The organism is Pedomonas sp. V897 (genome assembly GCF_051304405.1).
Classification (GTDB): Bacteria; Pseudomonadota; Alphaproteobacteria; order Sphingomonadales; family Sphingomonadaceae; genus Pedomonas.
Window position 1 is genome coordinate 569801 of the sequence record NZ_JBPPGG010000002.1, and the last position, 57671, is coordinate 627471.

General features: G+C 67.1%; 46 protein-coding genes (1 of these 46 cut by a window edge). 27 read left to right on the plus strand and 19 right to left on the minus strand.

Features of this window, described 5'->3' with window-relative positions:
* From lptG to ACSJJU_RS08650, 4 genes are all read left to right on the plus strand, one after another.
* A protein-coding gene (gene lptG / locus ACSJJU_RS08635) for an LPS export ABC transporter permease LptG (protein ID WP_435914954.1) crosses the window boundary here: on the plus strand, positions 1-795 show its 3' portion. The gene continues 300 nt to the left of window position 1, outside the view; only the last 795 of its 1095 coding nucleotides appear in the window; its start codon lies off the left edge, out of view; it ends in the stop codon at positions 793-795.
* Positions 796-806: 11 nt separating this feature from the next.
* Positions 807-2348 (plus strand): lipopolysaccharide biosynthesis protein, encoded by a 1542-nt coding sequence (locus ACSJJU_RS08640; RefSeq protein ID WP_435914955.1) that lies wholly within the window; start codon positions 807-809, stop codon positions 2346-2348.
* A 121-nt stretch (positions 2349-2469) separates the two neighbouring features.
* Complete coding sequence (locus ACSJJU_RS08645; protein ID WP_435914957.1) at positions 2470-3624, plus strand: N-acetyltransferase; 1155 nt, start codon at positions 2470-2472, stop codon at positions 3622-3624.
* A gap of 14 nt (positions 3625-3638) precedes the next feature.
* A complete protein-coding gene (locus tag ACSJJU_RS08650; protein ID WP_435914958.1) occupies positions 3639-4355 on the plus strand; it encodes a DUF502 domain-containing protein in 717 nt (238 codons plus the stop codon).
* Here ACSJJU_RS08650 and ACSJJU_RS08655 read toward each other — a convergent pair.
* On the minus strand, positions 4348-4626 hold the full coding sequence (locus ACSJJU_RS08655; RefSeq protein WP_435914959.1) for a helix-turn-helix domain-containing protein: 279 nt from the start codon (positions 4624-4626) through the stop codon (positions 4348-4350). The two genes, ACSJJU_RS08650 and ACSJJU_RS08655, sit on opposite strands and share 8 nt — an antisense overlap.
* 346 nt (positions 4627-4972) lie before the next feature.
* On the minus strand, positions 4973-7048 hold the full coding sequence (recG, locus tag ACSJJU_RS08660) for an ATP-dependent DNA helicase RecG (RefSeq protein WP_435914960.1): 2076 nt from the start codon (positions 7046-7048) through the stop codon (positions 4973-4975).
* Positions 7049-7122: 74 nt separating this feature from the next.
* Here recG and ACSJJU_RS08665 point away from each other — a divergent pair, with 74 nt between their 5' ends.
* Both ACSJJU_RS08665 and mfd read left to right on the plus strand, forming a co-directional pair.
* Entirely contained in the window at positions 7123-7395 is a 273-nt protein-coding gene (locus ACSJJU_RS08665; RefSeq protein ID WP_435914961.1) for a succinate dehydrogenase assembly factor 2, read from the plus strand.
* A complete protein-coding gene (mfd, locus tag ACSJJU_RS08670) occupies positions 7392-10889 on the plus strand; it encodes a transcription-repair coupling factor (protein WP_435914962.1) in 3498 nt (1165 codons plus the stop codon). The genes ACSJJU_RS08665 and mfd overlap by 4 nt, the downstream gene beginning before the upstream one ends.
* A 187-nt stretch (positions 10890-11076) precedes the next feature.
* Here the strand turns inward: mfd and ACSJJU_RS08675 are convergent, their stop codons facing one another.
* The gene (locus tag ACSJJU_RS08675) at positions 11077-11748 is read right to left on the minus strand and encodes a DsbA family oxidoreductase (protein WP_435914963.1); all 672 of its coding nucleotides are present in this window, start codon (positions 11746-11748) and stop codon (positions 11077-11079) included.
* Positions 11749-11850: 102 nt separating this feature from the next.
* Complete coding sequence (locus ACSJJU_RS08680; RefSeq protein ID WP_435914964.1) at positions 11851-13896, minus strand: putative bifunctional diguanylate cyclase/phosphodiesterase; 2046 nt, start codon at positions 13894-13896, stop codon at positions 11851-11853.
* 334 nt (positions 13897-14230) lie between these two features.
* On the opposite strand from ACSJJU_RS08680, the gene ACSJJU_RS08685 reads away from it, so the two are divergent.
* The 4 genes from ACSJJU_RS08685 to ACSJJU_RS08700 all read left to right on the plus strand — a co-directional run bounded on the left by ACSJJU_RS08685 (position 14231) and on the right by ACSJJU_RS08700 (position 18356).
* Positions 14231-14581 carry a hypothetical protein gene (locus tag ACSJJU_RS08685; RefSeq protein ID WP_435914965.1) on the plus strand — a complete coding sequence of 117 codons (351 nt, stop codon included), beginning with the start codon at positions 14231-14233 and terminating at the stop codon, positions 14579-14581.
* Between the two features lie 203 nt (positions 14582-14784).
* Positions 14785-15816, plus strand: a complete 1032-nt coding sequence (moaA, locus tag ACSJJU_RS08690) for a GTP 3',8-cyclase MoaA (RefSeq protein WP_435914966.1) — start codon at positions 14785-14787, stop codon at positions 15814-15816.
* Between the two features lie 117 nt (positions 15817-15933).
* Complete coding sequence (locus tag ACSJJU_RS08695; protein WP_435914967.1) at positions 15934-16710, plus strand: NAD kinase; 777 nt, start codon at positions 15934-15936, stop codon at positions 16708-16710.
* Positions 16711-16862: 152 nt separating this feature from the next.
* Positions 16863-18356, plus strand: a complete 1494-nt coding sequence (locus tag ACSJJU_RS08700) for a DEAD/DEAH box helicase (protein ID WP_435914968.1) — start codon at positions 16863-16865, stop codon at positions 18354-18356.
* Between the two features lie 249 nt (positions 18357-18605).
* On the opposite strand, the gene ACSJJU_RS08705 is transcribed toward ACSJJU_RS08700, so the two are convergent.
* The 3 genes from ACSJJU_RS08705 to ACSJJU_RS08715 are packed head-to-tail and all read right to left on the minus strand — an operon-like array spanning position 18606 to position 21255.
* Positions 18606-18947: a 2Fe-2S iron-sulfur cluster-binding protein gene (locus tag ACSJJU_RS08705; RefSeq protein ID WP_435914969.1), complete on the minus strand. Its 342-nt coding sequence runs from the start codon at positions 18945-18947 to the stop codon at positions 18606-18608.
* A gap of 1 nt (position 18948) precedes the next feature.
* Complete coding sequence (locus ACSJJU_RS08710; RefSeq protein ID WP_435914970.1) at positions 18949-20133, minus strand: cysteine desulfurase family protein; 1185 nt, start codon at positions 20131-20133, stop codon at positions 18949-18951.
* 6 nt (positions 20134-20139) lie between these two features.
* Complete coding sequence (locus ACSJJU_RS08715; RefSeq protein ID WP_435914971.1) at positions 20140-21255, minus strand: cysteine desulfurase family protein; 1116 nt, start codon at positions 21253-21255, stop codon at positions 20140-20142.
* Positions 21256-21380: 125 nt separating this feature from the next.
* Here ACSJJU_RS08715 and ACSJJU_RS08720 point away from each other — a divergent pair, with 125 nt between their 5' ends.
* On the plus strand, positions 21381-22028 hold the full coding sequence (locus tag ACSJJU_RS08720; protein ID WP_435914972.1) for an alpha/beta hydrolase: 648 nt from the start codon (positions 21381-21383) through the stop codon (positions 22026-22028).
* Positions 22029-22265: 237 nt separating this feature from the next.
* Positions 22266-22658: a hypothetical protein gene (locus ACSJJU_RS08725; protein WP_435914973.1), complete on the plus strand. Its 393-nt coding sequence runs from the start codon at positions 22266-22268 to the stop codon at positions 22656-22658.
* A 22-nt stretch (positions 22659-22680) separates the two neighbouring features.
* Here ACSJJU_RS08725 and ACSJJU_RS08730 read toward each other — a convergent pair whose 3' ends face one another.
* Positions 22681-23832, minus strand: coding sequence for an anhydro-N-acetylmuramic acid kinase (locus tag ACSJJU_RS08730; RefSeq protein ID WP_435914974.1), 1152 nt, complete (start codon positions 23830-23832; stop codon positions 22681-22683).
* A gap of 70 nt (positions 23833-23902) precedes the next feature.
* On the opposite strand from ACSJJU_RS08730, the gene tyrS reads away from it, so the two are divergent.
* Positions 23903-25129 (plus strand): tyrosine--tRNA ligase, encoded by a 1227-nt coding sequence (tyrS, locus tag ACSJJU_RS08735; RefSeq protein WP_435914975.1) that lies wholly within the window; start codon positions 23903-23905, stop codon positions 25127-25129.
* Between the two features lie 70 nt (positions 25130-25199).
* Here tyrS and ACSJJU_RS08740 read toward each other — a convergent pair whose 3' ends face one another.
* On the minus strand, positions 25200-28226 hold the full coding sequence (locus ACSJJU_RS08740; RefSeq protein ID WP_435914976.1) for a hypothetical protein: 3027 nt from the start codon (positions 28224-28226) through the stop codon (positions 25200-25202).
* 121 nt (positions 28227-28347) lie between these two features.
* On the opposite strand from ACSJJU_RS08740, the gene ACSJJU_RS08745 reads away from it, so the two are divergent.
* From ACSJJU_RS08745 to ACSJJU_RS08780, 8 genes are all read left to right on the plus strand, one after another.
* Positions 28348-31239 carry a bifunctional [glutamine synthetase] adenylyltransferase/[glutamine synthetase]-adenylyl-L-tyrosine phosphorylase gene (locus tag ACSJJU_RS08745; protein WP_435914977.1) on the plus strand — a complete coding sequence of 964 codons (2892 nt, stop codon included), beginning with the start codon at positions 28348-28350 and terminating at the stop codon, positions 31237-31239.
* Positions 31236-31742: a peroxiredoxin gene (locus tag ACSJJU_RS08750; protein WP_435914978.1), complete on the plus strand. Its 507-nt coding sequence runs from the start codon at positions 31236-31238 to the stop codon at positions 31740-31742. The genes ACSJJU_RS08745 and ACSJJU_RS08750 overlap by 4 nt, the downstream gene beginning before the upstream one ends.
* Before the next feature lie 109 nt (positions 31743-31851).
* On the plus strand, positions 31852-32721 hold the full coding sequence (locus ACSJJU_RS08755; protein WP_435914979.1) for a ferritin-like domain-containing protein: 870 nt from the start codon (positions 31852-31854) through the stop codon (positions 32719-32721).
* Positions 32722-32841: 120 nt separating this feature from the next.
* A complete protein-coding gene (locus tag ACSJJU_RS08760) occupies positions 32842-34026 on the plus strand; it encodes a peptidoglycan DD-metalloendopeptidase family protein (protein WP_435914981.1) in 1185 nt (394 codons plus the stop codon).
* 161 nt (positions 34027-34187) lie between these two features.
* Complete coding sequence (erpA, locus tag ACSJJU_RS08765; RefSeq protein WP_435914982.1) at positions 34188-34523, plus strand: iron-sulfur cluster insertion protein ErpA; 336 nt, start codon at positions 34188-34190, stop codon at positions 34521-34523.
* A gap of 34 nt (positions 34524-34557) precedes the next feature.
* On the plus strand, positions 34558-35355 hold the full coding sequence (locus tag ACSJJU_RS08770) for an exodeoxyribonuclease III (RefSeq protein WP_435914983.1): 798 nt from the start codon (positions 34558-34560) through the stop codon (positions 35353-35355).
* 385 nt (positions 35356-35740) lie between these two features.
* Positions 35741-36520, plus strand: coding sequence for a THxN family PEP-CTERM protein (locus ACSJJU_RS08775; RefSeq protein WP_435914985.1), 780 nt, complete (start codon positions 35741-35743; stop codon positions 36518-36520).
* A gap of 571 nt (positions 36521-37091) precedes the next feature.
* Complete coding sequence (locus tag ACSJJU_RS08780; protein ID WP_435914986.1) at positions 37092-37862, plus strand: THxN family PEP-CTERM protein; 771 nt, start codon at positions 37092-37094, stop codon at positions 37860-37862.
* Between the two features lie 671 nt (positions 37863-38533).
* Here the strand turns inward: ACSJJU_RS08780 and ilvD are convergent.
* Positions 38534-40249, minus strand: a complete 1716-nt coding sequence (gene ilvD / locus ACSJJU_RS08785; protein ID WP_435914987.1) for a dihydroxy-acid dehydratase — start codon at positions 40247-40249, stop codon at positions 38534-38536.
* A 459-nt stretch (positions 40250-40708) separates the two neighbouring features.
* Between ilvD and ACSJJU_RS08790 the strand changes: the two genes are divergently transcribed.
* A complete protein-coding gene (locus ACSJJU_RS08790; RefSeq protein ID WP_435914988.1) occupies positions 40709-40936 on the plus strand; it encodes a hypothetical protein in 228 nt (75 codons plus the stop codon).
* A 151-nt stretch (positions 40937-41087) separates the two neighbouring features.
* Here ACSJJU_RS08790 and ACSJJU_RS08795 read toward each other — a convergent pair whose 3' ends face one another.
* The gene (locus tag ACSJJU_RS08795) at positions 41088-41819 is read right to left on the minus strand and encodes an N-formylglutamate amidohydrolase (RefSeq protein WP_435914989.1); all 732 of its coding nucleotides are present in this window, start codon (positions 41817-41819) and stop codon (positions 41088-41090) included.
* Between the two features lie 347 nt (positions 41820-42166).
* Between ACSJJU_RS08795 and ACSJJU_RS08800 the strand changes: the two genes are divergently transcribed.
* A complete protein-coding gene (locus ACSJJU_RS08800; protein WP_435914990.1) occupies positions 42167-42796 on the plus strand; it encodes a hypothetical protein in 630 nt (209 codons plus the stop codon).
* A gap of 109 nt (positions 42797-42905) precedes the next feature.
* Here ACSJJU_RS08800 and ACSJJU_RS08805 read toward each other — a convergent pair whose 3' ends face one another.
* A complete protein-coding gene (locus tag ACSJJU_RS08805; protein ID WP_435914991.1) occupies positions 42906-45563 on the minus strand; it encodes a valine--tRNA ligase in 2658 nt (885 codons plus the stop codon).
* Between the two features lie 346 nt (positions 45564-45909).
* On the opposite strand from ACSJJU_RS08805, the gene ACSJJU_RS08810 reads away from it, so the two are divergent.
* Positions 45910-47688 carry a M28 family metallopeptidase gene (locus ACSJJU_RS08810; protein WP_435914992.1) on the plus strand — a complete coding sequence of 593 codons (1779 nt, stop codon included), beginning with the start codon at positions 45910-45912 and terminating at the stop codon, positions 47686-47688.
* Between the two features lie 201 nt (positions 47689-47889).
* Here the strand turns inward: ACSJJU_RS08810 and ACSJJU_RS08815 are convergent, their stop codons facing one another.
* Complete coding sequence (locus tag ACSJJU_RS08815; protein WP_435914993.1) at positions 47890-48756, minus strand: transglutaminase-like domain-containing protein; 867 nt, start codon at positions 48754-48756, stop codon at positions 47890-47892.
* 387 nt (positions 48757-49143) lie between these two features.
* Between ACSJJU_RS08815 and ACSJJU_RS08820 the strand changes: the two genes are divergently transcribed.
* The 3 genes from ACSJJU_RS08820 (at position 49144) to ACSJJU_RS08830 (ending at position 51136) form a co-directional block, all read left to right on the plus strand.
* Positions 49144-49584, plus strand: coding sequence for a hypothetical protein (locus ACSJJU_RS08820; RefSeq protein ID WP_435914994.1), 441 nt, complete (start codon positions 49144-49146; stop codon positions 49582-49584).
* A 163-nt stretch (positions 49585-49747) separates the two neighbouring features.
* On the plus strand, positions 49748-50521 hold the full coding sequence (locus ACSJJU_RS08825; RefSeq protein ID WP_435914995.1) for a class II aldolase/adducin family protein: 774 nt from the start codon (positions 49748-49750) through the stop codon (positions 50519-50521).
* Between the two features lie 87 nt (positions 50522-50608).
* Positions 50609-51136 carry a cytochrome b gene (locus ACSJJU_RS08830; protein WP_435914996.1) on the plus strand — a complete coding sequence of 176 codons (528 nt, stop codon included), beginning with the start codon at positions 50609-50611 and terminating at the stop codon, positions 51134-51136.
* Positions 51137-51182: 46 nt separating this feature from the next.
* Here the strand turns inward: ACSJJU_RS08830 and ACSJJU_RS08835 are convergent, their stop codons facing one another.
* The 6 genes from ACSJJU_RS08835 to ACSJJU_RS08860 form a co-directional block, all read right to left on the minus strand.
* Positions 51183-51524: a DMT family protein gene (locus ACSJJU_RS08835; RefSeq protein WP_435914997.1), complete on the minus strand. Its 342-nt coding sequence runs from the start codon at positions 51522-51524 to the stop codon at positions 51183-51185.
* Positions 51525-51671: 147 nt separating this feature from the next.
* The gene (locus ACSJJU_RS08840; protein WP_435914998.1) at positions 51672-52334 is read right to left on the minus strand and encodes an enoyl-CoA hydratase/isomerase family protein; all 663 of its coding nucleotides are present in this window, start codon (positions 52332-52334) and stop codon (positions 51672-51674) included.
* 239 nt (positions 52335-52573) lie between these two features.
* Complete coding sequence (locus ACSJJU_RS08845) at positions 52574-54727, minus strand: prolyl oligopeptidase family serine peptidase (RefSeq protein ID WP_435914999.1); 2154 nt, start codon at positions 54725-54727, stop codon at positions 52574-52576.
* A 227-nt stretch (positions 54728-54954) separates the two neighbouring features.
* Positions 54955-55461: a DUF2497 domain-containing protein gene (locus tag ACSJJU_RS08850; RefSeq protein ID WP_435915000.1), complete on the minus strand. Its 507-nt coding sequence runs from the start codon at positions 55459-55461 to the stop codon at positions 54955-54957.
* A gap of 98 nt (positions 55462-55559) precedes the next feature.
* Positions 55560-56930 (minus strand): TolC family outer membrane protein, encoded by a 1371-nt coding sequence (locus tag ACSJJU_RS08855; RefSeq protein ID WP_435915001.1) that lies wholly within the window; start codon positions 56928-56930, stop codon positions 55560-55562.
* Between the two features lie 63 nt (positions 56931-56993).
* Positions 56994-57647 carry a protein-L-isoaspartate O-methyltransferase family protein gene (locus ACSJJU_RS08860; RefSeq protein ID WP_435915002.1) on the minus strand — a complete coding sequence of 218 codons (654 nt, stop codon included), beginning with the start codon at positions 57645-57647 and terminating at the stop codon, positions 56994-56996.
* Positions 57648-57671: the final 24 nt, after the last annotated feature.

Below are 57671 nucleotides of genomic sequence, written 5' to 3' on the forward strand. Positions count from 1 at the left end.
TCCGCCCATCAGGTGCTGATGCCGCTGGTGGCCGCCGCAGGGCTGATCAGCGCCGGCCACTTCCTGTTCAACGAGACGGTTGTGGTGCAGTCCACCGCCCGGCTTCAGGCATGGGAGCGGGTGGACTATGCCCCGCGCAGCGTGATCCAGCCCCCGGAGGGCCAGGAGATCTGGGTGGCGGATGGCGACACCATCATCCACGCCCGCGAGGCCATTCAGCGGCAGGGCCAGCTGATCCTCCCCGGCTTCGAGCTGTTCGAGCGGCAGGAGGGCAGCCACCTGCGCCGCATCACCACCGCCGAGAAGGCCGTTTACGCCAACGGCGCATGGACGCTCCACAGCGTCCGGGTCTACAGCCCGACCGGCGAGCCGGCCACCGCACAGGATACCCTGCCCTGGCGCACCAACGTGCAGACCGACCGCTTCCTTGCCGTGGCGGTTGACCCGGCCACCGTCTCCTACACGCGGCTGCGGCAGGCCATCCGGGAACTGTCGGAAGGCGGCCGCCCGACCGAGAGCCTGGTCGCCTCGCTCTACCACAAGATCTCAGGGCCCTTCTCCTCCATGCTGATGCCGCTGCTGGCCGCTGTCAGCGCCTTCGGCGTCGTGCGCTCGGGCAAGCTGTTCGTGCGGATCGTCATCGGCATGGCGCTGGGCTTTGGCTATTTCGTCGCGGACAACTTCATGCTGGCCATGGGACAGTTCGGCTCCGTACCGCCGTTTCTGGCGGCCTGGGCGGCGCCGCTGCTTTTCCTGTGCATCGGTGAGAGCGTTCTGTTTCGAACGGAAGAATGACACCGTCTCCCATGCAGGACGAACCCGTCGAAATCGAGCGCAAGCCCGTCACCGAGGGCGAGGTGGCGCGTGGCGCGGCCACGGCCCTGCTCGCCCGCTTCAGCGCCGTGATCGAGCTGATCAGCCAGCCCGCCTACACCTGGCTGTTCTCGGTGGCCACCTACGGCGTCTACACGGTGCTGTGGGCCGCCGTGAACATCATCTCCAACATCTTCGACCTGGCGATGACCAGCGTGCTGCAGCGCGTGGTGCCCCAGGCCCGCAACGAGGAAGAAGCCCACGCGGCGGTCAAGGTCGCCATTCTGGTCATCCTCGCCACCACCGTGCCGCTGGCCACGCTCGGGTCCCTCACCGCGCCCTGGCTGGCCAAGGTGGTGAACGCCTCGCCGAGGGACCAGGAAACGCTGGCGCTCGCCATTGGCCTGTTCGCCTGGGCACTGCCGCTGTGGACCTTCATGGAGGTGGCCGGCTCCGCCATGCGGGCGCGGCGCGCCTTCGGGCCGGAGATCCGCCTCAAGGTGTTCTACGAGCAGGCAAGCCGCCTCGCCTTCGCCTTCCTGTGCTTCGGCATCGGCATGCGTAGCCTCGGGCTGGTGGTGGCGCATCTGGCCTCGCTGCTGTTCATCTCGGCCCTGTCGCTGCGCCTGCTCGGCCGCTACTACGACCTGAAGCTGGTGCTGCGCGCCCGCGTGCCGCAGGGCATGGTGCACGAAATGCTCACCTACGGGCTGGCGGTGCTGCCGGGGAACATCCTGAAGCGCTGCTATTCGGACCTGCCGCCCATCCTCCTGAACCTGATGCTGCCGGGCGTTCAGGGCGCAACGGCGGCGGCGCTGTTCGGCATTGCCCGCAAGGTTGCCAGCGTCATGCAGATGGTGAAGCTCAGCTTCGGCTATGTGATGGCCCCGCTGGCCTCGGCCCAGAAGGCCGCCATCGATTCCAAGGCGGTCGAGCCGCTCTACGGCTTTGCCACCCGGCTCGCCATTGCCGGCATCCTGCCGCTGCTCGCCGCCGTCATCGGCCTTTCGCAGGAGATCCTGCTGCTGTTCGCCCCCGAGGCGCGGGCGGCCCTCTCCCTCGTCATCGTGCTGTCGGTCGGACGCACCGTCGAGGCCCTGCTCGGGCCGAGCAGCGCCATTCTGGAAGTGATCGGCCAGCGGCGGCTCATGCTGTGGAACAGCGCCGCCGGGCTCGTCAGCTGGCTGGTGCTGGCGTTCCTGCTGACCCCGCGGTTTGGCGCCATGGGCATGGCCATTTCCGTCTCGATATCGCTCAACCTCGTCGCGTTGCTGGCGTTGCTGCAACTCTACTGGTCGAACCGGCTGCACCCGTTCCAGCCGCCGTTCTGGCGCACCCTGTCGGTGAGCCTCTTGGCCGCCCTTCTGGTGCTGGCCAGCGAGGCGGCGGTGAGCCACTGGTCCGAACCGCTGGGCGCGGTGGTGGCGGTGGCGATGTTCGCGGCGAGTTTCTGGCTGTCGCTGCGGTTCGGCCTCTGCCAGCCGGACCGGGCCGCGCTGGGCCGCTTCGCCAGATGGATGCGGATCAAGGTGTAAGTCTCTGGCAAACCGGCTCTCCCGGTCGCCAATCCCGCCGCCAGGCGGTCATTTCCGGCCCCAAATATGCCATAGTATTGGACCATCGGACATCCGAACGCCCTTTCAGGAGTGACCCCGCGTGCTGACCACCGCCTCGACTCTCCACATCCGCCCGGTTGACTCGCGCGCCGATCTCGACACCTTCGTGCGCCTGCCCTGGTCGCTCTACCGCGACGATCCCAACTGGGTGCCGCCCCTCCTCAGCGAGGTGAAGGGGCTGCTCTCCGAGAAGTCCAACCCCTATTTCGGCCACGCCAAGGCCCGCTACTGGCTGGCGCTGCGCGACGGCAAGCCGGTGGGCCGCATTTCCGCCCAGATCGACACGCTGGTGCAGCAGCACATGGGGCAAGGCATCGGCCAGTGGGGGATGTTCGAGTGCGAGAACAACCCGGAAACCGCCGCCCGCCTGTTCGAGGCCGCCGAAGGCTGGCTGAGGGCCGGCGGCATGACCCGCGCCATGGGCCCGTTCAGCCTCTCCATCTGGGATGAGCCCGGCCTCCTCATCGACGGCTTCCAGCATCCGCCGCTGCTGATGACGCCGCATCACCTGCCCTACTATGCCGGGCTGGTGGAAGCCCAGGGCTACACCAAGGTGAAGGACCTCTACGCCTACGACCTTGATATCACCGTGGGCTTTCCCGAGCGCATCCAGCGCATCGTGGCGGCGGGCGACAAGAACCCGCGCATCCGCATCCGCAAGGCCGACCCCTCCCGCTTCGAGGAGGAGGTGCGGCTGGTGCTGGAGATCCTGAACGATGCGTGGTCGGACAACTGGGGCTTCATCCCCCTGACCGAGGCCGAAATCGCCTACGCCGCCAAGAAGATGAAGCCACTGGTGAAGCCGGATCTGGTGCGCGTCTGCGAGTTCGATGGCAAGCCCGCCGCCTTCATGCTCACCCTGCCGGACCTGAACGAGCTGCAACGCGACCTGAACGGCCGCCTGTTCCCCTTCGGCTGGGCCAAGCTGCTGTGGCGTCTGCGCGGCACCCCGTTCACCCAGCGCGTCCGCGTGCCGCTGATGGGCGTCCGCAAGGAGCATCAGGCCAGCCGCAACGGCGCGCTGATGGCCATGATGCTGATCGAGCACATCCGGCGCGATGCGGTGGGCGTCTACTCCAACCGGGGTGAGCTGTCCTGGATTCTGGAGGACAACCTGCCGATGCGGAATATCCTCGAGAACATCGGCTGCTTCATCTACAAAACCTACCGAATTTATGACAAGTCATTGATCTGACAGTAAGGATGGACGTGTCCCCTCCCCCGTCGGCCCCCGAGAAGCAGCGCCCTGGTCTGCGCCAGCGGCTGCGGACCTATTTCCTCACCGGCATTGTCGTGGCAGCGCCGGTGCTCATTACGGTCTATCTGATCGTCAGCGTCATCGGCGCGATCGACGAGCTGGTGACGCCGCTGCTGCCGCCCGAAGTGCGCCGCGTCGGCGTGCCGGGCATCGGCCTGCTGGTGGTGGTCTCCGGCCTTACCCTGCTGGGCGCCGTCGCCGCCAACGTCATCGGCAAGTGGCTGCTGCGGATGTGGGAGTACATGCTCAACCACACGCCGGTGATCCGGGCGATCTACCGGCCGGTCAAGCAGGTGTTCGAGACGGTCATCGGCCCGGGCGGCATGTCCTTCCGCGAGGTGGTGCTGGTGGAATACCCGGCCGAGGGCCGCTGGGTGACCGGTTTTGTCGCCGCCGTCGCCCCCCACGACATCGCCGAGCACGTGCGCCGCGACACGGGCTGCGCCGAAACCGAGGAGGTGGTCAGCGTCTACGTGCCGACCGCACCCAACCTCTACGCCGGGTTCGTGGTGTTCCAGCCGCGCTCGCGCCTGCGCACCCTCGACATGACGGTGGAGGAAGGCATCAAGCTGGTGGTCTCCTTCGGCATCGCCGGCCAGAGCGACAAGGCCAAGGGCGAGAAGGGAAAGGCCAGACGGGTCAAGGCCGCGCGGCCGGACGTCAACTAGGCCGTACAGTCTCAGCGGCGGGCCCCGCCCGCGCCGCCCGGGCATCTTCCCACAGCCGGTCCAGCACCTCCTGCGGGGCCTCGGCGATAAAACGGAAGGCGAGAGCTGTGCGCGCATCGATCGGCACATCTCCCGCCTCCCATCGCTGGACACTCCTGGTATCCACACCAAACAGAAGAGCAAGCCGTTCCTGCGTCAGCTTGAGCGTGCCCTGAAGCCTGCGCCCCTTGCGTATGGCGCGCGCTTCTGCCCCGCTTAGTCTGTTCAGCATGCGTTTTCCCCCTTGGTCATCCCCGGGAAGAGCGGTATCTTCCCGGGGCCTGACCTTATCTCCTGAGCCGGATCTTGATCGAAATCTCGATCCGGGTCAGGATGAAGGCCAGAAGGATCAGAGTGTCCAATTCTTGTCTCCTTCTGGACTCGACGGGAGAAATCCCGCCAATCGCCGGGTTGGTTCCGCCAGCCCGGCGATTTCGTATATAGGCCAAAAGGATTATGACGCCCACCGGAACACGACATTAATGTCGTGTTATTAGGATCTGCTCTGTCCGAACTGCCGGATCCGGCCCGGCAGGTGCTCCCGCCTCAACCAGAGTGCACCTCAACCAGAGCGTACCTCAACCAGAGCGCAGCAGCCCTGCCGCCACGTCCCGCTCCATCAGGTACAGCAGCGTGCGGGCTGCCTCGCCCCGGGGCGAGGTGAGCGCCGGGTCTTTCATGGCGAGCACGCGGGCATCGTCACGGGCGACTTCGAGGAGGTCGCCGTGGAGCATGGGATCCGCCAGCTTGAAATCGGGGAAGCCGGACTGGCGCGCCCCCAGGATCTCGCCCGCGCCGCGCAGGCGCAGATCCTCCTCGGCAATACGGAAACCGTCGTCGGTCTCACGCATCATGGCGAGGCGGGCTCGCGCTGTCTCGCCGATGTTGGAGCCGCGCAGGAGAAGGCAGGTGGACTTGCCCTGCCCGCGCCCGACTCGGCCGCGCAGCTGGTGCAGCTGGGCCAGGCCGAAGCGCTCGGCCTGCTCGATGATGATGAGGGTGGCGTTGGGCACGTCGACGCCTACCTCGATGACGGTGGTCGCCACCAGCACCTTGATCTCGCCGGACTGGAACGCCGCCATGACGGCATCCTTCTCCGCGCCCTTCATCTTGCCGTGGACAAGGCCGATGGCCGAGCCGAAGCGCTGTTGCAGGTCGGCGGCGCGGGCCTCGGCGGCGGCAAGGTCCACCTTCTCCGACTCCTCGACCAGCGGGCAGACCCAGTAGGCCTGCGCGCCGGAGGCGATGGCGCGGGCGAGCCCGGCGTAGACGTCCTCCAGCCGGTCGAGCGAGACGACGCGGGTGTCGATGGGCTGGCGGCCGGGCGGGCGTTCGTCCAGCTTGGAGACATCCATCTCGCCATAGAGCGTCAGCGTCAGGGTGCGCGGTATGGGCGTCGCCGTCATGGTGAGCAGGTGGGCGGGCGCGGCGGCCTTCTCCATCAGCATCAGGCGCTGGTGCACGCCGAAGCGGTGCTGTTCGTCGATCACCACGAGGCGGAGGTTGTGGTAGGTCACGTCCTCCTGAAAGACGGCGTGGGTGCCGACCAGAATGTCGATCTCTCCGGCCGCCAGTGCCTCCAGCAGCGCCGCGCGGCCCTTGCCCTTCTCCCGGCCCGTGAGCAAAGCGATGCGCACCGGCGCGTCCCCCACCAGCCTGGTCAGCGTGGCGTAATGCTGGCGGGCGAGGATTTCGGTGGGTGCCAGCAGCGCCGCCTGCGCCTTGCACTCGACGCCGGTCAGCATGGCGATCAGCGCCACCAGCGTCTTGCCCGAGCCCACGTCGCCCTGAAGCAGGCGCAGCATCGGCTCGGGGCGGGCCAGATCCGCCCTCACCTCCTCGAAGGCGCGGGCCTGCGCACCGGTCGGCCGGAACGGCAACTGGTTCAGCACCTGTGCGACCAGCCGGCCGTCGCCGATCAGCGGCTCGGTCTTGCGCTTGCGGGTGCGGCCGCGCAGCAGCGCGAGCGCCAGCTGGTTGGCGAACAGCTCGTCATAGGCCAGCCGCTCCCGCGCCTCGAACGAGCCCTCGCCGGAGTGGATCTCCGCCAGCGCGTCGCGCCAGGCGGGCCAATTCCGCCGCTGCGCCAGTTCGGGGTCGATCCATTCCGGCAGCGCCGGGGTTCTCTCCAGCGCCGCCTGCACGCACAGGCGCATGCGCTTGTTGGAGACGCCTTCGGTCAGGCCATAGACCGGCTCCCGCGCCGGAATCTGCTCTGTCTGCCCGGGCTGGCGGGGATCGACGATATAATCCGGGTGGACCATCTGGAGCATGGCCCCGAACCGCTCCAGCTTGCCGGAGACCAGCCGCTCCGCCCCCACCGGCAGCCGCTTTCCCACCGTGTTGCCCGGATTGGAGAAGAACACGAGCGTAAGCGTTTCTCCTTCCGCATCGTGACACAACACCCGCAACGGGCTGCGCGGGCCGCCCTGGACATGCTCGGCCACGGTGACGGCAATGGTGCCGGTCTTGCCCTCCGCCGCCCGGCGCAGGGCGGGCCACAGCGGACGCTCCACCACATCGACCGGAAGGTGGAAGATCAGGTCCACCACCCGGTCGAGGTTGATGCGGTGCAGCTGTTTCGCCAGGGCCGCCCCCACGCCGCGCAAGGACGTGGCAGGGGCAAAAAGAGGAAAAAGGCTATCCGGGCGCATCGTCTCAAGGCTTCAAACTCGGCACACCTTAGCCTAAGGTGCGCGCCCGCTCTATACCACAGGATGACAGAGACATGAGTTCGGATCTTGAGAGCCGCAAGCGCAGGCTGCTCTTTCGCGCCAGCCACCGGGGCACGAAGGAGGCCGATATCATGATTGGCAGCTTCGTCGAGCGCAACATCGCCACCATGAGCGAGGCGGATGTGGCATGGTTCGAGCGTTTTCTCGAGGAAAACGACGTGGACATCATGGCCTGGATGATCGGTCGCCAGGAGCCGCCCGCGCACTATCACGGCCCCATCATGGACGCCATGCGTCGCCTTGACTATCTGCCGGTAAACCGTTGATCGCACCCAAACAGATCCTGGAAAGCCCGACCGGCCTCACGCTGGCCGGATGCGTCGAAGGCTTCGTGCCCTGGCTGCTGGCGGACCTTGCCCGCGCCGCCGGGCAGAGCGGCCGGGCGGTCTACATCGCCCGCGACGACGCAGCCGCCAGCCAGGTGGCGGATGCCGCACCCTATTTCGCGCCGGAACTGGAGGTCGTCTACCTCCCCGCGTGGGACTGCCTGCCCTACGACCGCGCCTCGCCCGCAACGCGCGTGGTGGCGGAGCGGCTGGCAGCGCTGGCGCGCCTTGCGGGCAAGCGAAGCGACAAGCCGCAATTGCTGGTCACCACGGTCAATGCCGCGATCCAGCGGACGCTCCAGCCCCACCGCATCCGCAAGCTGGTCCGCCGCATCGCGGTGGGCGACGCGCTGGACCGGGAGAGCCTGACCGCCCTGCTCATGGCCGCGGGCTACGTGCGCGCCGACACGGTGGTGGAGCCCGGCGAGTTCGCCGTGCGCGGAGGCCTTGTCGATGTGTTCCCGGCCGGGCAGGAGCTGCCGGTCCGCCTCGACTTCTTCGGCGACGAGATCGACTCCATCCGCCGCTTCGAGCCGGCCGACCAGCGCACGGTCGAGCGGATCGAGCGCTTTACCCTGATGCCGGTCAACGAGGTGCTGCTGGACGAGGACTCCGTCCGCCGCTTCCGCCAGCGGTATGTGGAGGCCTTCGGGGCCGTGCTGGGCCATGACCCGCTCTATGCGGCGGTCTCCGAGCAGCGCCGCCTCGCCGGCATGGAGCACTGGCTGCCCCTGTTCGAGGAAGAACTGGCCACCCTGTTCGATTACCTCGGCGAGCGGGACGCGATCCTGCTGGACGCACACGCGGAGGCCGCCGCCAGAACCCGCTTCGAGGCGATCAACGACTATTACGACGCCCGCCGCTCCGCCCTGCTGGCGGACAAGGGCAGCTACCACCCGCTCCCGCCCGACCAGCTCTATCTCACGCCGGACGGCTGGCGCGCGGCGCTGGAAGCCGCCCGCGCCCACGCGACGACTCCCTTCGAGCAGCCCCCGTCCGAGACCATCCTCAGCCTTGCCACCGCCCCCGCCCACGACTTCGCGCCCGAGCGGGCGAACCAGCCGGGCAACGTGTTCAATGCGGTCGGCGCGCATCTGGCGGAGCTGCGCCGCAGCGGCCGGAAGGTCATCCTCGCCAGCTACACCGAAGGCTCGCGCGAGCGGCTGGAAGGGCTGCTGGCGGACCATGGCGTGAAGCCCCTGATCTTTGCCGACAGCTGGCAGGAAGCGCTGGGCGTCGGCGCCAAGGGCGTGGCGCTCATCGTGCTGGGGCTGGACCACGGCTTCACCACGGCGGACGTTGCGGTGCTGACCGAGCAGGACATCCTCGGCGACCGGCTGGTGCGCAAGCGCCGCCGCATCCGCAAGGCGGACAACTTCCTGACCGAGGTAACCGCGCTCAACACCGGCGACCTGGTGGTGCACTCGGAGCACGGCATCGGCCGTTACGAGGGGCTGGCCACCATCGAGGTGGGCGACGCCCCGCACGACTGCGTGCAGCTGACCTACGCCGATGGCGACAAGCTCTACGTGCCGGTGGAGAACATCGACGTCCTCACCCGCTACGGCTCGGACAGCGAGGGCGTGGCGCTGGACAAGCTGGGCGGCGCTGCCTGGCAGGCCCGCAAGGCCCGCTTCAAGGAGCGCATCCGCGAGATCGCGGGCGAGCTGCTCAAGGTGGCGGCCGAGCGTGCGCTCCGGCAAGCGGACGTGATCGAGACGGACTCGGGCGCCTACGCCGAATTCTGCGCCCGCTTCCCCTATGCGGAAACGGAAGACCAGCTGAAGGCCGTCAACGACGTGCTGGAGGATCTCGCCTCCGGCAAGCCGATGGACCGGCTGGTGTGCGGCGACGTGGGCTTCGGCAAGACCGAAGTGGCGCTGCGCGCGGCCTTTGCCGCCGCCATGGCCGGACACCAGGTGGCGGTCATCGCGCCGACCACCCTGCTCGCCCGCCAGCACGCCGCCACCTTCGAGGCGCGCTTCGCCGGTTTCCCCTTGCGGATCGGCAAGCTGTTCCGGCTGGTCTCCCAGCGCGAGCAGACCGCGACCAAACAGGGCCTGGCGGATGGCACGGTCGATATCGTCATCGGCACCCATGCGCTGCTGGGCAAGGGCATCAGCTTCAAGCGGCTGGGCCTTGTCATCGTGGACGAGGAACAGCACTTCGGCGTCACCCACAAGGAACGGCTGAAGCAGCTGCGCGCCGACGTGCACGTGCTGACCCTGACCGCGACGCCCATCCCGCGCACCCTGCAGATGGCGATGACAGGCCTGCGCGAGCTTTCGCTGATCGCCACGCCGCCGGTCGATCGTCTGGCGGTGCGCACCTACGTGGCGCCGTGGGACGATGTGGTGATCCGCGAGGCGCTGCTGCGCGAGCACTATCGCGGCGGCCAGAGCTTCATCGTGGTGCCGCGCATCTCCGATCTGGCGGAAATCGAGACCTTCCTGCGCGAGGCGGTGCCGGAGGTGAAGTTCATCACCGCCCACGGCCAGATGGCCGCCTCGGACATCGAGGAGCGGATGACCGCCTTCTACGACCGGCAGTATGACGTGCTGCTCTCCACCACCATCGTGGAGTCCGGCCTCGACATCCCCAGCGCCAACACGCTGATCCTCTACCGGGCGGACATGTTCGGCCTCGCCCAGCTCTACCAGCTGCGCGGACGCGTCGGCCGCTCCAAGGTGCGCGCCTATGCGTACCTGACGACCGATCCCAAGACGCCCCTCACCCCCACCGCCGAGAAGCGCCTTCAGGTGCTCTCCAGCCTCGAGGGGCTTGGCGCGGGCTTCCAGCTGGCGAGCCACGACCTCGACATCCGCGGTGCGGGCAACCTCCTCGGCGACGAGCAGTCCGGCCACATCCGCGAGATCGGCTTCGAGCTCTACCAGCAGATGCTGGAGGAGGCGATCACCGCCGCCCAGGCGCGCGCCGCCGGCGTCAAGGAGAGCGAGATCGAGCAGGAGGAGTTCTCGCCCCAGATCAATGTGGGCGCGAGCATCCTCATCCCCGAGGACTATGTGCCCGATCTCACTGTCCGCATGGGGCTCTACCGGCGCATCGGCGAGCTCTCCACCCGCGCCGAGATCGACTCCTTCGCCGCCGAGATGATCGACCGCTTCGGCAAGATGCCGCGCGAGTTCCGCAACCTGCTCCATGTGGTGGAAATCAAGGCGCTCTGCCGCATCGCCGGCATCGCCAAGCTGGACGCCGGACCGCGCGGCGCAACCGTCACCTTCCGCAACGACCAGTTCGCCAACCCGGCCGGGCTGGTCGCCTACCTCACCAAGCTGAAGGGCACCGCGAAACTCCGCCCCGACCACAAGCTGGTCGTCGTGCGGGCATGGACCGACGAGGCCACCCGCCTCTCCGGCGCGCTCTCACTCGCCAAGGGCCTGGCCAAGGTCGCCCGTCAGGCGGAAGCGGCGTGAGTCCTGTTTTGATTTGAAGATCCTGCAGGGGGTCTTGAACCCCCTGCACCCCCTTGCGTTTTGACGGGGCGCACCCAGACCCAACGGCGTACCCGCTGGAGACAGGGGCGCGGCCCGATAAGGCATGGGGGATTGCAAAGGGGGTCCGAGACCCCCTTTGCGAAAGGCAGATCAGACCAGACGTATCCTATTCGGTATCGTTCGCGGCGGGGGGTTCGTAGCCGGTGACGGATTCTGCCTGAAGCTGGTCCAGCACGGCGACCAGCGATTCGATCGGCTGCACCCCGGCGATGGCCCACTGGCTCTGGAAGATCAGGGTCGGGACGCCCCGCACGCCGATGTCGCGGGAGCGCTGGAACCCGGCGCGGATGGGCTCCACGTCCGTATCGGTGGCGAGCAGGCTCGCCACGTCCTCGCCGCTCAGGCCCACGTCCTCGGCAAGCCGGGCGAGCACGGCGCGGTCACCGATATCCAGCCCCTCCTCGAAGTAGGCCTCGAACAGGCGCTGGGCCATGTCGTGGGAGAGGTCATGCTCGCTGGCCCAGCGCAACAGGCGGTGCGCGTCCAGCGTATTGGGGACGCGGTCGATCCGGTCAAAGCGGAAGTTGATGCCGGCGGCGATGCCGTGCTCGCGCACCGCGTCCTCGTGGGCAGTCACCTGCTGGTCGGACTTCAAGTGCTTGCGCATGTATTCCGCCCGGTCGGCACCGGCGGCGGGAACGTCCGGGGCAAGCTGATAGGGCAGCCACTGAATGGTGACGGGGTATTCCGAGCGTTCGGCCAGCGCCATATCGAGATTGCGCTTGCCCACGTAGCACCACGGGCAAATGAGATCGGCGATGATGGTGATATCGATCATCGGCGCACACTGGCCGCGCGCGGCCGCCGGGTCAAGCGCGGCCGTGGGCCGGGACGGACATGTTGCGGGGGCGTTACGGACCGTGTGGCGACAGGCAGGGGGTCAGCCATGCCGCTCGACCCAGGCAGGCGGCGGCCCGGCCTTGCTGTTCCACTCCGCCACGAAGGACTCGAGCTGCGCGGCAGGCAGCGGCGGAGAGCACAGGTAGCCCTGATACCAGTTGCACCCTTCCCGCCCGAGCAGGCTGAGCTGCGCCTCGGTCTCCACCCCTTCCGCGACGACGCCGATGCCGAGCGAGCGGGCCAGCTCCACCAGGCTGTGGATGACGATGCGGTCGCGCTTGCCGCTGGTCAGGTCGCTGATGAACTTCTTGTCCACCTTGAGGCAGTCGAGCGGCAGCGACTTGAGGTAGGCGAGCGACGAATAGCCGGTGCCGAAATCGTCGATGGCGATGTGGACGCCATGGTTCCGCAGGCGGCCCAGGGTCCGCGCCGCCACCTCGAGGCTTTCGATGATGGCGGTCTCCGTCACTTCCAGCGTGAGGCGGGAGGGCGACACGCCCGCCGCCTCGAGCGCGTCGAGGACCTGCACGTCGAAGTCCTCGTCGTGCAGCTGCGCCGCCGAGACGTTGACGGAGACGCGCAGCCGGGCCCGCTCCCGATCGGTCCAGGTGGCGATCTCGCCCAGCGCCATGCGCAGGATGCGGTCGTCGAACTGCGACATGATCTCCGCATTCTCGGCGATGGTCAGCAACACGTCGGGCGTGACGATGCCGTGCTCCGGGTGTTCCCACCGCACGAGTGTCTCGACGCCGACGATCCGGCCGGTGGCGATTTCCACCTGCGGCTGGAAGACCAGATCCAGATGCTCGTTGACCAGCGCCTGATGCAGGTCGGACTCGAGCCGGGCCATGAGCGCGGGCGAGGTCACATCCCCGGCGCTGAACACGTGATAGCTGTTGGGGCCGAGCGCCTTGGCCTGCCCCAGCGCCGCGCCCGCCCGCTGGAACAGCTCGGTCACGTCGTCGATGCCCGGCTCGGCGACGGCCAGGCCCATGCGCGAGACCAGATGGACCACCCGCCCGGCGACGATGTAGGGCCGCTCGAACGCCGCCGCGATCCGCTGGGCCTGCGCCACCGCGTTGTCCAGCACCTTCTGGCCGGTGACGATGACGGCGAACTCGGCGCCGTTCATGCGGCAGGGAATGCTGCGGCTGGCAACGGGTGCGGCGCTGCTCGCCGTCACCCCCGCCATGGCCTCGCGCCGCAGCCGCCGGGCCACGGCCTGGAGCAGCATGTCGGCGATCTTGTGGCCGTAGGCAGTGTTGATCTGGTCGAACCGGCGGATCGAGAGGCGGATCAGGGCGCAGCCGGGCTCATCCCCCTGCCGCTCGGCCAGCGCACGCTCGATCACGCTGCGCGCGAAGTCCTGATTGGGCAGGCCGGTGAGCGGGTCGAAGTCCCCGTCCAGACTTTCCCCGCCCAGCATGTCGCCCACGACCTCGACCGTGCCGAACAGGCCGGAGACCTCCCCATCCGCTCCCAGCTTGGGGTAGACATGGTGCAGCAGCTCGCGCACCGGCGTGTTCGGCCCCATGAATGAGAAGCGCACCTGTCCGGGTCGGCCGCTCTCCAGAATGTCCTGAAAGGCCCGCAGCACCTGCCGCTTGCGCTCCGGGTCCACATAGCGCAGCAGCGCCTCGAGACCGACGACCGTCGCCGGGATGGTGCCTCCCAACAGCCGCACCAGACCCGGCGCGATCTGCACCTGATTGGTCATGCGGTTCCAGGCCCAGGTCTGGTTTTCCAGCTGCTTGTTGTTGCGCAGGGCCTCTTCCGCCGCCAGCGCGGCCGCGCCGCGCGTCGCGACGCGCTCGGCGAGACGGGCGGTCGCCACAAGCTCCGCCGCTCCGAACGGTTCGCGCAGGAAATGGGTGGCGCCGATGTCGCCCAGATCCCCCGGCGCAAGGGGGCCGTCCGCTGGCAGGAGAACGATCATGGAGCCGTGGCGGCGCGTCATGATCTCGCCCATGGCCCGCAGCAGGGACACGTCCGCCGGGGTCTTGCCCCGCAGATCGGCTATCAGCACCCGGGCGGCGCTGCCCGCCAGCCATTGCGCCGCCTCCTGCGATTCCGGACACAGAACCACGCGGAAGCCGTCAGCCGTCAACGCGTTCGACACCTCCCGCCCGCATGCCGGCGAGAAGACGAACAGCGGAGGAACCGGCGCGCCTGTGCTCGTCCCTGGACTCAAAGCCCTCACTCCTCCTGCCATGACGCCGGTCACAGTAGGCCAGGCAACTGTCGTCGTCATCACGATTCAGAAACGTAAATTAATTATTTGATAAGAATTACGAAAGAAACTCCTGTCCTATCCGCGAAAAGGACCGGTTGCCCCCCCTTCTGTCATGCGGAACGGGCGCAACCTTCCAGCACCGGCGGCCAAAAGGGCGGCCGGATGACACGGCAGAAGGTGCGTGCACATGATACCTGCGCTTGGCATCGCTGTCTCGGGGCTGATCGACGCCTCGAATCGGGCCGCCACCGCCGCGAGCAACATCGTGAGCGATGGCGCGGCCGCGGCCAATTTCTCGCTGCACAGACAGGATGTCCTGGCCCGCTATGCCCGCGCCTCCGGCAGCGGAAGCACGGCCTCGCTGGGTGGACAGGCGCAGCCGGGCGTGATGCCGCGCTACATCCCCTCCATGGCCGAGGACGTCGTCATGATGCGCGAGGCGGTGCAGGCCTACAAGGCCAACGCCAACGTGATCCGCCAGCTCGACAAGACGACGAGCGAGCTGCTGAACGTCCTGCGGACCGACCGCAACCATTGACGGCTGGGGCCACCCGCCTGACACGAGCCGCCCTGCCGGCGGTGACCGGCTCATTCCTGCCAGTCGTCGCCCTTCCCTTGTTTGCTCTGGCGCTGCTGCGATAAGCTCTTATATCGGCACGCATCGGCGCAGACCGCTGTTGCCGGGAGACGGAATGCCCCGGGAGCGGTCCTCCCGCGTGCCCCTGGCTGGAGACCTTGCCCTTGCAGACTGCCGCGACGGCTCTCGCACCCCTGGATGCTCCGCTGATCGACCCGTTCGGCCGGCGGATCGACTATCTGCGCGTGTCTGTGACCGACCGCTGCGATCTCCGCTGCGTCTACTGCATGGCCGAGCACATGACCTTCCTGCCCAAGGCCGAGCTGCTGACGCTGGAGGAGCTGGACCGGCTGTGCAGCGCCTTCATCCGCCGGGGTGTCCGCAAGCTGCGGCTGACCGGCGGCGAGCCGCTGGTGCGCCGGAACATCATGAGCCTGATCCGCGCCCTCGGGCGGCATCTGGCGACGGGCGCGCTGGAGGAGCTGACCCTCACCACCAACGGCAGCCAGCTGGCCCGCTACGCCGGGGAGCTGCGGGCGGCGGGCGTGCGCCGGGTGAACGTGTCGCTCGACACGCTGGACCCGGAGCGCTTCCGCGCCATCACCCGGTGGGGCCGGCTGGATCAGGTTCTGGAGGGCATCGCCGCCGCCCGGGAGGCAGGCCTCCGGGTGAAGATCAACACCGTGGCGCTGAAGGGCGTCAACGAGGACGAGTTCGAGTCCCTGCTCGCCTGGTGCGCCCGCAACGGCCACGACCTGACCCTGATCGAGACCATGCCGCTCGGCGAGGTGGACGCCGACCGCACGGACCAGTACCTGCCCCTCAGCACGGTGCGGGCGCGGCTGGCGCAGCGCTTCACCTTGACCGACCTGTCCCTCGTGACCGGCGGCCCCGCCCGCTACGTGCGGGTGGAGGAGACCGGCCAGCAGCTGGGTTTCATCACCCCCCTCACCCACAACTTCTGCGAGTCCTGCAACCGGGTGCGGCTCACCTGCACCGGCAGGCTCTACCTGTGCCTCGGCCAGGAGGACAGCGCCGACCTGCGCGCGCCGCTCCGGGCGAGCGCGGACGACGCCCTCCTCGACCAGGCGATCGACGCGGCCATCGGCATCAAGCCGAAGGGCCACGATTTCGTCATCGACCGCCGGAACAGCCGGCCGGCTCTCGCCCGCCACATGAGCGTGACGGGAGGGTGATTGCCACGGGGGACAAGAGCTGTCACAAATGGTTATGGACAAAGTCGGCGCCCTGGCCGCATCAAGACCGCGAACACCTTGCCTGTAACCACCCGCCAACGGATCGCCTGACACCGCATGTTCGACCCCAGCCGCCACAAACTGGCTCTTGTCGCCAGCTCGTCTCCTGAAGCCCAGGCGGCGCTGAAGGAGATCAGCCCCCGGCATGACTGGGTTCCGCCAAGCGAGGCGGACGTGATCGTCGTGCTGGGCGGCGACGGGTTCATGCTCCAGACCCTCCACGCCTCCAAGGACCGCTCCTGCCACATCTACGGTATGAACTGCGGCACGGTCGGCTTTCTCATGAACGAGTACAGCCCCGACAACCTGATCGAGCGGCTGAAGCGGGCCGAGCAGTTCGTGCTCAATCCCCTGCGGATGGAAGCGCGGACCATCTCGGGCGAGCGGGTCACCTCCTCGGCCATCAACGAGGTCTCGCTGCTGCGCGAAACCCGCCAGGCCGCCAAGATCGAGATCGCCATCGACGGGCGCGTGCGCATGCCCGAGCTGGTGTGCGACGGCGTGATCGTGGCAACGCCCGCCGGTTCGACCGCCTACAACCTCTCGGCCCACGGCCCGATCCTGCCGCTGGGGTGCGACCTGCTGGCGCTCACGCCCATCTCCGCCTTCCGGCCCCGCCGCTGGCGCGGCGCCATCCTGCCCAACAACTGGGTCATCGAGTTCCGGGTGCTGGAAGCGGGCAAGCGTCCGGTGAGCGCCGTGGCCGATCAGAACGAGGTCCGGGACGTCTCCTACGTGCGCGTGGAGAAGGACCAGACCCTGCGTCTCAACCTGCTGTTCGACCCCGGGCACACCCTGGCCGACCGCATTCTCATGGAACAGTTCACGGCCTGAGGCCGTGCCGAGAGGCCACTTGCAGACAAAAAACACCGCCAGAATCCTCTCACGGCGTAATGCTGCATTGCGAGACAATGCAAATTCGCACTATATGGGCGCCGAAATACGGCGACTTCTGCCCGATTTCTCGTAAACTTGACGGTAAGTGCATGTCATTTGAATTCTTAGGTCTGTCGGATGAGTTGCTTCGCGCAGTCGGAGACAGCGGCTATACCGAGCCGACGCCGATCCAGCGCCAGGCCATCCCCACCGTGCTCCAGGGACGCGATGTTCTTGGCGTGGCGCAGACCGGCACGGGCAAGACGGCATCGTTCACCCTGCCCATGATCGACATCCTGGCCCAGGGCCGCGCCCGGGCCCGCATGCCCCGTTCGCTCATTCTCGAGCCGACGCGCGAACTCGCCGTTCAGGTGGCCGAAAACTTCGAGAAGTACGGCAAGTACCACAAGCTGAACATGGCCCTGCTCATCGGCGGCATGTCCTTCGGCGAGCAGGACAAGGTGCTCGCCAAGGGCGCGGACGTGCTCATCGCCACGCCCGGCCGCCTGCTCGACCAGATCGAGCGCGGCAAGGTGATGCTCTCGGGCTGCGAGATCCTCGTCATCGACGAGGCGGATCGTATGCTGGACATGGGCTTCATCCCGGACATCGAGAAGATCTGCAACCTCCTGCCGCCCCGGCGGCAGACCCTGCTGTTCTCGGCGACCATGCCGCCGGCCATCAAGCGCCTGGCGGACCAGTTCCTGAAGGACCCCAAGCAGATCGAGGTGGCGCGCCCCGCCACCACCAACGTCTCCATCGCCCAGTCGCTGATCCAGCTGCCGGAGCGCTCCAAGCGCGAGGTGCTGCGGGCACTGCTGCGCTCGGAAGACGTGAACAACGCCATCATCTTCTGCAACCGCAAGCGGGACGTGCGGACCCTGCACGAGTCCCTCACCCGCCACGGCTTCAAGGCCGGGCAGCTGCACGGCGACATGGAACAGCCGGAGCGTCTGGCGGTGCTGGAGAAGTTCCGCTCGGGCGAGATCCCCATTCTGGTCGCCAGCGACGTGGCCGCCCGCGGCCTCGACATTCCGGGCGTGAGCCACGTGTTCAACTTCGACGTGCCGATCCATGCGGATGACTACGTCCACCGCATCGGCCGCACCGGCCGCGCCGGGCGCAGCGGCATCGCCATCACCCTGGCGACCGAGGAGGAAGCCGAGTACGTTGCGGCGGTCGAGAAGCTGATCCAGCAGGAAATCCCGCGCCGCCCCGTGCCGGAAGGCGTCACCATCAAGGAAGGCGCCGCCTCTTCCCGCAAGCGCAGCGAGCGCGGCGCGAAGAAGGAGGCCGCCGACAAGTCCGCCTCCCGCAGCCGCCGCAAGACCACGGCGGCCGACAAGGCATCCGACAAGGCGGAAGCGCCGCGTCAGGAGGCCAAGCCAGCCGCCGCACCGGACAAGGCAGAGCCGCGCAGCGAGCGCAGCGCCGAACGGAGCCGGAGCCGCGGACGCGACGAGCGCCGGGAAGACCGCCGCAACCGCCACAGCGACCGCGACCGGGACGAGCCGGTGCTGGGCTTCGGCGACAACCCGCCCGCCTTCTTCCTCGTGGCCGCGCGGGACGCGGACACCGCCGCCGACGCCGGCAAGGACGCCTGAACGGCACCCTGAACACCATCAAGCGGGCCCCAGCCCGCTTTTTCTTTTATGATTTCATGATTGCAGGAGGGTCTTGACCCTCCTGCCAACCTCCCATGCGTTTTCGGAACGCGCCCGGTCACACCGTTGGCGCCTCTCAGGAAACGCGCTGCCGCCCAGACCTGGCGCGGCCCGACAAACGAACGGGGTGCAGGGGTCCGAGACCCCTGCAAAACACAGAAAATCAATCCAAAAGAGATCCGTCTCGCCTCAGCGTCCCTGCAAATTGCGCACGTCGGCGGGGAGCTGTACTTCCAGCGATTCCCACGCTTCCTCCAGCCAGATCTGGCAGGACAGGCGCGAGGTCGAGGTGACGCCCCCGGCGAAGTCGAGCATGTCCTCTTCTTCTTCGCTGGGCAGCGGGAGTTTGCCGAAGTCGGCCTTCGAGACGATGACGTGGCAGGTGGAGCAGGCCATCTGGCCTTCGCAGGTGCCTTCCAGCGGGATGTCGTGGTGGTGGGCCACGTCGAGCAGGCGCTCGCCGGGCTGGCCCTCTGCCTCGACGATCTTCTTGCCGCCGGGGAATACGAACCGGACCTTCACGCTCGCCATGCTACCTCCGCCACGTCACGTTGAGTTGCGCCCTCACCGCCTTGATGACCGCTGCCGTCATCTCCGCCACCTCTTCCGACGTTGTGGTCCTTCCGAAGCCGATACGCAAGGTGGCCTGCGCGGTGCGGGCATCGACCCCCAGGGCTTCGAGCACATAGCTGCTCTTGCCGACCGACGACGCGCACGCCGCGCCGGACGAGACGGCGAAGCCGCGCAGGTCCGCCAGCAGGCGCGCGCCATCGACGCCGGGGAACGAGACGTTGAGATTGCCGAAGTAGCGCCGGGTGGCCGAGCCGTTCAGCCGCCAGGGGATGCCCGCCTCCGTGAACGCGTCCACCGCCTGCCGCCACAGGGCCGCGACATGGGCCTGGTCGTCCTCCAGCCGCTCCCGCGCGATGCGGGCGGCCTCGCCGAAGCCGACGCACAGGAACGGCGCGAGCGTGCCCGAGCGCAGGCCTGCCTCCTGCCCGCCGCCGTGGATCTGCGGGGCGATGCGCACCCCCTTGCGCACGTAGATCGCGCCGATCCCCTTGGGGCCATAGAGCTTGTGGCTGGAGATGCTGGCGAGATCCAGCCCCAGGGCGGCTACGTCCACCGGGATCTTGCCGGCCGCCTGGGCGATGTCGGAGTGCACCAGCGCCCCCGCCGCATGGGCCAGCCGGGCGATCTCCGCCAGCGGCTGGATGACACCGATCTCGTTGTTGACCAGCATGACGGAGACCAGCGCCACGCGGGCATCAAGCGCGGCCTCCAGCGCGTCGAGCCGCAGCAGCCCCTCCCCGTCCACCGGCAAATGTGTCACCTCGTAGCCCCGGGTGGCCAAGTAAGCGGCGGTCTCCCGGATGCAGGCGTGCTCGGTCTCGGCGATGAGCAGGCGGTTGCGCTCCCGGGGCGCGGCCTCCAGCACGCCCTTGAGGGCGAGGTTGTTGGCCTCGGTCGCGCCGGAGAGGAAGGTGATCTCCTCGGGGGCGGCATGGATGAGTTCGGCGACGCGCTTGCGGGCCACATCCACCCCCGCCTTGCCCTCCCAGCCGAAGCGGTGGGTGGCGGAATGGGGGTTGCCGAATTTCTCGGTGAGGTAAGGCATCATGGCGTCGAGCGCCTTCGGCTCGAGCGGCGTCGTCGCCTGGAAATCCAGATAGACCGCGCCCCGCCTGCGGGCCTCCTGCGCCTGTGAGTCTGCCATGTTTCCCTATTCCGCTGCCTGCGCGGCAGGACGCCTGCGCGACCATAGGCGCTGCCACACGGCAAGAAACTGGTCAATGTCATGGGCGGAGGTCTCCCACCCGAGGCTGACGCGGATGGACTGGCCCGCCGTCTCCGCATCCTGCCCCATGGCGCTGAGCACATGGCTCGTCTTGACCTTGCCGGAGGAACAGGCCGAACCGGCGCTGACCGCAATGCCCGCCAAATCGAAGGCCATCACCTGCGTCTCGGCGGGCACGCCCGGCATCCGCACCGACGCGGTGGTGGGCAGCCGCGGCGCGCCGCGCCCGTTGATCGCCGCGCCCAGCTCCAGAAGCCGCGCCTCCATGTGGTCCCGCAGGTCGCGGACGCGCGCCTGCCAGTCGCCGAGCGCCGCCAGCGCCTCAAGCGCCGCGCCGAAGGAGACGATGCCCGGCAGGTTTTCCGTGCCCGCACGCCGGCCCAGCTCCTGCCCGCCGCCGCGCATCAGGGGCTGGATCTCGACAAGGTCGTTGGCCACCACCAGAGCCCCCACGCCCTTCATGCCGCCCACCTTGTGCGCGGAGAGCGTGAGGAAATCCGCGCCCAGCGCTTGTACATCGACCGTAATGCGGCCCAGCGCCTGCACGGCGTCCACATGCAGCCAGGCGCCGCCCTCCCGGCAGCGGGCGGCGATCTCCGCAATGGGCTGGATGACGCCGGTCTCGTTGTTGGCCAGCATGACCGAGACCAGCTTGCGCCCCTCGACCGCCGCCAGACGGGCGCTCAGGGCATCCAGATCGACAATGCCGTTGGAATCCACCGGCAGGCGCTGCGCCCCGGGCGCGTTGGCCAGCACCGAATCGTGCTCGACGCTGCTGACGAACAGGTGGGCGGCGGGCGTTCCCGCCAGCACCATGGCGTTGGCTTCCGTGCCGCCGCTGGTCCACACCACCTGACGAGGCAGGCAGTTGACTGCGCGGGCGACGGTTTCCCGCGCCGCCTCCATCAGGCTGCGCGCCCGGCGGCCGGCGGCGTGGACGGAAGACGGGTTCCCGGTTTCCGCAAGGCAGGCGGAGACGGCCTCGATCACCCGGGAATGCGTCGGCGCCGTTGCGTTGTAATCGAGATAAATACTATTCATTAGCAATCGTTCCGCCCCAGCATGCGGTTTTCGTTGCAACGTGAAGGTCCGGAAATATATAGCGGACCAGCATCGTGCGGAATGTTCGCGCCTGTCATCAACAGTTTCACGAGCGCTGAGGTCGAATGCCCGACGTAATCTTCACTGGCCCGGAAGGGCGTCTTGAAGGCCGGTATCAGCCGGCGTCTCAACCCCGTGCTCCCATTGCCCTGATTCTGCACCCGCACCCGCAGGGCGGCGGCACGATGAACAACAAGATCGTTTATAACCTCTACCAGGCCTTTGCACAGCGGGGTTTTGCGGTTCTGCGCTTCAATTTCCGGGGCGTGGGCCGCAGCCAGGGCACCTTTGACAACGGCATCGGCGAGCTGTCGGACGCCGCCGCCGCGCTGGACTGGATGCAGCAGTTCAACCCGGACGCTTCCACCTGCTGGGTGGCCGGGTTCTCCTTCGGCGCGTGGACCGGTATGCAGCTGCTGATGCGCCGTCCCGAGATCCGGGGTTTCATCTCGGTGGCCCCGCCCGCCAACCTCTACGACTTCTCGTTCCTGGCCCCCTGCCCGGCCTCGGGCCTGATCGTGCAGGGCACGGCCGACGAGATCGTCACGCCGTCGGCGGTGCAGAAGCTGGTGGACAAGCTCAAGACCCAGAAGCACATCACCATCGATTACGAGACCATCGAGGGTGCCAACCACTTCTTCGAGAACGAGCAGGAGCAGTTGATGGATGCCGTCAACCGCTACCTCGACAAGCGGCTCGCCGAAGGAAACTGAGCCGCACGCCGAAGGCGGGTACGGCCTGCCGAAGCGGTTTCGCGAAATCGAACGCCGGTCAGACACTCTGGCCGGCGTTTTCCTTTTTAGATCAAATTCTTATTTCAAATCGTTCAGGGGGACTCTCAGGACCGACCTCTCCCGTCCCAGACCATCTCCCGGCTGGACATGGCGCCAGGTTTCGGCAATGGATCAGCCAACGGGTCATTCGCCCGTCCTGCCAACGGAGATGATCCCGTGAAAACCACTCTTTCCTTTATCGCTGCTTCCCTGCTCTTCGCGTCCGTGCCGACTCAGGCGGCCGAACAGACCGCCGCCATGGACATGCGCTGCTTCATGGTAGCCTCTGCCGCCGTGCAGAACATCACGGACCCGGAGATGAAGCAGATGGCCATGCTCTCCAGCCTGTTCTATCTCGGCCGCGCCAGCGCCCGCCTGTCGGACGCGGAGATGGAGACCGTCGCCATCACCGAATCCAAGGCGCTGAGCACGGTGGACATCCAGGCCCTTCTCCAGCAGTGCGGCGCGTTCATGGCCGCGCGCGGCGAGGCGATCGACGCCATCGGCCAGCGCATGGCGGCCAAGGCCGAAGCCGAAGCGAAGAAGGCCGAAGCCGCGCCGAAGAAGTAAACGACCGCAGACCCGGCCGCGCTCAGCCCTGATCGGGCCGGGCGCAGGCCCCGTCCGCCGGCTGGCACAGCACGCCGCCGGTGAGCGGCCGGGCAACACCCGTGGTGCCGGGGAAGGAGATAGGCAGCCCGCGCAGGCTGCGCACCGCCATGTAGGCGAAGCCTTCCGCCTCCACCGCGTCCCCGTTCCAGCCGAGCGCATCGACGCTGCGCACGTCGCCCAGCCGCTCGGCCAGCATCCTCATCAGTGTTGCATTGCGCCGGCCGCCGCCCGCCACATACCAGCGGCGGGGCGGCCGGGGCATGTGGGCAAGCGCCAGACGCACTGTCTCCGCCGTGAAGGCGGTGAGCGTCGCCGCGCCGTCCCCGACGCTGAGCCCCTCGCAGGGAGCGGTCGAGAAGTCGTGCCGGTCGAGGGACTTGGGCGGCGGAACGTCGAACCACGGCTTGTCGCACATGGCCGCGAGAATGTCCTCGTGGACGCGCCCGCGCGCGGCGGCCGCCCCGTCCAGGTCCATCGCAACACCGGTGTGGGCGAGCATCCAGTCATCAATGAGGCCGTTGGCGGGACCGGTATCGAAGGCGAGCATGTCGGCCTCGCCCTCGCCGATCCAGGTGACGTTGCCAACCCCGCCCAGGTTGAGGATGGCAACCGGCAGCGGCAGGCCCGCCGCCAGCGCCAGCGCCCGGTGATAGACGGGGATGAGGGGCGCGCCCTGCCCGCCCGCCGCCACGTCGGCCGAGCGGAAATCATGAACCACAGGGATGCCGGTCTTGCGGGCGAGCAGGTTCCCGTCGCCGATCTGCCAGGTCCAGCCCCGCTCGGGCCGGTGGGCGACGGTCTGCCCGTGAAAGCCGATGACCCCGACGCTGCCGCGCGGCACATCGGCGCGGGCCAGCAGCGCCTCCACCGCCTCGGCGTGAAGGAGCGTCAGCTCCTCGGCCACCGCGTCGATCACCGCGTGCGGGCCCGGTGCGCTCTGCTGCAGCGCCGCGTGGGTGGCGGCGCGGATGCGGGCGCGGGTTTCGTCCGTATAGGGCTGCTCCAGATAGGCCAGCGGCGTGACCGCGCCTTCCCCGTCCGTCTCGATGAGAGCGGCGTCGATGCCGTCCACCGAGGTGCCGGACATCAGCCCCACGGCGATGGTGGTCCCGCCAATCGTTGGATTTCCCACTGTCCGCTCCCTGTGCTATGCAGCCAGCCTTTACGTACCCTTGGCAAGAAATCGACCGAAGGCTTGAGTGATGTCAACGTTCCGCTCCGAATTCCTTAAGACGCTCGATGAGCGCGGCTTCATCCACCAGCAGACCGACGCTGCCGGGCTGGATGAACTGGCCGCCAAGGGACCGATCGTGGCCTATATCGGCTTTGACTGCACCGCCCGGTCCCTGCACGTGGGCTCGCTGGTGCAGATCATGATGCTGCGCTGGCTGCAAAAGACCGGGCACAAGCCGATCGTGCTGATGGGCGGCGGCACCACCCGCATCGGCGACCCGACCGGGCGCGACGAGGCCCGCAAGATGCTGAGCGACGCGGACATCGCCGAGAACATGGCGGGCATCCGCACCGTGTTCGACAAGTTCCTCACCTTCGGCGAGGGCGAGACCGACGCCATCATGGTGAACAACGCGGACTGGCTGGACAAGCTGGGCTACATCGACTTCCTGCGCGATGTGGGCCGCCACTTCTCGGTCAACCGCATGCTCACGTTCGATTCCGTGCGCCTGCGCCTGGAGCGCGAGCAGCCGATGTCGTTCCTGGAGTTCAACTACATGATCCTCCAGGCCTACGACTTCCTGGAGCTGAACCAGCGCATGAACTGCCGCCTGCAAATGGGCGGTTCGGACCAGTGGGGCAACATCGTCAACGGCGTGGAGCTGACCCGCCGCGTGGCGCAGACCGAGGTGTACGGCCTGACGACGCCGCTGCTCACCAAGTCGGACGGCTCCAAGATGGGCAAGACCGCCTCCGGCGCGGTGTGGCTCAACGAGGAGATGCTGCCGTCCTACGACTACTGGCAGTTCTGGCGGAACACGTCTGACGCGGACGTGGGCAAGTTCCTGCGCCTGTTCACCGAGCTGCCGCTCGACGAGATCAAGCGGCTGGAGAGCCTGGGCGGCTCGGAGATCAACGAGGCCAAGAAGATCCTCGCCAACGAGGCAACCGCCATGGCGCGCGGCCGCGAGGCTGCGGAAGCCGCCGCCGAGACCGCCCGCAAGACCTTCGAGGAAGGCGCCGCTGGCGACGCCCTGCCGCGCATCGCCGCCGCCGGGCCGATCGCCCTTGTCGATGCCATGGTGCAGCTTGGCCTCGCCGCCTCCAAGGGCGAGGCGCGCCGGCTCATCAAGCAGGGCGGCGCACGGGTCAACGGCGAGGCGGTGACGGACGAAGCCTTCGTGCTGACCCCGGCGGCGGACGCGGTGAAGATCTCCGCGGGCAAGAAGCGTCACGGTCTGGTGGAAGCCGCCTGATCCCGCCCTGTCCGGTTTGGCAGAAAGGGCCGCGTTCTCGATCGAGGCGCGGCCCTTTTTTTATCGGAAATCAGTGCCCGGACGTGCCACCGGCGGCGGGTGCGGGCGTCGCCTCCTCATCCTCCACCGTTGCCGGAGCGCCGGAGAGGAACAGCCGCAGGAAGCCGGGGGTAAGCCCCGAGGCGCCGTTGACCGTGATGTCCGGGTCGCGCAGCGCCCCTTCCACCCGGTAGTTGAAGCCGATCAGCCCCTCATGCTTGCCGCCCACCACCAGCGGTCCCAGCAGCGGGATCTTCCCGATGAGCGAATTGACGGTGTAGCTGGGCACCACCACGCCCTTCAGATGCACTTTGCCGAGGCTTTTCTGCACCTGCCCCTCAACCGTGATGCCGAGCGCCGGGCCGATCACCCGCCCGTCCTTGATGGTGAAGATGCCCTTGCGCAGGGTGAACGGCACCTTGGCGGTCTCGAAGCGGATGCCCCGGCCCGACAGGGTGTCGGCCAGGCCGGTGAGTGAGGCAAAGCCCAGGATCTTGGCCAGAACTGGCGCTTCCACCAGCCGGAAGTCCTTCATGCGCGCCACGCCGTCGATCTCCAGCGTCGGCCCGGTGCCGCGCATCTCCCCCTCGACCGTCAGCGTACCGCCCGCGCCGTTGGCGTAGAAGTCGAGCGCGTGCGCCAGCTCGCCCGCCTGCGCCGCCTCCAGCCGGAAGCGCCGCCGCGCCCCTTGGGTCGTCACCTGCGCGGACAGGGCCGAGGCCCCGTTCAGCTTGCCGGTGAAGTTGAGGGCGGCCAGCAGGTTGTCCTTCGTCTCGAAGCTGAGCGCGGCCCCGTCCACCCACTGGCCGTTGTAGAGCCTGACCGCGCGGAAGCTGCCGCCGCCCACCATGTCCGGCCAGATAGACTCGGCAGCGGCCCCGCCCGCACTGCCCTCGCCCTCGCCCTCCCCCGGCCCCGGCGCCAGGACGATGTCGAGCATGGGCTTCAGGTCGAGCGTGTCGCCGCGAATGGCGAGACGCATGGGCTGGCCGTCCGTGTCCACGATGTCGGCGGCGGCCACGTAGGCGGGCGTGTGCAGCCGGTCGAGGAACCAGTGGCGGCTCCCCCGCTGCGGATCGAGCACGCCCCGCCCGGTGGCGTGGTAGCGGTCCGCGCGCACCACCAGATCCTTCACCTGATAGAGGTCGCCGCTGCGGACGAGATCGAAGGTGGCCGTCGCCGCCTCGCCCGGCCGCTTCAGGATGCCGAGCTTTCTGAGATCGATGGTGGACCGGTCGAGGGAGGCGCGGATCGTGCCGCCCTCGATCGCCTGCCCCCGCCCCACCAGATCGAGCGTCAGGTCGATCGGCCCCTCCACCAGTGCGCCGACACCGTCGTAGCCGAGCCAGGTGAGCCGGTCGCCATCGGTGCTGGCCCGGATGTGATAACGGCTGGACGGCTCGCCGTTGGGCTCGAAGTTCTCGTGCCAGAGGATGTGGGCGAACTGGGGCCCGACCATGGCCGTGCCCTGCGCCTCGAGGCCATGGCGGTCGGCGGCGACCGTCACCCGGCCGCCCACAAGCCCGTGGCCGTTCAGCACGTCCGGCAGGCTGACGTTGACGCCCTGCGCCGTTGCGTTGAAGTCCACGTCGTCCAGCCCCACGCTGGCGCGCAGCGGCACGGTGAGCACGCCCTCCATGGTCATCAGGCCGCCCACGTTCGCCGGCTTCAGCCCGAACGCGGTGATGTAGCCAAGCGGCTCGCTGTCCAGCACCTGCAACAGCTGGTAGATCGCGCCCCGCCCCCGGGTCTCCACCACCGCCTCGGCGTCGTCCTTGCTGGCCAGCGCCTCCAGCCGGACCACCGACCCGGCCATGTCGATGCCGTTGATCTCGCCCTGCCGGATCTCGAACCGCAGCGTATCCCCGATGAGCCGCGCCTTGCCCGTCCCCCGGACCACCGGCGGCATGGGGCGGCGGTAATGCACGGTGAGGTTGCTGAAATCGAAGGAGAGATCGACCTTCTCATCCCCCTCCGGCGCCCGCGCGAGCGCCAGATCGAGGCGCGGCACGACGCCGCCGGAGACGTTCCGCACCACCCATGCGCGCCCGCCCTCGACAACGCCCTTCGGCCACAGCTCCCGCAGCTTGCGGGCGGAGATCGGCCCCAGCCGCAGCGTGGCGCTGTAGGCGTCGTCGCGCCAGGCGGCCGCGCCCTCCTCCACCGTCACGCCGCCGATCGTGCCCGCCAGTTGCTCCAGCCGGGCCGCCTGCGCCGCGCCGTCCCACACGAGGCGGGCCGACAGCCGGGCCACATCGACCGGCCGCGCCCAGAACTCGGGCAGCGCCACGCGCCCCCGCTCGGCCGACACGTTCGCCGCAACGGAAATCACCTTGTCCGCCCGGATGTCCGCCTCGATGCGCAGCGGCACGTCAAGCCTGCGCCCCGCCAGCGCCGGATGTACCGGCCCGGCAAGGCCGGTCAGCCCGTCGGCAACGAGGGTCGTCTGAAACGCCCAGGCGCCGTGGGGCACCGCCGAGCCTTCAATCCTGAGGGCCGCGCCGCTCTCGGGCCCGGTGAGGTGGGCAATCGCCTTGACCTTGAGCGTCCCCGGGTCATGCGCCTCGATGCGCCCGGCATTGAGCCGGAACCGGTGCCGGACGCCGCTCTCCGTCTCGGTGAAGTGGACGGCGATATCGTCCAGCACCAGGCTTTCCAGCCCGTCCACCCACGGCATGACCGGCAGCGCGCCGTCCCCCGGCGTGCGCAGCAGCGCCTCCACCTCCGCGCGGCTCCAGCGGGCATCGAGCGCCACGTCGCGCACGCGCAGGCGCTTCAGCCGGGGCGCGGCGCGCAGCAGGCTGTCGTGATCGATCTCCACCACCAGCCGGTCGACGCGCCCGGCAAGCCTGTCGCGGTAGCGGATGACAGCGCCGCGCACGTCCACGCGGACGCTGTCGCGCCACGGCAGGTTGCGGGCGCGAATCTCCCCGAGGGAGACCGACAGGCCAGGCACGCCCGCCTCGATCTCCTCCTCGATGGCAGAGGCAAGCCAGGTGGCGTCGATCTCCGCGCGCCAGAGCCAGGCAAGACCGACCACGCAAGCGCCGGCGGTCACGCCGAGCACCCCCGCTCCGATCACAAGCCTACGCCACCGTGCCAACCCGCTCACGCCTTTCCGCTGACAGAGTCCAAGCCAGCGCCTATAACGTGATTGATTGTGCAAGTGGATAGAATTGATGCCTCTCTCGTCGCAAGACCGGCTCGTGTTCCCGCTCAGCCTGCCGCAAGCCCGGCTGACGCCCGGCCTCATCCGGGATCTGCTGGGCCCGGAGCCCGCCCTCTCCCGGGAGGCGCTGGAGGCCAGCCCCCTGGTCCACGCCGCCGCCCATGCCTGGAAATACTCCCCCTATCTCAAGGGCCTGATCCGCAGTGATCCCGCCCGGATGAACCGTCTGGCCGCGGAAGGCCCGGAGGCGGTGGTGCGGGCGGCGCTCGACGCCGTCGCAGGCCTCACCGTCACGGAGATGACCACGGATGCGGTGATGGCGGCGCTGCGCCACGCCAAGGCGGACGTGGCGCTGGCAACCGCCCTGGCGGACATCGCCTGCCTGTGGCCGCTGGAGCAGGTGACCGGGGCGCTGGTCGACTTTGCCGGCCTTGCGACCGATACGGCCCTCAGCGCCGCCTGCCGGGACATAACCGGCGAGGCCGAGCCGCGCGGCTTTACCGTGCTGGCGCTGGGCAAGCTGGGCAGCCGCGAGCTGAACTATTCCTCCGACATCGACCTCATCCTGCTGTTCGACCCCGAGACGCTGCCCAGGGGACGCCGCAACGAGGACCCGCAGACGACGGCGGTCAAGATCGCGCAGAAGCTGGTGCAGGCCATGTCCACCCGCACGCCGGACGGCTACGTGTTCCGGGTCGATCTGCGGCTGCGCCCGGACCCGGACGTCACACCGCTTGCCCTGCCCGTCCGGGGCGCGGAGACCTACTACCAGTCCTCCGCCCTGCCGTGGGAGCGCTCCGCCTTCGTGCGGGCCCGGCCGGTGGCGGGCGACCTCGCCCTCGGCGAGGACTTCCTGCACGACATCCGCCCGTTCATCTGGCGGCGCTCCCTCGACTACACGGTGGTGCGCGACATCCGGGAGATGTCCCTCCACATCCGCGAGCACTTCGACCAGACCGAGATCGAACTGCACGGCTACGACGTGAAGCGCGGGCGCGGCGGCATCCGCGAGGTGGAGTTCTTCGTCCAGATCCACCAGCTCATCCACGGCGGGCGGGACGCGCGCCTGCAACTGCGCCCGACGCTGGAGGCGCTGAACGCGCTTCTGGAGACGGGCAAGGTCACCCCCCGCGAGGCCGAGACGCTGGAGCAGGCCTACCGCTTCCAGCGCGCCGTCGAGCACCGCCTCCAGATGGTGGACGACGCCCAGACCCACAGCATCCCGGAGGACGAGGACGCGGTGGCCGCCTTCGCCCGCTTCTGCGGCTACCGCTCGGTGCGGGAGCTGGCGGCGGCGATCCGGCGCCACGGCAATGCGGTGGCGAAGCTCTACGACCAGCTGGTCGAGCCGATGGCGGACGGTGCCCAGACGGTTCCGGTCGAGGCGCAGGCGCTGGCCGGGTGGCTCGCCGGGCACGACCTGCCGCCCGCCGACGGCGTGCCGCTGATCGAGAAGTGGCGCTCGGGCCGCTACCGCGCCCTGCGCTCGGACCGGGCGCGGGCGCTGCTGGAGGAAACCCTGCCTGCCATCGCCGAGGCGCTGGCCCGCACCCACGATCCCCGCGCCGCCCTGATGCGGTTCGATGACTTCCTCGCCGGGCTGCCGGCGGGCGTGCAGATCTTCTCCCTGTTCCAGAGCAACCCGGCGCTGCTCTCCCTGCTGGCCAAGGTGCTGACCATCGCCCCGCCCATCGCGGACGCGCTGCGCCGCTCGCCCGAGCTGCTCGACACCCTGCTCGACCCGGGCGCCGCCATCACCCTCTCCGACCCTGCCCTGCTGGCGGAATCGCTCGACCTGCGTCTGCGGCGGTTCGACGATCTGGAGGGCAAGCTGGACGAGGTGCGGCGCTGGGTGGCGGAGAACCAGTTCCTGATCGGCGTCGGGCTGCTGGAGCGCACCATTTCGCCCGAGCAGGCGCGCGCCGCCTACAGCCTGCTGGCGGACCTCGCCGTGCCCGCCCTGACCGACGCGGCGACCGAGGCGTTCAGCCGCCGCCACGGCCGGGTGCCCGGCGGCGCGCTGGTGATCCTGGCGCTGGGGCGGTTCGGCAGCGCCAACCTGACGGCGGGGTCGGACCTGGACCTGGTGTTTCTGTTCACCGGCGAGCATGACACCCCCTCGGACGGCCCCTCGCCGCTCTCGGCAACGCACTATTTCAACCGGCTGGCCCAGCGGGTGATCACCGCCCTCTCCGCCCAGACCGCCGCGGGCGGCCTCTACGAGGTGGACACGCGCCTGCGCCCCTCGGGCCAGCAGGGGCTTCTGGCGGTGTCGATCGACAGCTTCCTCGCCTACGAGCGCAAGGAGGCCTGGACGTGGGAGCACATGGCGCTCACCCCGGCCCGGGTGATCTATGGCCCGGAGGCGGTGCGGGCGCACCTGCTCGACGGCATCGCCGAGGTGGTCCGCCAGCCGCGCGACCCGGCGAAGCTGCGCAAGGACGTGCTGGAGATGCGGGCGGAGATGGACACCCACCGCCCGGCCAGCTCCGTCTGGGACGTGAAGCGCCGCCCCGGCGGGCTGATCGATCTGGAGTTCATCGCCCAGTATCTGGCCCTGCGGGAGGCTTCGACCGGGCGGCTGCCGCCGCTCGGCTCGCCGGCCGCGATCCTTCGGCGCTTGACAGAAACGGACCTCCTGCCCAAGGACATCGCGCACGATCTGGCAAGCGCCTACACGTGCTTCTCGGCCGTGCAGACGGTCCTCAGGGTCGGCTTCGACGCCCCGCCCGCGACGGCCGAGATCAACGCCGGGATGGCGGCGACGCTCGCCCGGTGCCTGGGGAAGGCGAACCTGCGGAACGCGGAGACGGCGCTCGCCAAGACCTGCCAGACGGTGGCGGCGGCGTGGAGCACGGTGTTCGGCTCGCCCCGCCCGAAGCAAAAGGAAGGAAAAGCATGACGACGATCGACGCTGCTGCCCCCGAGACCGGTGCTGTGGAAGCCGGCAAGGCCGCTCCCGACTTCTCCCTCGCGCTGGACGACGGCCGCACGGTCAGCCTGGCCGATTTCCGGGGCAAGCCGCTGGTGCTTTACTTCTACCCGAAGGACGACACCTCGGGCTGCACGTCCGAGGCCAAGGCCTTCAGCGAGCTGAAGCCGGAATTCGACGCCCTTGGCGTTGAAATCGTTGGCGTCTCCCGCGACAGCATCGCCTCCCACACCAGGTTCCGGCAGAAGTACGATCTCACGGTTCATCTTGGAAGCGACCCCGATCTTGAAACCATTCGCGCCTACGGCGTTTGGGTCGAGAAGAGCATGTACGGCCGAAAGTACATGGGGATCGAGCGCGCCACCTTTCTCATCGACGGCGCAGGCGTGGTGCACACGGTCTGGCGGAAGGTGAAGGTGACGGGCCATGCCGCCGCCGTGCTGAAGGCGGCCAAGGCGCTGGCATCCGCCTGACCTCTGGCTGGTCGGGACGAAGGCCGGACCGGGGATCCGCCGGTCCGCCCGCCATCGGTTGGTTTTCTGACCGTTTTTTTGATGTGCGCATGAAGGGAAGGACAGCCTGATGTCCAGCACAGGCCCGGGCTCCGGGCTGGTATTCACCGTATCCGGCCCGGACTCCGGCACTAAACCCGCCACCCTCGGTCAGGCGGCCGTGGACGTTCTGACCACCGCCGACGCCGCCGCGAAGGCGCGGCGCACGCAGTGCCATGCCGCAGCCTGGCGCGCGGGCCGGCTCGACTGGTCCTTCGACGCGCTGCCGCCCGATCGCCCGGCCCGGCCGCTGCATCCCGAACTGCTGCCGCCCAACCGCATGCCCAAGCGCGGCAAGGCGGGCTCGCTGGCGGCGCGCGTGGCGCTTCTCCATGCGCTGGCGCACATCGAGCTGAACGCCATCGACCTGGCGTGGGATCTGCTCGCCCGCTTCGGGGCCGAAATGCCCCGCCCGTTTGCGGACGACTGGGTGCGCGTCGCCGACGAGGAGGCGCTGCACTTCCTGCTGCTGGAGCAGCGCCTGCACGACCTCGGCAGCCACTACGGCGCCCTGCCCGCCCATGACGGGCTGTGGGAGGCGGCGCAGGTGACCGCCCACGACCTGCTGGCCCGCCTCGCCGTGGTGCCGCAGGTTCTGGAAGCGCGCGGCCTGGATGTGACGCCCCAGACGATCGAACGGCTGGAGCGGGCGGAGGATACGGAAAGCGCGGCCATTCTCGGGCGGATCTACCGGGACGAGATCGGCCACGTGGCGGCGGGCAATCGCTGGTTCCGCCACCTGTGCGACCGGCGGGGCGAGCCGCCCGCCGCTGCGTTCCATGCGGCTGTGAAGCGATATTTCCGGGGCGACCTCAAGCCGCCGTTCAACGATCCCGCGCGGCTGGAGGCCGGTTTATCGCCGGATTTCTACGAACCCCTTGCGGGAAGCAACGCGGCTTGACTAGAAAACCCCGCTCCCGATAGGCGGGAGCATCCGGGGTCATGAGGACACGACTGGGGCCGGCGCGCAAGCCGGAGCAACGGCGCCGTTTGGCGGCACGCAACTGAAGGAGCGACCATCATGGAGAAATTCACGGGCCTGCTCCGGGTCTGCACGGCAAAGATTCGCAACGCTTTTCCAGAGCAGCAGATCTACTTCAGAAGCAACGGCAACGTCCGGTACATCCGCCTGTCCTCCCGCGCCCAGCTCATGGCCCTGGCCAGCGCCGTCGCGCTTGTCGGCACCCTGACCGCCGTCGGCGTCTCCGCAACCGTCCGCCATTTCGAGCTGTCCCGGCGCGAGCAGCGGGTGGAGGCGCTGGAAAGCGACATCACCGCCATGGCGAGCCGGATCGAGAGCCGCCAGCAGGCGCTCCTCGCGCTCATGAACCAGCGGCTGGGCCCGACGGAAGGCACCCGGACCGCCAGCGCCAGCGCCAGCGCCCGGGACATGGCGATGACCACCGCCGCGGTTGCGCCGGCCCTTGCCGGCCAGTCCTTCCTGCCGGGCTCCAGCGACGCCTCTGCGGAGCTGCAACGCTACCGCAGCTACGAGCAGCAGCAGCTTGCCCTGATCCGCGATGCCACCCTTGCGGCCGAGACCCGGGTGCAGCAGACGGAGGACATTCTGCGGAAGCTGGGCATCAACAGCCGCCGGCTGATCAACCTGTCGCCGGCGCCCCTGCACCAGACAGGCCTTGGCGGCCCGCTGGTGGCGGCCGATCTCGACGAGGCCGGCGCGCCGTTCACCGGTGCGTTCGAGAGCCCGTTCCGCAAGCTCATCGCCTCCTGGAACAAGCTGGATTCGCTGGAGCGCGCCAGCCTGTCGATCCCGGCGATCATCCCGGTCAAGTCCTACGAGCACTCCAGCGGCTACGGCTACCGGCACGATCCGTTTACGGGCGGCGGCGCCTTCCATACGGGGGTTGACCTCTCCGGCCGCTACGGCGAGCCGGTGGTGGCCGCCGCGGGCGGCACCGTGACCCGCGCCGCCTGGTGGGGCGCCTACGGCCAGATGGTGGAGATCGACCACGGCCGCGGGCTGGTGACGCGCTATGGCCACCTCTCCTCCATCAAGGCAAAGCCCGGCCAGAAGGTGGCCCCCGGCACGGTGATCGGCCTCATGGGCTCCACCGGCCGCTCGACCGGCACCCACCTGCACTACGAGGTGCGGTTCGAGGACCGGGCGCTCAATCCGCTGCCGTTCCTGAAGGCATCGGCCGATCTGCGCGCCATCCAGCAGCGGGCGCTGAGCACGCAGGGTTGACCGGCCGGTCGCGCCCGGCCCTCCGGTCCTGATGCCACGTGCCTCCGGTCCTGATGCCACGTGATTGAATTCCCGCCCCATCTTCCCTAGATCAGACGGGCAGCCCGATGCGCTGCCCGGCGCGCGGCTGCGCGCGCTGCACTGTCTGGAGGTTCTTGCCCATGTCCCAACCGCCCGTCGCCCTTTCGGAGGCCGCTGCCAGGCGGGTCGCCACGCTCATCGAGCGCCAGGGCAACCCGCGGCTCAAGTTGCGCCTGTCGGTCGATGGCGGCGGCTGCTCGGGCTTCCAGTACAAGTTCGGCTTCGACGAGACGGTCCAGCCCGACGACACGGTGGTCGAGCGCGACGGCGTCACCCTGCTGGTGGATGCGGTCAGCCTGCCCTTCCTGGAGGGGGCGGAAGTGGATTATGTCGAGACGCTGGGGGCGGCCTCCTTCCAGGTGAAGAATCCCAACGCCCAGTCGTCCTGCGGCTGCGGCACCTCCTTCTCCATCTGATTTTCTGCTGATTTCCTGAACGAACGGGGCAAACGTGCGGATCGCAACCTTCAACATCAACGGGATCGGCGCGCGCCTGCCCCGCCTGCTGGAATGGCTGGACGAGTTCGGGCCGGACGTGGTCTGCCTTCAGGAGATCAAGACCCAGACGGACAGCTTCCCCCGCCTGGAGTTCGAGACGCGCGGCTATGCCTGCGCCGTGCACGGCCAGAAGGGCTTCAATGGCGTCGCCATCCTGAGCCGGATCGGCCTTGAGGACGTCTCCATCGGCCTGCCGGGCGACGAGACCGACGAGCAGTCCCGCTTCATCGAGGCGACGGTGGGCGAAGGCCGCAGCGCCGTTCGCGTGGCCTGCCTCTACCTGCCCAACGGCAACCCCCAGCCCGGCCCCAAGTTCGACTACAAGCTGGCGTGGATGCGCCGCCTGATCGCCCACGCGCGGGCCGAGCTGGCCCGGGAGCGCCCCTACATTCTCGCGGGCGACTACAACGTCTGCCCGAGGGATGAGGACGTGTGGGACGTGGCGAAGATGGCGGACGATGCCCTCACCCAGCCGGAATCCCGCGCCCTGTTCCACGAGCTGCTGTGGCTCGGCTTCACCGACGCCATCCGCACCTTCCAGCCCAAAGGCCATGCCTTCACCTACTGGGACTATCAGGCCGGCGCCTGGAACAAGGACTGGGGCCTGCGCATCGATCACATGCTGCTCTCGCCCCAGGCCGCCGACCGGCTGGCGGCGGCGGGCATCGACCGCAAGCCCCGGGGCCGGGAAAAGGCATCGGATCATACACCCGTCTGGTGTGAATTGAGCAACAGCCGCACCTCGGCGTGAAGGCGGAGCCCGCCCTGCCCGGGCGGGCCACACCAGCGCCCCAACTATCCCAATTGGTTACTTGACGCTACGTTCAAGCGCCCGCCAAGCTCGCTTCGGCTGTCTTATACCCTCGCCCTGCGCCGTCGCGTTCCGCGCGGTTTTCTCCGGTTTTCGCCAGTTTTTCTGTTTTAGAATTAAAAATTGGCCGCCTTGTCGGCCAATTTTACAGCATTTTCGCGGCGAAATGGCTTCTTCTCGAATAACCCTATGATTTGTCCATACTATCCAATATGGCACATTGATTGCTTCTCTTCTCTTGCCAAGAGCAACCGTGCCCAAGGGCCCAGCCACGCTGACCCCCAGCCACGCCGACCCGAGGGCCAAGCAATTGTGGGAGAAGACAATGAAGCTGCAGAAATTGCTCCTCAGCGTCGCGGCCGCCGGCCTTTGCATGGCGGCTCCGAACCTCACCCAGGCCGCCTTGATCACCTCCTGGGACTACACGGTTGACGCCGCCTGGCAGAACTGGACGCCCGGCACCGTCAACCAGTTCATCGAGGGCAACGAAGATGTGCTCGAATGGGGCACCGAAAACCAGGGTGGTCTCAGCCAGCTGCGCGTCACCCGCCAGCTCGACGGCACGATCACGACCAATGACGGCGTCGGCTCGCCGGGCGCCACCATCACCCACCGCAACTTCGCGATCGATCCGCCGGAGCTGGCCTCCACCGATCTGGTCGTCGATGTGACCTTCGCGCCAACCGGTAATGGCTTTGTCGCCCCCTTCACCCAGACCTTCTTCATCGACTTCGACGAAACCCCGAATTCGTTGCCCTGCCCCTATCCGGGCGCCAACGAGGTTCCCTGCGATGACATTTTCATCCTGCGGAACCCGGAAGACCTGTCGGTCAGCTTCCAGGTCGACGACTACCTCTACACCGCGACGCTGGTCTTTGACGAAGCGGCGTTCGAGAGCGCGGGCGGCACCATCGGGTTTGAAGACATCGATGGCGACGGAATCCCCGAGCTGTTCTTCCTGACCCGGGAAAACCGGGCCTCCATCCTGCCGACCAACATCGTGATCACCGCCGTGCAGGTGCCGGAGCCTGCGGCCCTGGCCGTTGCCGGCATGGGCATCATCGGCCTCGGGCTGGCGACCCGTCGCCGCCGCCGTCAGGCCTGAGCCCCGGATTTGCCAGGCCATGAACCGGCCCGGGCAAAAGACGGATATGGAACGACCTGTCGTCCCGGCGGAGGAGCAAGGGCGCACAGGGCGGCGGCCGACCCCGCCCGCCCGCTCCCGCCCCCTTCTCCGCCGGGCGCTCACATCCCCACGGTCGTGCGAGCCGGACCGGGAGCCAGGGGCCACCTTCGGCGTTTTTCCCGTATTGCGATAACAATCAGCGGATTGCCTGTCCCGTTGCAGACGCCAGGGCAGGCACGGCCCTATTATCCAAATAGGTTTTCACCCGAAACAACATCCCCCGGATTCCCCTTCTGCCCGGGAGCGGCGACCGCCTGCGCCCCGCAAAGCTTCGTTTGCTGATTTATGGCGGATTTCTGCGGTTTTCGTTGCTCACCCGAATTATTAACGAACCGTTGTCGGCAAGATTTACGCCGTTACGTAAGCACTACATTCTTGCCGGACACAAGGTGCTGAGTTCGCACGTTTTTCCATATTGGCACAATCATTGCTTATCTCCCTGGCACCAAAACAACCATGCCTGAAGGCACGCCAAACTTGGGAGATGGACATGAAACTGCACAAGTGGCTACTCAGCGCTGCCGCCGCCGGAATGCTGACCGCCCCGGGCGTTGCCCAAGCGGCCCTGATCGAGTTCTGGGATTACGAGGTTGAAACCCAATGGACCAACTGGGCTCCGGCGGGCGTGAGCCATTTTGAGGAGGCGGGCGAAGATGTCCTCGAATGGGGTACCCCGACCTCCGGCACCAACCGCAGCCAGCTGCGCATCACCAAGAGCCTGAACGGCACCATCGAGACCAACGGGTCAGGCAGCCCGGGCGCGACCCTCACCCACAACAACTGGCCGATCACCGGCACCGAGCTTTCCAGCACTGACCTGATCGTCGACATCAAGTTTGCGCCGTCGGGCACCAGCCTCGGATCGCCGTTCACCCAGACCTTCATCATCTCGTTCGACGAAACCCCGAACGAGACGCCGTGCCTCTATCCGGGCGCCAATGAAGTGCCGTGCGACGACCTGTTCATTCTCCGCAACCCGGATGATTTGACGATCAATTTCGTGCTGGACGGCTATCTCTACACCGCCAGCCTGGTGTTCGATCAGGCCGCCTTCACGAGCGCCGGCGGCACGATCGGCTTCGGCGATATCGACGGCGACGGTACCGACGAGCTGTATTTCCTGACCCGCGAGAACCAGGCTTCCGTGCTGCCGACCACCATCGTCATCACGGCAGTCCCGGTGCCGGAGCCGGCCGCCCTGGCTCTGGTGGGCGCTGGTCTGGCTGGCCTCGGCTTCACGATGCGCCGCCGCAAGAGCTGAGCCGCATCCTTGGCTGACATGCCCCCCCCCGAAACAAGCAAAGGGCGCCGGATCGGCGCCCTTTGCCTGCCAAAAACAACCATGCGGGAGCGGAAAATCCACTGCGGCCAGCATGTCCGCCATCCGGAGCGGGGCAACACCCTGCCCTCGACCCGGAGACCCTGGGGGGACGCGACGCAACGACCGAACCGCGACTCAACAGACGCAATACGACGCTACCGACGCAACGCAACACGACGCCACGCATACGTGGACGCAACGCAACCAACGCAACCTACGCGACGCTACACAACCGCTACTCGAACTATACGCAACGCAACCAGTACACACCCCCTGGCAGGAGAGCTCTTTGTTACACTTTCGAACGAACGTTCAACCGGTTAAAGCCGCCCGGGTTTTCCGTGCCAGACCACACGCGGGTGGGACACGCAACGTTCGTCTCGAACCCCGAAATTGCAACGTGCAATTCCGCAACGACAGGTGGGAAGCAACGACCCGGAGGTCAACCCTGGAAAACCGCAGAATTCTGCCGTTTCGGGGGTGAACCGACCGAAGCCGGGCCGAAAAGAAATCGCGCCGTCCCCGGGGAAGGACGGCGCGGATCGTATACTGATCTATTTTGAACTTGGCTACACAAAAAACACCCCGTGCGTCGGCATGACGCAGTTTTGTCAGCTGTCCGCAAACACGTGGGTCTCGGCCTTGGCACCCGGATGGGTCACCGCGCCGTAGCGCGCCGCCCCCACGGTCTGGCCATAGCGCCAGATCGCGCCAGAGTTGTAATCCGTCTTGCGCGGCTGCCACGTCCGCCGGCGCTCGGCCAGCTCCTCCTCGGTCAGCTCCACATCGATGGTGCCCTTGATGGCATCGATGTGGATCATGTCGCCGTCGCGCAGCAGGCCGATGGGGCCGCCTTCCGCCGCCTCCGGCCCCACGTGGCCGATGCAGAAGCCGCGGGTCGCGCCCGAGAAGCGGCCGTCGGTGATGAGCGCCACCTTCTCGCCCATGCCCTGGCCGTAGAGCGCCGCCGTGGTCGACAGCATTTCGCGCATACCCGGGCCGCCCTTCGGCCCCTCATAGCGGATGACGATGACATCGCCTTCCTTGTACTGGCGGTTCTCCACTGCCTGGAAGGCATCCTCCTCGCAGTCGAACACGCGGGCCGGACCGCTGAAGGTGAGATGCTTCATGCCCGCCACCTTCACGATGGCGCCCTCCGGCGCGAGCGAGCCGCGCAGGCCGATGACGCCGCCTGTCGGCGTGATCGGGTTGGAGATGTGGCGGATCACCTTCTGGTCCGGGTTCCAGGTGATCTCCTCCAGGTTCTCGGCCAGGGTCTTGCCGGTGACGGTCAGGCAGTCGCCATGGAGATAGCCGCCCTCGAGCAGGGTCTTCATCACCATGTAGATGCCGCCCGCCTCGTACAGGTCCTTGGCCACATAGCGGCCGCCCGGCTTGAGGTCGGCGATGTAGGGCGTGCGCTTGAAGATCTCGGCCACGTCGAACAGGTCGAAGTCGATGCCGCACTCGTTGGCCATGGCCGGCAGGTGCAGCGCCGCGTTGGTGGAGCCGCCCGTGGCCGCCACCACCGTCGCCGCGTTCTCGAACGCCTTGCGGGTGCAGATGTCGCGCGGGCGGATGTTCTTCTCCAGCAGGTTCATCACGGCGCGGCCGGCGGCGCGCGCCACGTCCTCACGGCTCTTGTAGGGCGCCGGCGCCATGTTGGAATTGGGCAGCGACAGGCCGATGGCCTCGCCGACGCACGCCATGGTGTTGGCGGTGAACTGGCCGCCGCAGGCGCCGTGGCCCGGGCAGGCCACCTTTTCCAGCTCGGTCAGGTCCTTCAGCGGGCAGGTGCCCGCCGCGTGACGGCCCACCGCCTCGAACACGTCAACGACCGTCACGTCGTGGTCGTGATACCGGCCCGGCAGAATCGAGCCGCCATAGACGAACACGGACGGCACGTTGAGGCGCAGCATGGCCATCATCATGCCCGGCAGAGACTTGTCGCACCCGGCGAAGCCCACGAGCGCGTCGTAGCAGTGGCCGCGCACCGACAGCTCGACGGAGTCGGCGATGACCTCGCGGCTGATCAGCGACGCCTTCATGCCCTGGTGGCCCATGGCGATGCCGTCGGTGACGGTGATGGTGTTGAAGCGGCGCGGCGTGCCGCCCGCCTCGATCACGCCTTCGCGCGCGATGTTGGCCTGCGCATCGAGCGCGGTGTTGCACGGCGCGCTGTCATTGCCCGCCGACACCACGCCCACGAACGGCTTGGCGATGTCCTCCTCGGTGAGCCCCATGGCGTAGTAGTAGGACCGGTGCGGCGCGCGTTCCGCCCCCACCGAAACATGACGGCTGGGCAACCTGGACTTGTCGATGGGCATTACAAACCTCCTGATAATCGTGGTGCCGTCCTAACCGCTCCGCGCAATAAACGGAAGGCATTTGATGCGGGAATCGCAAAATAATGGCGCAAGAAGCCCCCGCACCCAAGTCTCAATAGCCGCCCTTGGGGAACGCCTGACTAGAACCCATAGACCATGAACCATCCTCCCGCGCCGGTTCCCAATCCCACCGCAGGCACGATGCCCAGCCAACACCAGACTAATGATGCCAACAATACACAAAAATATTTTCAATCAGAAGAATATATAAAAATAATACTTTCTATAAATAAGTAACAATTGCTCAATTATCAAAATAGCAAACATATTTTATTTAAGGAATAACCCTTTTCCAAAAAATATTGTTGCATGATGAAGCGATATTATTTTTAAGAAAAGAAGTATATCGTTGATTAAAATTCAATCATTAAATTCATAATACCAAACAGAGGGATAATCATGTCAAACGATAAACAATTTCTCGATGCAATCAATCAGATTGATGCTGTCCTGGGCGAAGACAAAGATTTCGCTGGGGTCGAAGATTTGTGCAAACTGTTCAACCAGATCAAGGGAGTAATAGAGACTATACTTCCCTTCATTGACAAAATACCGGTTTATGGTTCCACCATGGCAAAGGCGTTACGGCTTCTTCTTCAACTTGGAAGCCTCGTCTGTCCGAAGTAATTAGGAATGGGAGGCGAAGTCCGTTCGGGATCACTTCGCCTCCTTAAGACCCGAACTCAAGCCGACCCACCAGATCAATGTTGCAGCGAGCCGGGCTGGCGGCCTGGACATCACTCTCCTTACCAGTCGACAGGATGATCCAGCACAGGGTCTACAGCAGGAAACGCAGGAGCGCCGAAAGCCGCTCGGCCCAGTCCGCCACTCCTTCGGGCGTGGAGATGAGATCCTGGCGGATCTCGATGGACAGATAGGGCAGCCCCCGCGCCTCGGCGTGGCGGTCCATGGTGTAGTTGAGCACCTGCCCCGAGTAGGGCTCGTTGTCGCCCACCACCAGCCCGGGCTCGCGGCGCAGCCACTCGATGGCGCGGCGGGCGAGCCGGTCGTCGCGGTTGTAGAGCAGGCCCACATGCCACGGCCGGGAAAAGCCGTTCATGCGCGGCGTGAAGCTGTGCATGGAGACAAGCGCCAGCTTGCCCTCCTTCTCCAGCATGGAGTCGATCTCGGCGGAAAGACCGTTGTGATAGGGGTGGAAGTAGAGGTCCAGCCGCCGCTGCCGCTCCTCCGGCGTCAACCCCATGTTGCCGGGAATGAGAATGCCGTCGGAGGACTCGGGGATCAGCCCCGGATGGTCGGGATCGCGGTTGAGGTCGATCAGCAGCCGCGACACGGTGGCGGGCCAGAGCCGCCCGCCGGTGCGGTTGCGCACGGCGCGCGCCACGGCAAGGGAGCCGATGTCCCAGGCGATGTGCTCCTGCAGGTGGCGCTCGTCCACGCCCAGATTGTTGTAGCTGCGCGGGATGAAGTTGCTGGCATGGTCCGCCACGAACAGCAGACGGTTGGTCAGGTAGGTCTTACGGGGACCAGACGGAACCGGGGTCAACATGACAGCAAAACCTTGGCGACAAGGTACGGGTTTGGACGAAGCTCGGGGTTTCTTTGCCCCTGGCTTTAGCGGATCACGCCAAAGGGGCAACAACGATTTTGGCGAAACGTAGCTCTATCAAGTACGCAACCTTTGCGAGGCTCTGAGCAAAGCCCCCTCCCCTCAAAATCACACATGGCATGAGCATTTCGGTCCGATCAGACAATCATTTTTTTAATATCACATTAACTTTAACACGCTGAAATAACAAAATCTCCAAAGGGGTCGTTCACCAGTGCAAGCCAGCCCTTCGCAAGGACCGGACCGATCTCGAGTCAAAGCTCATCAAACAGATACATGATATTGAAATGAATAGGAAATTATCAAAAATTGCTACTATTTTCGCCACGACAGTAGCGATGTCCCCTGCATATGCTTCGGAGGCCGTGACATTAGAAACGAGTGTCCAGCCCGTTTTTGTGAATGGCAAATTACAAGGCTGCGCATTTCACTTCCGAAGCGCAAAGAGTGAAGTTCAGTATAGAAATGGGGAACTCACTATAGCAGATGGATCCCTCAACTTTTACGCCTTTGAGGGAAAGGTGCCCGCATTCGTTCTAAAAATTGGCATCATTGACCCCAACAAAAAGACCGTTACCGCACCTGACACGGCGTACCTTATTAATCAGCTTGAAACCAACAAATCAGATTTAATCAATAGTATTGATGCAGAGGCCAAAGGCTTTCGCATGTTTTCCTATGAAGCGAATGGTAAAACCGTCGATATCATTACTGATGCAAGTATTTCTGGACGCCTTACCATCGGCTACACACTAAACGGGGGGCAGATGGCCAGCTTGCTACCCATTGATATGACTATGAAAAATCTGGACCTTAACAATCCAGACAATAGCACAATTGACACCAACGCCCCCAGACGGTGGCTAGAATGCATCATTCAAAACATGAAAAATCAAATGGAATATTTTAATAAATAAATTCAATTATTAATTCAAAATTACTTTTCAACAAGACGGACGACACAAAAACAATCTGGATCATACGGGAGGGGATACACTCCCCTCCCGACAACCTTGTTCGTCCGGCTCAGCCCAGGGTCTTGAGCGCCTTCTCCAGCCGCTCGGCCTGGGCGGCGAGATCGGCCAGCTTCTCGCGGGCTTCCTCGACCACCTCGGGCCTGGCCTTTTCGAGGAACGCCGGGTTGTTCAGCCGGCCCTCGATGCCGCCCATTTCCTTACGGGTCTTCTCCAGGCTCTTGGCGAGGCGCGCCTTCTCCGCCGCCAGGTCGATGATGTCGGCCACAGGCAGCAGGTAGGTGGCTTCCTCCACCACCACCTGGATCGCGCCCGCGTCCACGCCCTCGCCCGGGTTGATGCTCTCGAGGCGCGCCAGGCGCAGGAGCGCAGGCTCGTAGTGCTTGAGGCGCACGATGGTCTCGGCCTTCGCGCCCGTCACCACTGCGTTGATCTTCGCCGACGGCGGCACGTTCAGCTCGGTGCGGGCCGAGCGGATCGCCGAGATCAGCTGGATCAGCCAGGAGACATCCCCCGCCGCCTCCGCATCGACCGCGTCCGCCGGGACGCTGGGCCACGCGGCGGTGATCAGCCGGGTGTCCCGGGACTCGCCAAGGGCGTTCCACAGCTCCTCGGTGATGAACGGCATGATCGGGTGGAGCATGACCAGAATCTGGTCCAGCACCCAGCCGGCAACGGCGCGGGTCTCCGCCGCCTCACCCTCGCTCTCGCCGTTCAGGATCGGCTTGATCAGCTCCAGATACCAGTCGCAGAACCGGTCCCACACGAAGCTGTAGATGGTGTTGGCGATGTCGTCGAAACGGTAGGCGGCATAGGCCTGCTCCACCCGGGCGACGGTTGCCGCCACCTCGCTGATGATCCAGCGGTTGATGGTGAGCGACGCCTTGGGCGGGGTCGGCCCTTCCGAGCCGCCAATGCCGTTCATCTGGCAGAAGCGCGAGGCGTTCCACAGCTTGGTGCCGAAGTTGCGGTAGCCCTGGATGCGGGCCTCCGACAGCTTGATGTCGCGGCCCTGGCTTTCCATGGCGCACATGAAGAAGCGCAGCGCGTCCGCGCCGTACTTGTCCATGAGGGTGAGCGGATCGACCACGTTGCCCTTGGACTTGGACATCTTCTGCCCCTTCTCGTCGCGGACGAGGCCGTGGCAGTAGACGGTGTGGAAGGGCTCCTTCCCCATGAACTCGATGCCCTGCATCATCATGCGGGCCACCCAGAAGAAGATGATGTCGAAGCCCGTCACCAGCACGTCGGTCGGGTAGTGACGCTTCAGCGTCTCGGTCTGCTCCGGCCAGCCGAGGGTGCCGAACGGCCACAGCGCCGAGGAGAACCAGGTGTCGAGCACGTCCGGGTCCCGGGTGAGCGTCACATCCAGCCCGCACTTCTCGTGGGCGAGCCGGTAGGCCTCCTCCTCGGTCTCGGCGACGAACACGGAGCCGTCCGGCGCGTACCAGGCCGGGATCTGGTGACCCCACCACAGCTGGCGGGAGACGCACCACGGCTCGATGTTCTCCATCCAGTTGTAATAGGTCTTGGACCAGCCTTCGGGCACGAACTTCGTCCTGCCCGAGCGCACCGCCTCGATGGCGGGCTGGGCCAGAGTCTTGGCGTCCACGTACCACTGGTCGGTGAGCCACGGCTCGATCACCACGCCCGAGCGGTCGCCATAGGGCATCTGAATGGTCTTGGGCTCGATCTTCTCGACGAAGCCGGCCGCCTCCAGATCGGCCACCAGCGCCTTGCGGGCCTCGAAGCGGTCCATGCCGACATACTTGCTGGGCACGCCCTCGGCGGCGATGACGCGGGCCTCGGCGTCGAAGATGTTGATCATCGGCAGCTTGTGGCGCTGGCCGACGGCGAAGTCGTTGAAATCATGGGCGGGCGTGATCTTCACCGCGCCCGAGCCCAGCTCGGGGTCGGCCCACTCGTCGGCGACGATGGGGATGAGCCGCCCGGTCAGCGGGTGGCGGATCATCTTGCCGACGATGTCCTTGTAGCGCTCGTCCTCCGGGTGCACCGCCACGGCCGTATCGCCCAGCATGGTCTCGGGACGGGTGGTCGCCACCACGATGAAGCGGGAGGGATCGTCCGCCAGCGGGTACTTGAGGTGGGTGAAGGTGCCCTGCACCTCGCGCATCTCCACTTCAAGGTCGGAGATGGCGGACTTGAACTTGGGGTCCCAGTTGACCAGCCGCTTGTCGCGGTAGAGCAGGCCCTTGTTGTAGAGGTCGACAAACACCTTGGTGACGGCCTTCGAGAGGCCCTCGTCCATGGTGAAGCGCTCGCGCGACCAGTCGCACGAGGCCCCGAGGCGGCGCAGCTGGCGGGTGATGGCCCCGCCCGACTCCGCCTTCCACGACCACACCCGCTCCAGGAATTTCTCGCGGCCCAGATCGGTGCGCTTCACGCCCTCGGCGTCCAGCTGGCGCTCGACGACCATCTGCGTGGCGATGCCCGCGTGGTCGGTACCCGGCTGCCAGAGCACGTCGTAGCCCTTGAGGCGGTGATAGCGCACCAGCACGTCCTGCAAGGTGTTGTTGAGCGCGTGGCCCATGTGCAGCGAGCCGGTCACATTGGGCGGCGGGATGACGATGGTGAAGGTGGGCGCGCCCGGGCGCTGCCCGGCCTTGAAGGCCCCGGACTCTTCCCAGGCCTTGTACCACTTGGCTTCAATGGCGGACGGTTCGTAAGTCTTTTCAAGCATTGGCGTCATCCTCTGGAGGCGGGCACATTTGCCAGACTTCGCCCAAAGGGGAAAGGCTTTAAGAGAGGTTTTCCAGCACTCCGGGCGACGCACGGCCCCGGCCGCGCGGGGAAGACAGGGCAGCATACACCGGAAAGGACGAGGCGGAGACCGGGCGTTTCGCGCACAACCGGAGCGGCGTTCCGGGCACACGAACCGGAAACCGCCGGAACCGCCAACGGTTGCGGCCCGCCCCCGCGAGGGGGCCGCGTGAAAATCCTTGCCTCCGGCCAGTATCCCTTTCAGGGTTTGCGCCCGAGCGGACCGGGACCATGCCCCGGCCCGGAAGACGTTTTGCAGAAGAAGGGATGAGCCGATGCGTTTGCAGGGACACAGGCTGAACACCACCATGAGCCGGTCAGGCATGACCCGGTCAGGCATGACCCGGGCGGGCCGGGCCGCGCTGGCGGCGGCGATGCTGGCCGGCAGTCTGCTGTCGGCAGCGCACGCCGAGTCCCTGCCCAACCTGTCCGCCGAGCGTCTGGAAGCCCATGTGCGTATTCTGGCGGACGACGCCATGGAAGGCCGTCAGGCTGGCCACCCGGGCTATGACCGCGCCGCCCAGTATGTGGCGGGCCAGCTCCAGGGGCTGGGCCTCAAGCCCGCCGGTGACACCCCGCAGGCGGGCGGTCTCGACGGCTACTTCCAGAAGGTGACGCTCCAGGGCGCCAAGCGTGTCGCCGAAGGCGCGGCGCTCACCCTGCGCACGGCGGACGGCAAGGCCGTGCCCCTCTCCTACCCGGAGGATTTCATCGTCGGCGTCTCCATGACCGAGGCCGAGACCCGCCTCTCCGCCCCGCTGGTGTTCGCGGGCTTCGGCATCGACGCGCCCGAGCGCGGCTACAACGACTATGCGGGCCTCGACGTGAAGGGCAAGATCGTGGTGCTGCTCTCCGGCACGCCCAAGGGCTGGGAGAGCGAGATCGCCGCCTACTACGGCGCGGTGAAGGCGCAGACCGCCGCCGCAAAGGGCGCGGTCGGCATCATCACGGTCGCCACCCGCGAGTCCGAGGAGCACCGCCCCTACAAGAAGTCGCTGGACTACCTCGACACCGAAAGCATGACCTGGGTGGGCGCGGACGGCAAACCGTTCGACCGGGCGCCCGAGATCCGCGTGACCGCCATCCTGAGCCCGGACGCAGCCAGGACCCTGTTCAAGGGCGCGCCCCGGTCCTACGCGCAGGTGCTCGACGCGGTTGAGAATGAGGCCTCCGCCAAGGCGCCCGTCGGCAGCTTTGCCCTGCCGGTGACCGCCGAGATCGCCCAGAAGTCCACCCACCGCACGCTGCACAGCGCCAACGTGGCAGCCCTGCTGGAAGGCAGCGACCCGGCGCTGAAGAACGAATATGTGGTGCTGACCGCCCACCTGGACCACCTCGGCATTGGCAAGGAGGTGAACGGCGACAAGATCTACAACGGCGCGCTGGACAACGCGACCGGCATCGCCACGCTGATCGAAACCGCCCGCGCCTTTGTCGAGAACGGCACCCGGCCGAAGCGGTCGGTGCTGTTCGTGGCGGTGACCGCCGAGGAGAAGGGCCTCGTTGGCGCGGACTACTTCGCCCGCACGCCGACCGTGGCCAAGGACGCCATCGTCGCCAACGTGAACCTGGACATGCCGGTGCTGCTCTATCCGTTCAAGGACGTGGTGGCTTTCGGCGCGCAGCACTCGACGCTCGGCGACACGGTCGCGCGGGCAGCGGCGCAGGTGGGCATCGCCCTCAGCCCGGACCCGATGCCCGAGGAAGCCATTTTCGTGCGCTCGGACCACTACCGCTTCGTGCAGCAGGGCGTGCCCTCGGTGATGCTGATGCCGGGGTTCCAGTCAGCCGACCCGTCGCGCAACGGCGGCGAGCTGTGGATGAACTTCCTCAAGACCACCTACCACCGCCCCAACGACGACCTGACCCAGGCCATCGACTGGCAGGCGGGCAAGACGTTCGCCGAGGTAAACTTCCTCATCGCCCGCGATATCGCCAACGCACCCGCGCGCCCCACCTGGCTGCCCGGCAACTTCTTCGGCCAGAAGTACGGCACGCCCCTCACGGTCGCCGCCGACCCCCACGCCGCTCACCACGGCCACGGGCAGCATTAGGAACTGGCCGCACGATATTTAAATTTATGACTTTTTTTCGCAGGGGCCTCGGGCCCCTGCACCCCTTTCCTTTTGGGGCCGCGTTTCCGGCGCACACTGGAGACACGACATATAAAAAGGGCCGCGCCCTGCGGGAGCTGCGGCCCTTTCCTACGAATGGGAGGTCGCAGGAGGGGCAAGCCCCTCCTGCAACAAATCAAATTACGCCCCCGCCCCTTCCAGCTTCGCCTGCAGTGCCCGGTAGAGGTCCCCGGCGGCTTTCAGGTCACCGGCGCGGGTGTGGAGGTTGACCGTGCCCTGGAACGCCTGCGAGATCACGGGGCTGAGCGCCTGCACCCGCTCCCGCCACTGCGCCCATTCGGGCTGGGTGGTCAGCGCCTCGCCATAGAGGCCGCCAAACTGCTCGACGAGATAGAAGCCGGTGCGATCGGTCGCGGTCTCGAACGAGCCGTCCTCCGGCAGGGCGAAGATGGCGACCGGTACCAGCATGTCGCGCGACGGCAGGATGTGGTGCACCGGGCGCGCGCCGAAGCCCACCCGCGCCCGCATCCACTGCTCGACACCGACGAGGCCGAGCGTCGGGTCCGCCGGCTGCCAGCTCTCGGTGGTCTCGTCGAACACCTCCAGCCAGCGGTGGTCGTTGTGCGCAAGGCCGAAGACCGAAGCGCTCGCTCCGTACTGGGCGACCACCTCCTCCGCGTCCTTCTGGCGCTGCGGACTTTCCGGCTGGATGTTGACCTCGGCGATCTGCCGGGTGCGGATTCCCGCCGCCGTCATCAGGGCGCGGGCGACGCGGGCCTGTTCGGCGCAATTGCCGCCCCGGCGCTCGATGATCTCCACCAGGCTGCGGCGGCCGTAGTCCGTGTCCGTCCAGACGAAATTGGCGTTGAGCCAGTCGATGATGCGGCGAGCCTTGGCCATGCTGGCCGTCTCCGTCCCCACGATCTCGCGGGCGAGACGGTCGATCGCCGCCTGTTCCTCCGCCGCCACGGCAGGCGCGGCAACGGCAGACACGGCGGGCAGCGGCAGGGCGAGAACCGCCGCGACAACGGCAAGGACGGAACGCATGACTTGTCTCCGGGCGTCGTGTGGACATGTTTGACAGGCCGGCCCTCAAGATCAAAGGGCCGAATCCGGCGACGACTAGCCGGCCCGTTCCATATCCACAATGGTTCATCATTTCGCAAACGACGAACAGTGCTGGAACAGCGCCGGTCGCAGGCGCGCCCTGGCGACTCCGAAGGCCTGCCTGGCGGATTGTGACGGGTTCGGGCGGGCGGATCTGGCGGCGGTTCCCCCCGCCCGCCCCGCCTGCGCCCCGCTTCGCCTCCAATTTTCCGCCGGACGCCGCAGAATCCCGCCCGGCGCATTGATTGCCAGAAGACGCAATCCTAGCTTTTGCCCCAGAGGCGAAGCGCATCTTCGCCGCTCCCGTCACGAGTAAGGTGTGGATCAATGGAGAGCCTGGGTCGGCGTTTGCGCGCCGCGATCGAACGAGCCATCGACGAGAAGGAACGGCGTCAGGCGCTGGTGTTCCTGGAATCGCTGAAGCTGGCCATCATGGACCAGATCGAAGCCGGCGAGACCGACCTCGTCTACGAACTGCCCGAGGCCGTGTACGAGATGCGCTCGCCGCTCAACCCGCTCAACGAGCTGTGGCTCGACTTCGAGGACTGGCTGCGCCACAACGACCTCTCCTCCTCGCTGAAGGCGGACAAGGGCTTCGGCGAGAGCCACTTCAGCCTGGCGGTCTACCCCGGCCGCTTCGGCCCGGCGCGCAAGGCCGCCAAGGATGATCTGGCCGAGACCTGGCTGGAGAAGCTGCTGGCCCGGCCGGCCGTCAGCGACGAGACCGCCGACCAGACCTCAACCCCCGAGGCTCCCAAGGACGAGTAGGCCCGCCCTGCCAGACCGGGCGGACACCCCCCTTTCGCGGCTGTTTCGTCGGGGGGGGATGGCCGCCTCCTGCCAGAAAGCCGCCCCCCTTCGGTCGCGCTGCCGCTATCATGGCGGGAAAAGCCCGAAGGGCGGCACACTCAGGCAGAGGGGGAGGACGGCCATGACGGTGGACAGTCAGCAATCGGTGCAGGACCGGGTCAGCCCGGAGGAATGGAAGCTGCGGGTGGAACTGGCGGCAGCATTTCGCCTTGCGGCGCTCTACGGCTGGGATGATCTCATCTTCACCCACATGACCGTGCGGGTGCCGGGCGAGGCCCACCACTTCCTCATCAACCCGTTCAACCTGATGTTCGAGGAGGTGACGGCCTCCAGCCTCATCAAGATCGACCTGGACGGCAAGCCGGTGGAGCCCACCTCCTACCTTGCCAACCCGGCAGGCTTCACCATCCACTCGGCCCTGCACATGGCCCGCGAGGACGCGCACTGCGTCATGCACCTGCACACGCCGCAGGGACAGGCAGTCTCCGCCATGGCCGAAGGGCTGATGCCGCTGACGCAGACCGCCATGCTCATCCGCTGGGATCTGGCCTATCACGACTATGAGGGCGTCGCGACCGATCTGGGCGAGCGGGAGCGGCTGGTGGCGGACCTGGGCGACAAGCACGCCATGATCCTGCGCAACCACGGCACGCTTGCCGTCGGGCGCACCGTGGGCGACGCCTTCCTGCGGCTTTACCTGCTGGAGCGGGCCTGTCAGGCCCAGGTGATGGCGCTGTCGGCCGGACGGGACGCCCTCTCCGCCCCGCCGCAGGGCACGCCCGAGAAGGTGGCGCAGCAGGCGGGCGGAGACAACATCGCGCTGATGGCCCAGATGCTCACCTGGCCTGCCCTCCTCCGCAAGCTGGACCGGATCGACCCCGGCTATCGCAACTAGGACTTGTGGCCCATGGACGCGGTCGGAGGATTTGGCAAATATTATACGTATTGTCAGTGAAACGATCCGCTTCAGGAGAGCAAGACCATGATGAATGACACGCCCGACCGCTATGGCGTGCTGACCCGCCTCATCCACTGGACCATGGCCGCGCTGATCGTGCTCCAGTTCCTGAAGCTGGGCGACTACATCAACGATGGCGAGCACTGGGTGGGCCAGACCATCGTGCCGCTGCACGGCTCGCTCGGCATCCTGCTGTTCGTGCTGATCGTGGTGCGCCTCGCCTGGGCCGTCAGCCAGCGCGGCCAGCGCCCGGATTACGACGCGCGGCTGCGCCTGCTGGTGAAGGCCGGGCATGGCCTGCTGTACCTGTGCATGATCCTGATGCCGCTCTCCGGCATGGCGCGCGGCCTTGGCGCCGGGCGCGGGATCAAGATGTTCGGCTCGCAACTGATCGAGGGCAGTGGCGAGAAGACCGAATGGCTGCTGGCCTTCAGCCAGATCCACGCGCCGCTCAGCTGGCTGTTCGTGGCGCTGGCGAGCGGGCACGTTCTGGCTGCCCTCTACCACCACTTCGTGCTGAAGGATCAGACCCTGCGCCGCATGGCGGGGTAAGCGTGCGCGTGCGGGCGGGGCCGCGCCTCTCCCGCACGCCGGACTTCTACTTGGTGAAGATCAGCACCGCCGCGACGACGATGAGCGCAAAGCCCACCGCCTGACGGGCGGTGATCGGCTCGCCGAGATAGGCCCACGAGAACACGGCGAACACCAGCAGGGTGATGATCTCCTGCATACCCTTGAGCTGGGCGGCGGAGAAAGTGCCGTGGCCGATGCGGTTGGCGGGCACCTGGAGACAGTACTCAAAGAAGGCGATGCCCCACGAGACGAGCACCACCGCCCACAGCGGCGCGGCCTTGAACTTGAGGTGCCCGTACCACGCGAAGGTCATGAACACGTTGGAAGCGACGAGAAGCCCGATGGCAGCGTAGGCGGACGTCGGCATAGGAACCCTTCGAGCCCTGGAATACCGGCTTGGCCGTACACCCGTTCGCGGGATCGAGAAAGGGGTTTTTGGAAGGATTCCAGCCAGCAACCGCGCCACAGGCACCTGCCAGCCCGAAGCGGGCGCGGCCCCCTCCCCGGCCCGGCGTCAGGACTTGAGCAGCGACTTGAGCGCGAGGAACCCGGGCTGGGCGACGAGACTGCGCGCCCGGGCAACGGCCGCGTCCAGCAGCGCCTCCGGCGCCACGCAGCTTTCGGCAAGGCCGAGCGACAGGGCCTCGGCAAAGGAGAACGGGGTTTCGGTGAGGCTGAGCCGCCGCACGGCGACCGGCCCCAGCTCCCGTTCCACCAGAGCGAGCGCCAGTTCCGGGAACAGCACCTCGCCCGCCGCATCCATGAGGCCGAAGCGGCTCTCCGGCTGGTCGGCGAACAGGCGCACGTCGGCAGTCAGGGCGAGAATGAGGCCGCAACCATGGGTGTGGCCGTTGACCGCCGCCACCACCGCCGTCTCCAGCTGCTGGAGCGTCTCCACCAGCGCGTGGAAGGACCGGCGCAGCTCCTCCCGCCCCTCGGGCGACAGCGCGGCAACACACGGCCCCGACAGGCCGCTGCAAAACGCGGCACCCGCGCCGGTGAGCACCAGACCGCCCGCAGGCGGCGTCTCGCCCAGCTGGCGCACCGTGCGGGTGAGCGCCGCCAGCGCCACCCGGTCCAGCGCATTGTCAGGCGGGCAGTTCAGCGTCACGACGACAGTGTCGTCCTCACGGCGCACCATGACCGTCGACAGGGATTCGGCCCGTGGTTCCGTCATGCCCACACCTCGATCGCGGTTTCATCACACGATGCGCCTCAGGCACCGCACCGGCGCGACATCATTAAATTGCTGAATAAAATCCGCAACTTGATTTCAAATGGTAAATCCGTTTTTAAGATATTCGCCCTTGCCCGATCGGGTGGGAAAACGCGCAGCGCGCCGGAAGGCGCGCGCAAAAAGGGCTGCCGGAGCCAGGCCCCGACAGCCCCCCATGCGGCTGATCTTGTGCGTCCCGCCTATCGGGCCGCCTGCCCCGCACCAGCGGGCGCGGTCCAGCGGTTCAGCCAGTCGATCACCTCACGGTGCCACTGGATGCCGTTGGCCGGCTTCAGGATCCAGTGGTTCTCGTCGGGGAACACCACGAGGCGGCTCGGGATGTTGCGGCGCTGGAGCGCGGTGAAGGTCTTGATGCCCTCCTCCAGCGGCACGCGGAAGTCCTTCTCGCCGTGGATGACGAGCGTCGGCGTCTTCCAGTTCTTCACGAAATGCACCGGGTTGAACTTCTCGTAGGCCTCCGGGTCCTCGTAATACGGCTTGTTGCCGTGCTCCCACTCGGTAAACCACAACTCCTCGGTGGCGTAGACCATGTGGCGGTTGTCGAAGATACCGGCGTGGTTGACGATGCAGCGGAAGCCGTCCGGCCAGTTGCCGGCGATCCAGTTCATCATGTAGCCGCCGTAGGAGCCGCCGAGCGCGCAGGCGCGGTCGCCGTCGAGGAACGGATAGCGGGCGAGCGCGGCGGCCCAGCCCTTCTGGATGTCCTCGAACGGCTTGCCGCCCCAGTCACCGCTGATGCTGTCGGTGAAGGCCTGGCCGTAGCCGGTCGAGCCGTGGAAGTCGACCATCACCACCGCGTAGCCCGCACCGGAGTAGACCTGCGCGTTCCAGCGGTAGTGCCAGTTGTCGGAGAAGGACGACTGCGGGCCGCCGTGGATGAGGTAGGCGACCGGATATGTCTTCGCCGGGTCGAAGTTGGCGGGCTTGATGACGTAGCCGTAGACGTCCTCGTTGTTCCAGCCCTTGAAGCTGAACTGCTCGTAGTCGCCCATGGCGACGCCGGCCAGCTTGTCCTTGTTGACCTCCGTCAGGCGCACCGGCGCGATGTCGCCGTAGCCGAGGCTGTAGAAGTCCGCCGGCTGGGCCAGGGTGTGCCAGCTGTAGATGATGCGGTCCGCGCCGAGGTCGAACTCGCCCACCGTGCCGCCCTGCGTCAGCTGGACGGTGCGCCCGGTCCGCACGTCGATGCGGAACAGCGGGTTGGTGCCGATATGCCCGGCCTCGGCGATGATGGCGGTGCTGTCCGGGGTCCACTTGAACTGGCCGATGGAGCGGTCCCATGCCTTGGTTACCGCCCGCGTCTCGCCCGTCGTCAGGTCGCGGATCATCAGGGTGAGCTTGTCCGCCTCGAAGCCGGGGCGCTCCATCGCCAGCCAGGCCAGGAACTTGCCGTCCGGCGACACCTGCGGCTGGGTGTCCGTGGCGTCGTTGGCGTCCGTCAGGTTCTGCGGCGGCGCGGAGCCGTCAGCGGGCGCGGCGAAGATGTCGAGGTTGGTGGACAGGGACTCGATCCGGCCCGCCTCGCGCAGCGCGAAGTAGACCGTCTCGCCATCGGGGGCGAAGGCAATCTCCTCCGCGCCGCCGCTCGGCTTGGAGGGCGTATCGCCGATCAGGCCCTGCGAGACGTGGGCCACGGGGCCCGAGGCCTTGCCGTCCGCCAGTGCGACCGAGAACAGCTGGGAGCGGGTGCCGTCCGCCCAGGTGTCCCAGTGGCGGATGAACAGCTGGTCGTAGGTGCGGCCGGTCTCCGGGTTTTTCTCCTTCGCCGCCAGCCGGTCGGCGGTGCACTTCAGGTCCGCCTTGCAGTCGGGGAAGGTGTCCGCCCAGAAGACGATCCGGTCGTTCCTGGGCGACAGGCGGAAGCCGCTGATGTTCACCGGCGAGTCCGTCACCGGCATGGCGACGCCGCTGGCGAAGGTGTAGCGCCACACCTGCGACGTGCCGGACCGGGTGGACAGGAAGAAGAGGTGCTGGCCATCGGCCGACCACTGCGGCGAGGTGTCGGAGGCCGGATCGGCCGCCAGACGCCGGGGCTCGGCCCCCTTCTCCTCCAGATTGAGCAGGAACAGGTCATAGCGGCCGCGATTGGCCTCCATGTCGGTCTCGCGCAGCACGTAGGCCAGCCATTTGCCGTCCGGCGAAATGGCGGGCTCGGAGATGCGGTTGAGCGTGACGAGGTCTGCGGCGGTGAAGCCCCGCGCCGCGGCGGGCGCCTCTGCCCGGGCCGCAGCCGCGGGAGCCGCGGCCGCGCCGGAGAGCGCAACGCCGGAGAGGGCCGAGCCCAGCAGGGCGGCCGCCCCGACCCGGCGAGCGAACATGACAATTCGGGACATTGCTTTCCCTTCGAAGTTCAAGGATTGGGACGGACTATAAGGGGAAAGTTCCGGCGAGGGAAAGACAGCCCCCCTCGCCTTGCGCCGAACCGTTGCTGGCAACAAACGAATGGCCGCGCCGCCCGGCGGCACCGCCCCGACATGCGGAAAGGGGCGGCCGAAACCGGCACGCCCCTCTCTTAGAAATCCGGAAATTTCAGTTAATTACAGTAGAATGCTCAAGCTGTTCATTCACCGGCGATGCGGCCGGTGATGCGGGCGACTTCCCGCGCCACCGTGCGCTCGACGATGTCCGGCAGGTGCGCGTCCAGCCACTCCTTCAGCAGCGGGCGCAGCATCTCCCGGACCAGCCCTTCGAGGGTGTTTTCGCTGCCGGGATAGTTGCGCACCAGCAGGTCCGACAGGGAGCTGAGCTTCCGGGTCGTCTCCACCACCGTCTCCTCGGAGACGAGCCCTTCGCTCAGCAGGGACGAGACCTCGGCCTCAGCCAACGGCGCGCCGGAGGCCACCGTATCGGTGAGTTCGAGGACATCGTCCCCCGTTGCCTCCGGTTCATCGGCCACGTCATCGAAAAACTCGTCGATGGCGTCCTGCGGAGCGGCACTGGCGGCCGCGGCGGGTGCGGGTTCGGGCGAGCGGGTCTCGGCCTGCGGCGCAGCCTCCCCTTCCTCGGAGATGATGCGACGGATGGAGGCCAGAATCTCCTCCATGGTCGGTTCCTTGGACTCCGCCATCTTCAGTCCCGTTCCCTTTTATCAGACCAACGCCGCGACCTTATACTCTCGCGGACCCGGCGTCACCAGTTCCGAATAAACCAGGAAGGGTTAATAAATCAGTCCCAACCGAACAGGCGGCCCCGGGTCTTCTTGTAGTGGTCCGTCGGATCGTAGATGTCGACCGGCAGACCCAGATCCCCGGCGGTCAGGCGACCCATGCTGGCGAGCAGCGTGTAGGCAGCCACATACTGGTCGCGCTGCGCCTGCACCAGCTGCACCCGCGCGTTCAGCAGTTCCTGTTGGGCGTCCAGCACGTCGAGGATCGTGCGGGATCCCACTTCCTGCTCCTGCGTTACGCCTTCCAGCGCGATCTCGTTGGCGCGCACGGCCTCGGTGGCCGACTGGATGGTGGACCGGGCAGTCCGCAGCTGCTCCCACGCATTCTGGGCGGATTCCGTGACGCTGCGCTCCGCCGAGGCGATCTGGAGGACACGCTGGCTCTGAATCTGCTGGGCCCGGCGCACGGCGGCGTATTCCGACCCGCTCTGGTAGAGCGGAACGGTCAGCGTTGCGCCGACGGTGGCGATGGTCTGGTCCCGGTCGCCGTTCACGGCCGTGGGGATGGTGTTGCCGATCTGGGTGCGGTTGAAGCCATTCTGCCGCCAGGTCACGCCTGCCGACGCATTGACCGAGGGCAGCACCGCGCCCTTGTTCACCGCCACATTGTAGCGCTGGGCCTGTTCGTCATAGCGGGCTGCCAGCAGAACCGGGCTTTGCTCCAGCGCAATGGCGATGGCCTCCTCGGCGGTCGGCGGCAGGGGCGGAATCTCGGGCGATGCGTCCAGCGCACCGGGAAGCTGGCCCACCACGCGGCGATAGGCCTCGCGGCTGGCGGTGAGCGCCGCCTCGGCCGCCGTGCGGTTGCTGATGGCCAGCGACAGACGCGCCTCGGACTGGGCCACGTCGGTGCGGGTCAGCTCACCCACCTCGAAGCGGTCGCGGTTGGCTTCCAACTGGCGCTGGAGCACTTCCACCTGGTTCTGGTTGAGGCGCAGCACGGCTTCATCGCGCACCACGTCCATGTAGGCGATCACCGCATTGAGGAGCACCTGCTGCTCCGCATTGCGCAGCCGCTCGCGCTCGGCCAGCACCTGGCTGTCGGCGGCCCGCACCGAGTTGACGGTGCGGAAGCCCCGAAACAACGGCTGGGTAATGGTGGCCGACGCGGACTTGGAAGTGGAGGCCGGAATGCCGCCGTCCACATCCTGGCGGTCGATCGACGCCTGCGCATTCACGGACGGACGGTAGCCGGACACGGCAGCCGCCACGTCCTCGTCCACAGCGCGCAGCGCTGCCCGCTGGGCGGCCAGATCCGGGTTGGAAGAATAAGCCTGGGCGAGAGCCTCAGCCAGCGTTTCCGCCGAAGCCGGCGCGTTGGCAATTGCCAGCATCGCCGAAGCGAGAAGCAGCACTTTACGGTACGTCATAAACTAAGGTCCTTGCCCCTTGTGAGGGCCGCCCCGATACGCCGGACGACCGGACTCGATTAATCAGAATACGAATGCTTTGGGCTTGGTGAAGCCCGGCAGCATCGGTACGGCCGCATCCATGAAATCGAATACGCCGAAGCCGGCACCGCTCCTTCGGCCGATCACGGCCCGGCCGACCCCGCCTTCCACCAGCACGGTGGCGAGACGGCCGCCGTCCTTGACCTGGGCGATGAGCGCCTCGGGAATGTCCTCGACAGCGCCGTCGATGAACACCAGGTCGTACGGGGCATCGGCCGCATGGCCCGCCGTCAGCTCGCCCTCGACGACGGTGACATTGGCGAGGCCCAGTTCCGCCAGGCGGTCGCGCGCGATGGCGGCCAGCTCGGCATCGGACTCAAGCGCCACCACGTTCGCGCCCATATGGGCCAGAAGCGCGGCGGTGTACCCCGTGGACGCGCCGACCAGGAGCACCTTCTCCTCCGGCATGGGCGCGGCTTCCTGCACGAGGCGGGCCAGAACCCGGGGTTCCATCAGGAAGCGGCCCGGCGCGACCGGCAGGTCCTCGTCCACATAGGCGAAGGCACGACGCTCCGGCGCAACGAAGATCTCGCGCGGCACGGCGCGGAAGGCAGTGATGACGCGCTCGCTCGAAACGCGGTTTGTCCGCAACTGGCTTTCCACCATGTTGGCCCGGAGCTGTTCGGCAGTCGGCATTTTTTCTCGTCCCAGGTTTGAGTC

Coding starts and splice junctions, on each gene's coding strand:
- ACSJJU_RS08640 (WP_435914955.1), top strand. CDS start 807: ATGCAGGACGAACCCGTCGAAATCGAGCGCAAGCCCGTCACCGAGGGC.
- ACSJJU_RS08655 (WP_435914959.1), bottom strand. CDS start 4,626: ATGCTGAACAGACTAAGCGGGGCAGAAGCGCGCGCCATACGCAAGGGG.
- recG (WP_435914960.1), bottom strand. CDS start 7,048: ATGCGCCCGGATAGCCTTTTTCCTCTTTTTGCCCCTGCCACGTCCTTG.
- ACSJJU_RS08665 (WP_435914961.1), top strand. CDS start 7,123: ATGAGTTCGGATCTTGAGAGCCGCAAGCGCAGGCTGCTCTTTCGCGCC.
- ACSJJU_RS08675 (WP_435914963.1), bottom strand. CDS start 11,748: ATGATCGATATCACCATCATCGCCGATCTCATTTGCCCGTGGTGCTAC.
- ACSJJU_RS08685 (WP_435914965.1), top strand. CDS start 14,231: ATGATACCTGCGCTTGGCATCGCTGTCTCGGGGCTGATCGACGCCTCG.
- ACSJJU_RS08695 (WP_435914967.1), top strand. CDS start 15,934: ATGTTCGACCCCAGCCGCCACAAACTGGCTCTTGTCGCCAGCTCGTCT.
- ACSJJU_RS08700 (WP_435914968.1), top strand. CDS start 16,863: ATGTCATTTGAATTCTTAGGTCTGTCGGATGAGTTGCTTCGCGCAGTC.
- ACSJJU_RS08705 (WP_435914969.1), bottom strand. CDS start 18,947: ATGGCGAGCGTGAAGGTCCGGTTCGTATTCCCCGGCGGCAAGAAGATC.
- ACSJJU_RS08710 (WP_435914970.1), bottom strand. CDS start 20,133: ATGGCAGACTCACAGGCGCAGGAGGCCCGCAGGCGGGGCGCGGTCTAT.
- ACSJJU_RS08715 (WP_435914971.1), bottom strand. CDS start 21,255: ATGAATAGTATTTATCTCGATTACAACGCAACGGCGCCGACGCATTCC.
- ACSJJU_RS08720 (WP_435914972.1), top strand. CDS start 21,381: ATGCCCGACGTAATCTTCACTGGCCCGGAAGGGCGTCTTGAAGGCCGG.
- tyrS (WP_435914975.1), top strand. CDS start 23,903: ATGTCAACGTTCCGCTCCGAATTCCTTAAGACGCTCGATGAGCGCGGC.
- ACSJJU_RS08745 (WP_435914977.1), top strand. CDS start 28,348: ATGCCTCTCTCGTCGCAAGACCGGCTCGTGTTCCCGCTCAGCCTGCCG.
- ACSJJU_RS08750 (WP_435914978.1), top strand. CDS start 31,236: ATGACGACGATCGACGCTGCTGCCCCCGAGACCGGTGCTGTGGAAGCC.
- ACSJJU_RS08755 (WP_435914979.1), top strand. CDS start 31,852: ATGTCCAGCACAGGCCCGGGCTCCGGGCTGGTATTCACCGTATCCGGC.
- ACSJJU_RS08760 (WP_435914981.1), top strand. CDS start 32,842: ATGGAGAAATTCACGGGCCTGCTCCGGGTCTGCACGGCAAAGATTCGC.
- erpA (WP_435914982.1), top strand. CDS start 34,188: ATGTCCCAACCGCCCGTCGCCCTTTCGGAGGCCGCTGCCAGGCGGGTC.
- ACSJJU_RS08775 (WP_435914985.1), top strand. CDS start 35,741: ATGAAGCTGCAGAAATTGCTCCTCAGCGTCGCGGCCGCCGGCCTTTGC.
- ACSJJU_RS08780 (WP_435914986.1), top strand. CDS start 37,092: ATGAAACTGCACAAGTGGCTACTCAGCGCTGCCGCCGCCGGAATGCTG.
- ilvD (WP_435914987.1), bottom strand. CDS start 40,249: ATGCCCATCGACAAGTCCAGGTTGCCCAGCCGTCATGTTTCGGTGGGG.
- ACSJJU_RS08790 (WP_435914988.1), top strand. CDS start 40,709: ATGTCAAACGATAAACAATTTCTCGATGCAATCAATCAGATTGATGCT.
- ACSJJU_RS08795 (WP_435914989.1), bottom strand. CDS start 41,819: ATGTTGACCCCGGTTCCGTCTGGTCCCCGTAAGACCTACCTGACCAAC.
- ACSJJU_RS08800 (WP_435914990.1), top strand. CDS start 42,167: ATGAATAGGAAATTATCAAAAATTGCTACTATTTTCGCCACGACAGTA.
- ACSJJU_RS08805 (WP_435914991.1), bottom strand. CDS start 45,563: ATGACGCCAATGCTTGAAAAGACTTACGAACCGTCCGCCATTGAAGCC.
- ACSJJU_RS08810 (WP_435914992.1), top strand. CDS start 45,910: ATGCGTTTGCAGGGACACAGGCTGAACACCACCATGAGCCGGTCAGGC.
- ACSJJU_RS08815 (WP_435914993.1), bottom strand. CDS start 48,756: ATGCGTTCCGTCCTTGCCGTTGTCGCGGCGGTTCTCGCCCTGCCGCTG.
- ACSJJU_RS08820 (WP_435914994.1), top strand. CDS start 49,144: ATGGAGAGCCTGGGTCGGCGTTTGCGCGCCGCGATCGAACGAGCCATC.
- ACSJJU_RS08825 (WP_435914995.1), top strand. CDS start 49,748: ATGACGGTGGACAGTCAGCAATCGGTGCAGGACCGGGTCAGCCCGGAG.
- ACSJJU_RS08830 (WP_435914996.1), top strand. CDS start 50,609: ATGATGAATGACACGCCCGACCGCTATGGCGTGCTGACCCGCCTCATC.
- ACSJJU_RS08835 (WP_435914997.1), bottom strand. CDS start 51,524: ATGCCGACGTCCGCCTACGCTGCCATCGGGCTTCTCGTCGCTTCCAAC.
- ACSJJU_RS08840 (WP_435914998.1), bottom strand. CDS start 52,334: ATGACGGAACCACGGGCCGAATCCCTGTCGACGGTCATGGTGCGCCGT.
- ACSJJU_RS08845 (WP_435914999.1), bottom strand. CDS start 54,727: ATGTCCCGAATTGTCATGTTCGCTCGCCGGGTCGGGGCGGCCGCCCTG.
- ACSJJU_RS08850 (WP_435915000.1), bottom strand. CDS start 55,461: ATGGCGGAGTCCAAGGAACCGACCATGGAGGAGATTCTGGCCTCCATC.
- ACSJJU_RS08855 (WP_435915001.1), bottom strand. CDS start 56,930: ATGACGTACCGTAAAGTGCTGCTTCTCGCTTCGGCGATGCTGGCAATT.
- ACSJJU_RS08860 (WP_435915002.1), bottom strand. CDS start 57,647: ATGCCGACTGCCGAACAGCTCCGGGCCAACATGGTGGAAAGCCAGTTG.